This window comes from Alteromonas sp. CH_MED4-4, from assembly GCF_037029575.1.
GTDB lineage: Bacteria > Pseudomonadota > Gammaproteobacteria > Enterobacterales > Alteromonadaceae > Alteromonas > Alteromonas macleodii.
This window is the reverse complement of the sequence record NZ_JAYMEU010000017.1, coordinates 57,672-98,865: the sequence shown is the minus strand read 5'-3', so window position 1 is coordinate 98,865 and position 41,194 is coordinate 57,672. Positions and strand designations below refer to the sequence as shown.

33 protein-coding genes (1 of these 33 running past the window's edge) are annotated in these 41,194 nt (G+C 45.5%); 11 read left to right on the top strand and 22 right to left on the bottom strand.

The features are described 5' to 3' along the window. Positions 1–210: 210 nt before the first annotated feature. Together ggt and WA381_RS13150 are read left to right on the top strand one after the other, a co-directional pair. Positions 211–1,902, top strand: coding sequence for a gamma-glutamyltransferase (ggt, locus tag WA381_RS13155; protein WP_156085825.1), 1,692 nt, complete (start codon positions 211–213; stop codon positions 1,900–1,902). Positions 1,903–2,085: 183 nt separating this feature from the next. Continuing rightward, a complete protein-coding gene (locus WA381_RS13150) occupies positions 2,086–3,012 on the top strand; it encodes a Dyp-type peroxidase (RefSeq protein WP_014948006.1) in 927 nt (308 codons plus the stop codon). Between the two features lie 28 nt (positions 3,013–3,040). Here the strand turns inward: WA381_RS13150 and WA381_RS13145 are convergent, their stop codons facing one another. From WA381_RS13145 to WA381_RS13130, 4 genes are all read right to left on the bottom strand, one after another. Further along, complete coding sequence (locus WA381_RS13145) at positions 3,041–4,114, bottom strand: adenylate/guanylate cyclase domain-containing protein (protein WP_014948007.1); 1,074 nt, start codon at positions 4,112–4,114, stop codon at positions 3,041–3,043. Positions 4,115–4,268: 154 nt separating this feature from the next. After that, complete coding sequence (gene hemL, locus WA381_RS13140) at positions 4,269–5,549, bottom strand: glutamate-1-semialdehyde 2,1-aminomutase (protein WP_156085826.1); 1,281 nt, start codon at positions 5,547–5,549, stop codon at positions 4,269–4,271. A gap of 4 nt (positions 5,550–5,553) precedes the next feature. Further along, on the bottom strand, positions 5,554–6,567 hold the full coding sequence (locus WA381_RS13135; protein ID WP_014948009.1) for an aspartate carbamoyltransferase: 1,014 nt from the start codon (positions 6,565–6,567) through the stop codon (positions 5,554–5,556). Positions 6,568–6,730: 163 nt separating this feature from the next. Further along, on the bottom strand, positions 6,731–7,378 hold the full coding sequence (locus tag WA381_RS13130) for a TetR/AcrR family transcriptional regulator (RefSeq protein WP_014975467.1): 648 nt from the start codon (positions 7,376–7,378) through the stop codon (positions 6,731–6,733). A 129-nt stretch (positions 7,379–7,507) separates the two neighbouring features. Here WA381_RS13130 and WA381_RS13125 point away from each other — a divergent pair, with 129 nt between their 5' ends. From WA381_RS13125 to WA381_RS13115, 3 genes are all read left to right on the top strand, one after another. Then, the gene (locus WA381_RS13125) at positions 7,508–8,647 is read left to right on the top strand and encodes an efflux RND transporter periplasmic adaptor subunit (protein WP_156085827.1); all 1,140 of its coding nucleotides are present in this window, start codon (positions 7,508–7,510) and stop codon (positions 8,645–8,647) included. Further along, positions 8,647–11,793 (top strand): efflux RND transporter permease subunit, encoded by a 3,147-nt coding sequence (locus WA381_RS13120; protein WP_156085828.1) that lies wholly within the window; start codon positions 8,647–8,649, stop codon positions 11,791–11,793. Before WA381_RS13125 ends, WA381_RS13120 begins: the two co-directional genes overlap by 1 nt. 165 nt (positions 11,794–11,958) lie before the next feature. Continuing rightward, positions 11,959–12,654 (top strand): DUF2982 domain-containing protein, encoded by a 696-nt coding sequence (locus tag WA381_RS13115; RefSeq protein WP_014948013.1) that lies wholly within the window; start codon positions 11,959–11,961, stop codon positions 12,652–12,654. 29 nt (positions 12,655–12,683) lie between these two features. Here WA381_RS13115 and WA381_RS13110 read toward each other — a convergent pair whose 3' ends face one another. After that, on the bottom strand, positions 12,684–15,812 hold the full coding sequence (locus tag WA381_RS13110) for a hybrid sensor histidine kinase/response regulator (protein WP_075177773.1): 3,129 nt from the start codon (positions 15,810–15,812) through the stop codon (positions 12,684–12,686). Positions 15,813–16,138: 326 nt separating this feature from the next. On the opposite strand from WA381_RS13110, the gene parC reads away from it, so the two are divergent. The 3 genes from parC (at position 16,139) to WA381_RS13095 (ending at position 21,205) form a co-directional block, all read left to right on the top strand. Continuing rightward, complete coding sequence (gene parC, locus WA381_RS13105) at positions 16,139–18,424, top strand: DNA topoisomerase IV subunit A (RefSeq protein WP_156085829.1); 2,286 nt, start codon at positions 16,139–16,141, stop codon at positions 18,422–18,424. A gap of 63 nt (positions 18,425–18,487) precedes the next feature. After that, positions 18,488–19,024 (top strand): heme NO-binding domain-containing protein, encoded by a 537-nt coding sequence (locus WA381_RS13100; RefSeq protein WP_014948016.1) that lies wholly within the window; start codon positions 18,488–18,490, stop codon positions 19,022–19,024. Positions 19,025–19,036: 12 nt separating this feature from the next. Continuing rightward, positions 19,037–21,205 (top strand): putative bifunctional diguanylate cyclase/phosphodiesterase, encoded by a 2,169-nt coding sequence (locus WA381_RS13095; RefSeq protein WP_156085830.1) that lies wholly within the window; start codon positions 19,037–19,039, stop codon positions 21,203–21,205. A gap of 64 nt (positions 21,206–21,269) precedes the next feature. Here WA381_RS13095 and WA381_RS13090 read toward each other — a convergent pair whose 3' ends face one another. The 8 genes from WA381_RS13090 to rpe form a co-directional block, all read right to left on the bottom strand. Continuing rightward, positions 21,270–22,076: a DUF1338 domain-containing protein gene (locus WA381_RS13090; RefSeq protein WP_039217670.1), complete on the bottom strand. Its 807-nt coding sequence runs from the start codon at positions 22,074–22,076 to the stop codon at positions 21,270–21,272. A gap of 117 nt (positions 22,077–22,193) precedes the next feature. After that, positions 22,194–23,663 (bottom strand): succinylglutamate-semialdehyde dehydrogenase, encoded by a 1,470-nt coding sequence (gene astD, locus WA381_RS13085; protein ID WP_156085831.1) that lies wholly within the window; start codon positions 23,661–23,663, stop codon positions 22,194–22,196. 13 nt (positions 23,664–23,676) lie between these two features. Beyond that, positions 23,677–24,714: an arginine N-succinyltransferase gene (gene astA, locus WA381_RS13080; protein ID WP_014948020.1), complete on the bottom strand. Its 1,038-nt coding sequence runs from the start codon at positions 24,712–24,714 to the stop codon at positions 23,677–23,679. Positions 24,715–24,734: 20 nt separating this feature from the next. Continuing rightward, positions 24,735–25,943: an aspartate aminotransferase family protein gene (locus tag WA381_RS13075; protein WP_014978113.1), complete on the bottom strand. Its 1,209-nt coding sequence runs from the start codon at positions 25,941–25,943 to the stop codon at positions 24,735–24,737. A gap of 462 nt (positions 25,944–26,405) precedes the next feature. Then, entirely contained in the window at positions 26,406–27,572 is a 1,167-nt protein-coding gene (locus tag WA381_RS13070) for an HDOD domain-containing protein (protein WP_014975475.1), read from the bottom strand. A 297-nt stretch (positions 27,573–27,869) separates the two neighbouring features. Continuing rightward, positions 27,870–28,454, bottom strand: coding sequence for an anthranilate synthase component II (locus tag WA381_RS13065; protein ID WP_014948023.1), 585 nt, complete (start codon positions 28,452–28,454; stop codon positions 27,870–27,872). A 100-nt stretch (positions 28,455–28,554) separates the two neighbouring features. Then, complete coding sequence (trpS, locus tag WA381_RS13060) at positions 28,555–29,562, bottom strand: tryptophan--tRNA ligase (protein ID WP_039225099.1); 1,008 nt, start codon at positions 29,560–29,562, stop codon at positions 28,555–28,557. A gap of 65 nt (positions 29,563–29,627) precedes the next feature. Further along, complete coding sequence (gene rpe / locus WA381_RS13055; protein WP_014997106.1) at positions 29,628–30,305, bottom strand: ribulose-phosphate 3-epimerase; 678 nt, start codon at positions 30,303–30,305, stop codon at positions 29,628–29,630. A gap of 304 nt (positions 30,306–30,609) precedes the next feature. Between rpe and WA381_RS13050 the strand changes: the two genes are divergently transcribed. From WA381_RS13050 to WA381_RS13040, 3 genes are all read left to right on the top strand, one after another. Then, complete coding sequence (locus WA381_RS13050) at positions 30,610–31,431, top strand: TorF family putative porin (protein WP_156085832.1); 822 nt, start codon at positions 30,610–30,612, stop codon at positions 31,429–31,431. Positions 31,432–31,604: 173 nt separating this feature from the next. Then, positions 31,605–31,913, top strand: a complete 309-nt coding sequence (locus WA381_RS13045) for a hypothetical protein (protein WP_014997108.1) — start codon at positions 31,605–31,607, stop codon at positions 31,911–31,913. A 9-nt stretch (positions 31,914–31,922) separates the two neighbouring features. Further along, on the top strand, positions 31,923–32,123 hold the full coding sequence (locus tag WA381_RS13040) for a DUF2970 domain-containing protein (protein ID WP_156085833.1): 201 nt from the start codon (positions 31,923–31,925) through the stop codon (positions 32,121–32,123). A gap of 86 nt (positions 32,124–32,209) precedes the next feature. On the opposite strand, the gene WA381_RS13035 is transcribed toward WA381_RS13040, so the two are convergent. From WA381_RS13035 to pilM, 9 genes are all read right to left on the bottom strand, one after another. After that, on the bottom strand, positions 32,210–33,091 hold the full coding sequence (locus tag WA381_RS13035; RefSeq protein ID WP_156085834.1) for a Dam family site-specific DNA-(adenine-N6)-methyltransferase: 882 nt from the start codon (positions 33,089–33,091) through the stop codon (positions 32,210–32,212). A gap of 226 nt (positions 33,092–33,317) precedes the next feature. Continuing rightward, positions 33,318–34,796, bottom strand: coding sequence for an SPOR domain-containing protein (locus WA381_RS13030; protein ID WP_156085835.1), 1,479 nt, complete (start codon positions 34,794–34,796; stop codon positions 33,318–33,320). 121 nt (positions 34,797–34,917) lie between these two features. Continuing rightward, on the bottom strand, positions 34,918–35,985 hold the full coding sequence (gene aroB, locus WA381_RS13025) for a 3-dehydroquinate synthase (protein WP_156077807.1): 1,068 nt from the start codon (positions 35,983–35,985) through the stop codon (positions 34,918–34,920). A gap of 30 nt (positions 35,986–36,015) precedes the next feature. After that, positions 36,016–36,531, bottom strand: coding sequence for a shikimate kinase AroK (gene aroK, locus WA381_RS13020; protein WP_014948032.1), 516 nt, complete (start codon positions 36,529–36,531; stop codon positions 36,016–36,018). Positions 36,532–36,800: 269 nt separating this feature from the next. Further along, complete coding sequence (locus WA381_RS13015; RefSeq protein ID WP_156085836.1) at positions 36,801–38,573, bottom strand: type IV pilus secretin PilQ; 1,773 nt, start codon at positions 38,571–38,573, stop codon at positions 36,801–36,803. Positions 38,574–38,575: 2 nt separating this feature from the next. Continuing rightward, a complete protein-coding gene (locus WA381_RS13010) occupies positions 38,576–39,103 on the bottom strand; it encodes a pilus assembly protein PilP (protein ID WP_014948034.1) in 528 nt (175 codons plus the stop codon). After that, on the bottom strand, positions 39,100–39,711 hold the full coding sequence (locus WA381_RS13005; protein ID WP_014948035.1) for a type 4a pilus biogenesis protein PilO: 612 nt from the start codon (positions 39,709–39,711) through the stop codon (positions 39,100–39,102). The genes WA381_RS13010 and WA381_RS13005 overlap by 4 nt, the downstream gene beginning before the upstream one ends. Before the next feature lie 2 nt (positions 39,712–39,713). After that, positions 39,714–40,292 (bottom strand): PilN domain-containing protein, encoded by a 579-nt coding sequence (locus WA381_RS13000; protein WP_014948036.1) that lies wholly within the window; start codon positions 40,290–40,292, stop codon positions 39,714–39,716. Next, on the bottom strand, positions 40,280–41,194 hold the 3' portion of the coding sequence (gene pilM / locus WA381_RS12995) for a type IV pilus assembly protein PilM (RefSeq protein WP_039225089.1). The gene runs 153 nt beyond the window's last position; only the last 915 of its 1,068 coding nucleotides appear in the window; its start codon lies beyond the right edge, outside the window; its stop codon occupies positions 40,280–40,282. The genes WA381_RS13000 and pilM overlap by 13 nt, the downstream gene beginning before the upstream one ends.

Genomic DNA, 41,194 nt, shown 5'->3' with positions numbered 1-41,194 from the left:
ATGAACCGCCGTGGTACGGAACCGTATGCCCGGTGGTGTGAGAGGACGGGAGTTGTAAAACTCCCTCCTACTCGATTCATGCAATGTGTTTTAAGACCATTATTGAGCTTAGGAAAAGAGCCTAGGCGTAATGTGACAATAACGCTACACTATGAATCGATAAACTAACGCTAGATTTATTATCGGCAACGTTTTAGTAAAAGGACGGTTATGACTGCAAGTGTGCGACTTCTACCTTTGATACTGGCTTTCTTTAGTATCAGCTGTTTGGGCTATGACAGAATAACGGGGCAACCCTTTGCAAGTCGCTCAGAAGTTATTGCAAAGAACGGCATGGCAGCAACAAGCCAACCATTAGCTACGCAAGTGGCATTGGATATTTTAAAACAAGGCGGCAGTGCAGTTGATGCAGCTATTGCAGCCAATGCCATGTTAGGTTTAGTTGAGCCTACAGGCAGCGGTATTGGCGGCGACCTATTTGCCATTGTGTGGGATGCAAAAGAAGAAAAGCTAGTCGGCTTAAACGCTTCTGGCCGTTCACCCAGACAGTTAACCAAAGCGGTGTTTGCCGAGCGTGGCTTGCATCAAATTCCAAAATTTGGTCCGCTACCCGTTTCTGTCCCTGGCGCTGTAGATGGCTGGTTTGCACTACACGAAAAATTTGGCAAGCTGCCCATGTCTGCGCTGCTTACCCCATCTATCAAATATGCCCGTGAGGGGTTTCCTGTTTCAGAAGTCATTGCCTATTACTGGCAGATGAATCAAGAGCGAATAGGTCATTATGACGGCTTCGCAGAGACTTTTCTTATCGACGGGAAAGTACCGCAAAAAGGCGATGTTTTTAAAAACCCTGGCTTAGCCGTGACCTATGAAAAGATTGCAACAGGCGGGCGAGATGCTTTTTATAAGGGCGATATCGCACGCACTATCGATGCTTACATGAAGTCTCAAGGCGGCTTTTTGTCATACCAGGATTTGTCGTCACATACCTCGGAGTGGGTAGAGCCCGTTTCTGCTAACTATCGCGGGTATGATGTGTGGGAACTTCCGCCCAACGGACAAGGCATAGCGGCACTACAGATTCTTAATGTGCTTGAGCACTATGATATCGAAGGAATGGGGTTTAACTCAGCAGACTACATCCATACCTTTGTTGAAGCCAAGAAGCTCGCCTTCGAAGATCGCGCTAAGTTCTATGCAGATCCAGACTTCAATGATATTCCTGTCGACTGGTTAATTTCGAAAGAGTATGCCGCTAAGCGCCAGAAGCTCATAAATAATGAACGCGCAGCGAATCGCGTTGATGCGGGTATTTATGAAGGGGATACCATTTATCTGACCGTTGCTGATAAAGAGGGCAATATGGTGTCCTTAATTCAAAGTAACTACCGCGGAATGGGCTCAGGCATGACACCTCCAGGGCTAGGTTTTATTCTTCAAAATAGAGGTGAGATGTTTACCCTTGAAGAAGGGCACTTTAACGAATATCGCCCGGGAAAGCGTCCATTTCACACCATTATCCCGGCTTTTGTAACAAGAAACGGTAAGCCGGTGATGAGCTTTGGCGTGATGGGCGGTGGGACTCAGCCTCAAATGCATGCACAAATTATTGTAAACATTCTCGACTTTGGAATGAATCTGCAGGAAGCGGGGGATGCTCCACGCATACTGCACAGTGGGTCGAGTAGCCCAACGGGCGCGTTGATGACTGATGGTGGCTATGTGAGCTTAGAATCAGGGTTCAGTGAAACCGTTCAGCGAGAACTCATGGAGCGGGGGCATAAGCTTCAACGCGTGGTAGGCGCGTTCGGTGGCTATCAGGCCATCGCTTGGGACGAGCAGAAAGGTGTCTATTTTGGCGCTTCAGAAACGCGAAAAGATGGACAAGCCGCGGGCTATTAAGCACACTAGTGTAAATAATAGGCGGCGGAGTTAATTTGTTCCCCGTTTGCTGCTTCGCTTTAAAGGGTTTCAAAGTTTGAAGCAGCCGCTACACTTTACGATAAGGTTCGCACAACAAAGCGCGGCGAATGATCGCCAGCAGCGAAACGTCAGAACAAGGCGTTAATAACAACAAGAGCGGCAATGACACAACCACAAAAAGGCCTCTGCGCTGAGCCAAATTTACATGCACAGTATTTACTACTGAACGTCATTGATGACGATAGCCAAGCCGTACGCGCCAAACTATCTCGCGTGCTGGATATATTCGAGCATTTTGAGAATGAGCACTACGAAGCCATGGTAACCGGCGTTGTCGCTATTGGCACCGGTTACTGGGCTGAGGTATACCCCGGTTTGATACCTGTTGAGCTTGCCCCTTTTCCTGATATGCAGTGTGATGATAGAAGTGCCCCCACCATGCCTTGCGATCTCTTCATTCAAATTCGCGCTGATAGGCTGGATATTTGCCATGCGGTTGGCATTGAAGTGATGGATTTGTTGCGTATTCATGTAGAACTGGTAGAGCAAATAAGAGGGTTTAGGTACTTAGATGGCCGTGACCTCAATGGTTTTCTTTATGGCGCAGACAATCCACGTGGAATGAAGCGCAGACAAGTCGGGATTATTGGCGAAGATGATCCTGATTTTAGCGGTGGCAGCTATGTTCACATACAACGCTATCGCCATGATTTAAGGCGCTGGAATAGTCTTTCAAGCCGTCAGCAAGAACAAGTGATGGGCACCACGCAAGAGCACAATTTGGTAAGTAGCGAACAATCTGAATCTTCGCATTGTGTTAGGGCAAGCACTGTTGCGCCCGATGGCGACGAACCAAGGCTAATTAAGCAAGGCATGCCATACGGTGATATGGCCTCTCAAGGCTTATTCTTTGTAAGCTGTAGTGCCAGTGCGCGGCCATTTAAACAGATGCTCCACAGCCAAATATACGGCAACGGTGAAGGCGATTATGACAGATGGCTGGACTTTACCAGTGCTGAAACAGGTGCTGCGTTTTTCGCGCCATCCATTAATTTTATTCGCCAGCAGGCTAAGTTATCTGAGTCCTAAATTTAACCGTCGCTTATGGCCATTGGGATTAGTAGACTAGCGCACCATCCCAATCCTCCTTAAAATCGACGCTTCTGTAAATTCGACAAACATCTATGTGATGATGCGCTAGCGAATCGTTTGGGCTCATAGCGACAGCGGTCTCAAAAAAAGAAATGGCCTCGTCCCACTGCTGATTTATACGGCATGCGATACCTGCGGCAATCTTGGTCTGAACCGCCAACTTCTTTTCCTGCTCACTCTCTGAAAGGTGGCTTAACACCTCGTATATTTCAATTGGCGCTTTTCGTCCTTTCACTCTTACCCAGTCAAGCAAGCGGGTTTTAATTGGGAAGCCAGACCCTATGGTCTGAAGAACTTGGGCACTTACGATAATATCCGCCTCGTATTTGGGGGTTAAAGCTTCTAAGCGAGAAGCAATGTTTACGCTATCGCCAATGACGGTGGTATCCATCCTATCTTCTGAACCTACCGTACCCATAATAACAGGGCCAAAGTGGATACCTATTCCCATATTAATTGGTTCGTAGTTACTGTTCTTTCTATGGCCGTTATATATTGTCAGCGCTTTGCGTAAGTCGAGCGCAGCATTAACCGCATCCATAGCTTTTTGTTGTGAAGATCCTTCGCGATGATCGAACAGCGCCATAATGGCGTCGCCCATGAACTTATCAATAAAACCGTGGTTTTGATGAATAGGATCGTTCATTCTGGTGAAATAAGAATTAAGAAAGTTCATCAACTCTTGTGGCGTAATACGTTCAGAAAAACCGGTAAAGCCTCTGATATCGCAAAACATAATCGCAACGTCGTTTTCAGCCGCATAGCCAAGACCCAGCGCGTCTACGTCAGAATTCGACATGTGCTCCACAAACTGCTTTGGAATGAATTTTTGAAAGGTTTGTGTAAGCCTTTGGGCCTCATCGGCAGCTGTGTGAAAGTGCGTTTCATCGTCGTTTTTTGCGACAGTGGTGGAGACATGACGCCGACGTTTAAATTGGCTAGCTCTGTATGCAAACCGACGGCTGCGCCTTACGTGCAAAGTTGTGATAGCGACACTGTAGAGAAAAAGTGCGCAAATAGCGCCAAACTGCCAATCCATTGATAACACCACACCTATAAACTGCTTTTAAATGAAGGCTAATAATCTAGCCCGCGAGGAATTCAAGTGTTACGTATGAGAGAAGCAATGAAGAAGAGGCACTAACACGCCACGGTGGGCGTATTAGTGCAAAAACTACCAGAAAGGAATTAACTTAAAGCGTTGAGAACACTTTATCTGCTGCAGCAAGGGTTTGCTCAATGACTGCAGCGTCATGCGCTTTAGAAACAAAGCCCGCTTCATAAGATGCAGGTGCTAAGTAAACGCCTTGCTCTAGCATACCGTGATAGAATTTGTTGAATTGCTCGGTATTACAGTTAATTGCTTGCTTGTAGTTCGTAACTTTCTCTACGTCAGTAAAGAATATCCCAAACATACTGCCGGCAATATTAGTAGTTAGACTAATATTGTGTTTGTCAGCAAGGGTTTGGAAACCATCCACTAGCGTTTGCGTATTTTCGAAAATTGAATCGTAAAGTCCAGGCTGCTTTATTTGCGTTAAAGCAGCAAGACCTGCAGCCATTGCTACTGGGTTACCAGAAAGCGTACCCGCTTGGTAAATTGGCCCTGTCGGTGCTATGTGAGTAATAATGTCACGACGGCCACCAAAACAGCCCACTGGCATGCCGCCGCCAATGACTTTACCCAAGCAAGTCAGGTCTGGTTTGATGTTATAACGCTCTTGCGCCCCGCCGCGAGATACGCGGAAGCCTGTCATTACTTCATCAAAAATCAATACGCTGCCATATTGGTCACAAATAGCGCGAAGTCCTTCAAGGAAGCCTTCCACAGGAGGGATACAGTTCATGTTACCAGCGACAGGTTCAACGATAATGCACGCAATATCATCGCCATGGGCTTCGAAGATTTCTTTTACGCTGTCTAGGTTATTGTATTCAACGGTAAGCGTATGCTCAGCAACATTTGCTGGAACACCTGGTGAACTTGGTACACCAAGGGTTAGCGCCCCTGAGCCCGCTTTCACTAGCAGTGAGTCGGCGTGCCCGTGGTAGCAGCCTTCAAACTTAACAATTTTGTTTCTGCTCGTGTAGCCGCGAGCCAGGCGAATAGCTGACATGGTGGCCTCTGTACCAGAGTTCACCATGCGTACCATTTCCATAGATGGTACCAGTTCGCTAACCAACTCAGCCATGATCACTTCAGCTTCGGTAGGTGCACCGAAAGATAGGCCGTTATACGACGCTTCAATAACCGCTTCGCGAATTTGAGCGTTATTGTGACCTAGAACCATAGGGCCCCAAGACTGAATATAGTCAATATATTGTTTGCCATCCGCATCCCACATGTAAGCGCCATCAGCTTTCGTGATGAAGCGAGGTGTACCGCCTACCGCTTTAAAAGCGCGAACGGGTGAATTTACGCCACCAGGAATGGTTTTTTGGGCGCGGGTAAATAGGGCTTCAGATTTTTGCATGTAATTACTTACTCTTATTGCTGTACCAAACAACGTCACGCTCGTACTTAGTGAGAAGGTTTTCTACACCCAGAGTAAGCGCAAACAATGCCATTCTGACAAGTACACCATTGTCGGTTTGTCTAAAAATGGCGAGGTTTGGATTAAGGTTTAGATCGTTATCCAATTCGTTGGCTTCCATACGTGAATCTCGTGGAAGTGGATGCATGATAACGGTCTTCGACTGAAAGTGTTTCGTGTAAATCGACTGATTAAGGCGGAACTTACCTCGGTATTTGTTGGCTTCTTCTTGAGAAGGAAAGCGCTCTTCCTGAATGCGTGTTTGATAGCATATGTCCGCATCCATATTCCCTTCAAGGGTATCGGTAATCGTAAGCTGGTGCCCCGCATTTTCGATGGCGTCTATAATGGGCTGAGGCATGGCCAGCTCTTTTGGCGAAATGAGCGTAAAGCGAATGTTTTTAAACAAACATAACAAGCGAGATAAAGAGTGTACTGTTCGGCCGTAACGCAAATCACCAATCATGGCGATGTGTAAGCCGTCAATGCCGTGGCCATTGTATTCCAGTTCACGTTTAATCGTGAACAAGTCCAACAGTGCTTGGGTTGGGTGTTCGTTTGCACCATCACCACCGTTGATAACAGGTACACGACTACCTTCGGCAAATTCTGCCACTGAACCCGCCGCAGGATGTCGCATTGCAATAATGTCGGAATAGCCGCTCAGCACACGGGCTGTGTCGTACAATGACTCACCTTTAGCCAGCGCAGAGCTCGACATGCCGGTGGTTTCTCTAACTTCACCACCTAAAAGGTTGAATGCGGTACCAAAGCTAACTCGCGTACGGGTACTTGGCTCAAAGAAAAGGTTACCGAGAATGGCGCCATCTAGCACGGTTGTGCGCTTTTGTCGTTTGGCATAGGGTTGCATGGAATTGGCAACTGAGAACACTTTCTCAATGGCCTCGCGATCGAATTGATTAACCGAAAGAATGTGGTTACCGGTAAAGTCAGACATGCGCTTCTCAATCATCAACGAAAACGGCGCTAGTTTATAATACCGCTGGGGTTAAGTCATTAGCGCAACGTTAATCTTGCCTTAGGTTTTTCTCTGTTTGGCGTTTTATTGAAAAGGGCTTTCCACAAATCAAAATGCAAGTGTGCATGTGCGCAGATGTCGGCTAATTGTGTTGCTGAGTATAGTGGGTAAAGAGTAAAAGGATTTTTTCAGCCGCGCTATTTACGTGGGCTGTAATCGCTTCGTCTTGAAGCGGAGACTGTATGCCGCACAGCATCATGGTGTGATATTCCCCCTTAAGCAGGGCGCAATAATCTACTGCCAGCTGTTGGGCGATATCACGGCTTAAGCTACCTTCTCCGAACTTCTCTATGACATCACTCAATGTAGATAGGGAAGCTTCTGGGCCAGCCTGATAAAAAAGTGTTGCCACATGAGGGCTATTTACCGCTTCAGCTATAATTACTCGAAAGATAGCAATGGCTTCAGGATCTTGTAAAAGTCGCACAAACTGACAGCCAACTTTTCGTAAACATTCTAATAGTGAGAGTGAACCTGAAGTGGCGTCGATAAGTTGCTGGGTGTCGAGTTGGTATGATCTGCATTTCGATGAGATTGCCGCTTTAAAGAGAGCATCTTTTCCTTCGAAATGAGAATAGACCGTTTGTTTAGACACACCAGAGGCTTTAGCCACAGTGTCCATAGATGTGTTGGCAAAGCCCTCTTTTAAGAACAGGCAAGACGCTGCATGCAATATAAGATGGTATTTCTCTTCGCTTTTAGGTCGGCCTTGCTTTCGAGTGGTAGCCACGTTCGTTCTCACTTTATTGACGAATATTTAAATATCAAACTGGACGGTCTAGTATTTATATACTAGCATAGCACAATAAGTATGCAAATATAGCCCAGAGCAAACGCTAAACTGGTTAAAGGAAATGTTATGACTGCTGCAACGACGCCTTCTAAAAGTGGCAAACTCTCACTTATTATCGCTATTGCCGTTTTTACTGCAGCGTTGGTCATTCTTTTGATGACAGCAGGGCTTGGCAATGCGACACAAACGCCAGAGGCAAGAGTTCCCGTTGCAGTGTCCACTGGAACAGTCAAAATTCAATCGGGCTTTGAAACTCCAATCAATGTTTTTGGGCTTATCGAATCCCCACGGGCCACTTCGCTTTCATTCGATATGGCAGGGCAAGTCAATACATTACTTGTTGAAGAGGGCGATGTAGTAAGTAAAGGGGATGTTCTAGCCCGTCAAGATATTCAGCGTCTCAATGCCAGAAAACGTGAGCTTCAAGCCTCACTTGAGCGTGCAAACGCCGACCTTGAGCTTGCTAGAGTAAACAGCGAAAGAACCACGTCGTTGGTTGAGAAAAAGCTAGAATCAGCACAGCGACTAGACGAAGTAAAGGCAAGTTTAAATGTCGCTAAGGCCCAAGTTAATGAAATGCAGGCCGCCCTTGAATCACTGAATGTAGAAATAGAAAAAACGACCCTTATTTCTCCCTTCGATGGCGTAGTCAATAGACGCTTTTTTGATGAAGGCAGTGTAGTTAGCGCTGGAACCCCCGTGTTTGGAATTACGGGCATAGAGAATTATCAGGCTCGTTTCGCGGTACCTGCCGATGTTGTGGATCAGTTTGACCTTAATGAGCCGGTGCTGGTTAGCGTCGGGGATATTGATGTGGCGGGAACTGTTACGCAACGCTTACCTGTTCGCAACGTGCAAACGCGAACCATTGATATTTTAGTGACATTAAATAGTAATGAGCGGGTACGCCCCGGTGACATGGCCATTTTGTCTGGATTTCGTTCTCACTCTGAGACAGGAAGTTGGCTGCCGGTTAACGCGCTAAGCAACGGCTTGCGCGGTTTGTGGCGTGTATTTGTTTTATCAAACGAGCAAAACGCCACCCTTGAAGCCCGTGTAGTGGAAGTTGTATATACCGACGGAAACAACGCGTTTGTGCGCGGAGCGCTCAAAGATGGAGATGTTTACGTAAGCGAAGGTACACACAAACTCGCACCTGGCCAAATGGTATCAATCCCCAGCCAACATCAAGCTGGGGCACGCTAATGAAGTCATTTAACTTCGGCTCAGATAAATCTTATCCATGGTATACCTTATTTTACCGACGAGGGCATTTACTCATACTGAGTCTTCTGGTGCTAGTCACAGCAGGGTTGTCAGCATTAGGCTCTCTGCCGCGTATTGAAGACCCGCGAATAGATACGCGAAACGCATTAATCATCACTCAATACCCAGGCGCATCGGCGGAACGGGTAGAGGCTTTGGTTAGTGATGTGCTTGAAGACAGGCTTAGAGAAATATTTGAAATAAAGGAAGTGAAGTCCACGTCGCGTGCTGGTATCTCCATCATTCTCATAGAGACGCAAGACTGGATAAATAATTCAAGTAACGAACAATTATTCAGTGAAATTCGCGATGCCATTGGCGCTGCCGCTGAGTCATTCCCTGAAGGTGCCATGGCGCCAGTTTTCGATGAGAAGCGCGGTGCGACAGCGTTCACTTTATTGCTGTCTGTGCGAGCAGACCACTTTGAAAATACCCCTATTACACTCACCGCGCGTTTAGCCCAAGAACTTACAGACAGGCTGCGAAACGTTAATGGCACTGAGTTAGTACGTGTATACGGCGCACCGCAGGAAGAAATTAGCGTCAATATCGACCCTATTAAGCTTGCTGCAACGGGTCTTACCTTACAGCAAGTAAGTAACTTAATAAGCCGCGCCGACCCCAAATTGCCTGCGGGTATGCTTAACTCCCAGCAAAGCAATTTGCGCTTTACAGTGGGAGAGGGCTTAAATGGCGTGAACATGATTGCTTCAATTCCCTTAGTTAACGAGCAAGGCCGCTACTTACGGGTAGAAGACATCGCTACAGTGGAGCGCAGTTTTACTACCCCTCGCAACGAAGTGGCATTTCTAAATGGTGAAGAGTCTATCTTTGTGGCAGCGCGTATGCAGCCGTCACTGCGTTCTGATGTATGGACAGAAAATGCATTAGCAGTAGTGGAGCAGTTCAATAAAGACTTCAGCGGAACCTTAACCGCGACCGTCGCATTTGAGCAAAACGAATATACCGCTACTCGCCTTGCTGACTTATCGATGAACCTGCTTATGGGGTGCGCCGTGGTCATGATGGTTATTCTACTTTTCATGGGGTTTCGTGCTGCGTGGATTGTGGGCCTGGCACTTCCCTTATGCGCCGCTTTTGCCTTGTTCTCTTTAAGTTTTTACGACGAGCAAATTCACCAAATGTCTATCTTTGGCATGATCATCGCCATTGGTTTACTAATCGATAATGCCATTGTTATTACCGATGAAATTCGCATTAATTTACAAGATCCTAATTTAACGCGAGTAGGTGCTATGGCCAAAAGCGTTTCACATCTATTTGTACCGCTGCTGGCTTCAACGCTGACGACCATTTTAGGCTTTATGCCCATCTTTCTTTTAGATGGAAACATTGGTGACTTTGTTGGCCCGATTGCCATTAGCGTGGTGATGGCACTTATTGGCTCGCTGTTTATTTCTCTTACTATCATTGCAGCCCTCGCTGCCCGATTTTTGCCAAAGCACGACAATAGTTCGCAACATGAAACAGCATCGAAGGCGTGGTGGAAAGTGGGATTACAAGCGCCAGAGCTCAGTCTCGCTTTTAAAAAGCAATTGGGTAGATGGGTTAAACAGCCAATTTTGGTGTTACCGGTTATTGCTTTGCTTTGTTTATCTGGCTTTGTACTGTCTAAAAGCTTAGCCAATGTGTTTTTCCCAAGTGCAGATAGAGACCAGTTCGAAGTGTACCTGTGGACCAAAGAAGGGAGCAGTATCGACAACACAACGAGCTATGTTAAAAAAATAGATAGTGCTATTCGCAGTGAGCAAGGCGTGAAACAAGTTAGTTGGTTAGTCGGGGGCTCTGCGCCGTCGGTGTACTACAACCAGATGATGACGCGTGACAACATGCCTTATTTCGCAAATGCTGTGGTGTCGACAGATACAGTGGATGACGCTGTTGCGCTAGTGGGCAAACTACAACAAGAGCTTGATAGCGCGTATCCAGAGGTACAAATTGTAGTGCGAGCCTTTGGGCAGGGTCCGCCTATTGCGGCGCCTGTTGAGGTAGAGATTTTCGGCCCTGATCTGAATGTGTTGAACGACCTAGGCGACAAAGTACGCATGTTAATGTCTGAAGTCGACGGCATTTCTCAGTCTATAACCAGCGTTTCAATGGGAGAACCCGAGCTTAAAATAAACGCGGACAGCGATAACCTGTCTTACTTGGGGCTTACGCTTTCCGAGCTTGCCAATCAAATGCAGATAAACTTTTCAGGTATTACCGGTGGTTCTGTTTTGGAAAGCACAGAAGAAATTCCTGTACGCGTAAGGCTAGACGAGGCGTATAGACAAAATGTAACGGGCGTAGACGCCATGCCAATTCCGGTTGCAGGAGACAATGCTATTTCTTGGTCTCCACTTGCTGCTGTAACAAACTTAACGCTTCAGCCTGCAACCAGCAGTATCACGCGCCTTGATGGCGAAAGGTTAAATCGTATTCAGGCGTTTTTGCTTCCTGGTGTCCCGGCCATTGATGCAAGTAACCATTTGCGAGATCTGCTCGAAAGTCGATTAATTCTTCCCGAAGGATATCGTATTCATTTAGCGGGAGACGCTGATGAACAGCAGCAAGCATTAGGTAAATTAGCGACCTATGCGCCGGTGCTGTTGGTTCTTATGGTAACAACGCTCATTCTGACTTTTACCAGCTTGCGCATGGCGGGTGTAATCGGATTAGTGGCAATACTTTCTGTAGGGCTGGGTATGTTCAGTCTTTGGATATCTGGATTGCCGGTTGGGTTTAATCCGCTGCTAGGTTGTGCAGGCCTTATTGGCGTAGCAATCAACGGATCGATAGTGGTCATTGCCGCTATCAACGCGAACCCCAAAGCAAAGCAGGGAGACACGAAAGCCATTGTTGAAGAAACCATGAGCTGCAGCCGCCATATTTTATCGACTACTTTCACAACGGTAGGTGGATTGATTCCTTTGCTATTGTTCAGTGAAGGTAGCTTTTGGCCGCCGTTGGCCGTGGTGCTGGCTGGTGGAGTAGGATTCTCGGTAATCTTGTCGTTAGTCTTTACGCCAACTATAGTGGCTGCTTTTCAACGATACCGTTATAGAAATCACACATTGGCATAATTTTACGGTTAAACTATCCCTTTTTAACCCACGTATAAATTTGGCTTACTTAGCGTATGCGAAAATCAAATTCTCTTTTGCGTTGGTGGCAAACCGACTGCGTTAAGTGTAAACGCATGAGACTTTATATCGTTTGGGCCGTAATCATGTTGGTGGTGTATTTTTATGTCTGGTACTAGTGTCGAACCAATCTATATCCGAGCTGCCTCGAAAAGTAACGGTATTACTAGCCTGGTGCTGGGCTGTATCGGTTTGTGTGTTGCGGCACTGTGGTTAGCCTTTCTTCCCGATTGGCTGTTCTTAGCGGGGATTTTCATCACCAGTGCCGCGTTAGTGTGCTTGCTCGTAGGGTACTTCAAAATTCGTGAGCCCGACTATAGTTTGGAAATAGCCAAAGACTATATTACTTATCGCCACCGTCTGGGCAGTTGGCGTATTCACTGGGACAACCTGCTGCGCGCAGATTGCCCCCGTGTTCGCCATGGGCTGGAGCATATTCCCCTTGAAACCATCGGTTTCAAAATCAAAAGTTACACGGATTTCCTCAATACGATTTCACCACGGCTTGCAACGCACTTGTTAATGGAGCAGCGGCCATTGCTAATGCAGAACACAGATGAGAATTGCGCCTCTGGAAGCTGTTATGAGCAATCTATGTTTGACGATAAGCAGTACGTTATGGAAGACGGGACCATCATTAAAGGCATTAAAGCTATGCTGGCACATCGTATGGTAGAGCTAAGAAAGCGCCTTGGGTATGATATTTTTATCGCGAGTTCAGAGCTAGATAGGGATGCCAGCGAGTTTGCAGGACTTATTGCTCAGTGCCAGAAAGCTAGGCAGTCTTCTGAAGCCAGCTAAGCTCATCGTAGCAATTAGACTTTATTCGCCTAGCTGCGGCTGTCCTTCAATTTACTCTCGTTAAGCACTTTCTTGGCTTCGGCAATAAGGGCTGGTAAGTTTTCCTCGACTAGCTTGTGCTGACCAAGTTTAAGTGAGCTCTCTGTTTCGTTGGCTAAATGCTGCATGCGCGGCAGACCTGTATAGCAACACGCACCGTGTAGTTTGTGAACTTCGGTCTTAAGCCCGTTGTAATCTTGATCGTCCCAAAGCGCCGAAAGTGTCTCGATAGTTTCGGGCAGTAACGCAATAAAACTGTCTAACATTTCTTTTGCTGTATCTTGATTTTGATTCGCTCGTTTAAGTGCTAGCTGCCAGTCGATAGAGGGAAAGACGATTTCACCGGGCTCAACATTGTGGCACCACGAATTGATAAGCGTAATAAGTAGCTCAACCTCAATAGGCTTAGGTAAGTAATCGTCCATGCCAGAGGCAAGCAGTCTTTCTTGCTCTTCTTTAAACGCGTGGGCTGTCACTGCCACTATTGGGGTACCCATATTCAGCGGTGATTTACGAATTTCTCGGGTGGCCTGCAGTCCGTCCATGCCTGGCATCTGCACGTCCATGAGAATTAAGTCAAACTCTTGAGTCTGGCATTGATTGACGGCGTCTTGTCCACTGATCGTTGTGGTTAGCTCGACAGGAGAATGATCGAGCCACGTATGCAGCAGTTTAAGATTCATTTCCATGTCATCAACGGCAAGAATTTTAGCTTTTGGTAGCGTGCCTATTTTCTCTTGCATCGCATTTTTAGCTGGCGTTGTATGGTGGTGCACCAGGCTATCTAACTTGGTAAGCGTCATCGGCATACGCGCTTGTGAATGGAAATGTTGCGACAGGCTTGGGTATTGCGCAAAAGGTTCAGGGCCGGAATACCAAAGTATGCGCTTTTGCGCAGGGAATTGTACAAAACGACTTAAATAGGTATCCCGCAATCCCATCTTACTTACCGGCACAGTTGCCATGAAAAAGTCGTACTGGCCTTTAAGTGACATCAAATAATCTAGTGATTCAACAGAGGTAACCTGCGCACCCAAAATCGATAACATGCTTGCACTTGAGCGACGTGTTGCAGGTACCGGGTCGAAAATAACCACGTTCTTACCTTTCCAGTCTTCACTACTAGTTAACGCATATTTCTGGCTTAACTGGTTCATACGTAGTGATACGTTAAACGTAGAGCCTTGGCCTAATACACTTTTTAGCGTTAGATCACCGTTCATTAAGCGAACCAGCTCTCGACTGATCACGAGACCTAATCCAGTGCCTTGGTAATTACGGTTAAGGGCGTCGTCTACTTGCGAGAAGGCGTTAAATAGCTTTTTTCTGTCCTGTCGGCTTATTCCGATACCTGTGTCTTCAACGGTAATATTTACTTCGTGAATACCATGAGGAAGCGAGCGTCCGCCCACCGAAAACGTAATGGTACCGCTGGACGTGAATTTGAGTGCATTACTTAACAAGTTATTGAGCACTTGCTTAATACGAAACACATCGCCAATGAGTTTTTCAGGGAGCGGGTGCAAATCAAATACAAATTCGATGCGCTTGCTGTGGGAAGATTTAGCCATGATAGTGACCATTTCTTCGAGCAGCTTATTAGGCGAGAAAGGCTGATTATTAATTTGCAGTTTACCGGCCTCAATCTTAGAAAAATCGAGGATATCGTTAACGATTGTTAGCAGGTTATCCGCGGCCGTATTTACAATTCTGACTTGCTCTTGCTGGTCAGTGGGCAGCGACGCATTGTTCAACTCTTTGCTGAACCCCAAGATGGCATTAAGAGGTGTGCGAATTTCATGGCTCATGTTGGCCAGAAATTGAGATTTAACGTTACTGGCTTTTATCGCATCTTTGCGCGCGATATCTAAACGGGCATTCTGCTCTTCAATGAGCTCCATATTGTTGCGCAAATCATTTGTTGCTTGCTCAACTTCGCTTTCCAGCTGGCCTCTGCTTTTCTCCATTAATGCAAAGGAAAAGAGCCCTGCTTCTAAGAAAACACCCACCTGAAAACAATAGGTGGTGAAGTCGTTGGAAGGTAAAATTCCGATAAGGCTTAACATACCTATAATTGCGCCGGTGGCGAGCATACTCCATGCAAATATGAAGTAACGCGCGGGCTTAAACTTATTGAAAAATGCTTCGAACCCGGCGTAGATATAACTCAATATCGCCACAAGACCCACGCCGTATACTAGGTTGTTCTTCCAAATAGAAGGAAGCAGATCGACGAAGCACACCAGCCCTGTTAACGCTTGGCAAACCAACAATAAGTTAATGACAGGATGTGCCGTGGGAGAGTGCTTTTCCGTTTCCAAAAACGTCTTGGTAAAAAAGCCTGAGCTTATACCAATAATTACGAATATCAGCTCGGAATGCCCAACCAGCCAAGAGGGGATCCCCTGACTAAACAGCAAGTGCGTATGGCCGCCCCACACAAACTGCCACAAAATAACCGCAGCGATATAGCCAACATAGGCAATCAGACTTTTTTCCCGCACGCCAAAAAATAGAGCAAGGTTATAAATAGCGAGAATAAGCAATCCGCCGTAGAAAAAGCCCCAGAGCAAGCTGTCCATTTGGAAGTAGCTGCTATGTAGCGGTTCGGCTTGAATTCGAAGTGGTGCAATTAGGCTAGATGAGCGACTTTCAATGCGTATGTAAAGGTCGACAGGATCGCTATCAGGCAGCTCAACACGAAAGGTTGGAACACGAAAACGCTGTTCTTTTTGAGCTTTCCCCTGATGGCTTTGCTTTATTACCTTGCCGTTTTGCACCAAATAAAAATCAACACTGTCGAGTTGGCTGAAATTTATTGAGAACACCCAGTGTTTATCGTTTGAAACATTGGCAACAGAAGTGAGTAGCCACATGCCATTATTACGAAACCCAAAGTTAGGGTTGTCATGGGGATGCATAAGGAAGTCATTGCGCCTTCGTGATACATCGCTGATAGTAAGCTGATAATCGGTTTCAAATAAAAAATACAGAGAGTCTGATAAATCTAGCGTACTTTCTTCATCGAAGAGCTGCTCGATATGCTGCGCGCTGGCATTCGAAGGCAGGTAACTGCCTACAACAAGAAATAAAAAAAAGAATACGCGAAAGATAGCCATGATTATCTGTACTTACGTTACCGTTTGATTAGGGGCTTTATTATTTTTTAGTTTTACTCGTAAGAGTGAAAATTGAACGGCAAATTTCACCCAATGCTATTTAACCACTCTCTTTGAAGAATAACAAAACAAACCCTCACCCCATACAATGAGTAAGACCCAAAAGTCGCGACAATTGGTTTCAAGGATTGCACACAAATGCGGTTTACCCCACAATAGCCTTTAACGCTCGCGAGCTTTCACTAAGTGGTGCGCTAAATTGACCACAATAGACAGCCTAACTAGCACGAGCGCATTGGTATTAATAACAAAACGAAAAAACTATCATGAGTGACGAGATCATCATTAATCGCGATGGGGTAGAGCAACTTCCTCTTCGACGTTTCACCGAAGACGCTTATCTAAACTATTCCATGTACGTCATCATGGACCGTGCACTTCCACATATTTCGGATGGCTTAAAGCCTGTTCAGCGACGCATCATTTATGCGATGTCAGACCTAGGGTTAAATGCAAACGCCAAATATAAAAAATCGGCGAGAACCGTAGGTGATGTGCTGGGTAAGTTTCACCCTCACGGCGATTCTGCCTGTTATGAGGCGATGGTGCTCATGGCTCAGCCTTTCTCTTATCGCTACCCTTTAGTAGATGGTCAAGGTAACTGGGGTGCGCCGGATGATCCGAAATCGTTTGCTGCCATGCGTTATACGGAAGCTAAGCTCTCGCGCTTCTCTGAGGTGCTGCTGAATGAACTTGGACAAGGTACGGTAGATTGGGTACCTAATTTTGACGGTACGCTAAACGAGCCTAGCGTGCTTCCAGCTCGCTTGCCACATATCCTATTAAATGGCGTGACAGGGATTGCCGTTGGCATGGCGACGGATATTCCTCCTCACAACGTGAGAGAGTTGGCCAACGCGTGTGCCATGTTGTTAGACAACAGCAAAGCCGAGCTTAGCGATGTGCTAGAACACGTTAATGGACCTGACTATCCTACCGAAGCTGAAATTATTACGCCAAAGTCTGATATTCAAAAACTGTACGAGACTGGGCGTGGTTCTATAAAAATGCGCGCGGTGTATATGGAAGAAAACGGTGATGTTGTCATTACCGCTCTACCTCACCAAGCGTCTGGTGCCAAGATACTAGAGCAAATTGCCGCGCAAATGCAGGCGAAAAAGTTACCGATGGTAAGCGATATGCGAGACGAATCGGATCATGAAAATCCAACTCGTTTGGTGATTACGCCTCGCTCAAATCGCATTGATGTAACTCAGCTGATGCAGCATTTATTTGCAACTACCGACCTAGAGAAAAACTACCGGGTCAACTTGAACATGATTGGCCTAGACGGTCGCCCTCAGGTGAAAGATTTACGTACGATTTTGTCTGAATGGTTGCAGTACCGAAAAGATACCGTGACGCGCCGCTTGCAATACCGTTTAGATAAAGTGTTAGCGCGTTTGCATATTTTAGAAGGTTTATTAATTGCGTTTTTGAATATCGATGAAGTTATCGAAATTATTCGCACGTACGACAAACCAAAACCAGAATTAATGGCGCGATTCGGTTTAAGTGACACACAAGCGGAAGCTATTCTGGAATTGAAGCTTCGTCACTTAGCCAAGTTAGAAGAAATGAAGATTAAAGGCGAGCAAGATGAACTTGCAGAAGAGCGCGACAAGCTTCAGCAGCTTCTAGGCTCAGATCGCCGCCTTAAAACCCTCATTAAGAAAGAAATCCTTGCAGACGCTGAAAAGTACGGTGACGACAGACGCTCACCTATTGTTGAGCGTGGTGAAGCTAAAGCGCTGTCTGAAAAAGAGCTGGTACCTGCTGAGTCTGTAACTGTTGTGCTGTCAGAAAAAGGCTGGGCACGCTGTGCAAAAGGTCATGATATCGATGCGGAAGGTTTAAGCTACAAAGCTGGTGATGCCTATTTATCCAGCGCCGAAGGCAAGAGTAATCAGCCTGCCGTGTTTATGGACAGTTCAGGTCGTACTTTCTCTTGTGACGCTCACGGGTTGCCGTCTGCACGAAGTCAAGGGGAGCCGCTAACCGGGCGCTTCAGCATAGTGGGTGGCGAGTCATTCCAACACGTCATTATGGCGCAAGACGAAAGCAAATTCTTAGTAGGTTCTGATGCAGGTTACGGCTTCGTCGGCACATTTAAAGATATGGTGAGTAAGAACAAGGCGGGTAAAGCCTACTTATCATTGCCTACTGCGGCGAAAGTCATGAAACCAACACCGGTTACAAATCCAGACTCCGACTGGTGCCTAAGTATTTCTAATGAAGGTCGCATGCTCATGTTCCCACTACGCGACTTACCAAGTTTAGGTAAAGGGAAGGGGAACAAGCTTATCAATATTCCTTCTGCAAAATCGCAATCTCGAGAAGAGTACGTGAAGGTGCTTGCTGTTGTACCTGATGGTGCCGCAATTAAAGTGGGAGCCGGTAAGCGCAACATGACACTGACGGCTGACGACCTTACCCACTATCAGGGAGAAAGAGGTCGAAGAGGGAATAAATTACCGCGAGGACTACAGCGGGTTGATACGGTTGAAGTTGTCTTACCCAGCAAGGACGAAACATCTGAAGACTTGTCATAAAGTTTAAGTTGTTCTTATGCTTAGGTGAACTACACTCAAAAAGGGATTAGATGAGGAATTTACATGCTAGGCATAGTTTTTACATCGTTAATCGATATGCTCGAGGAGAAAGTTTCTCCTGAGTTTGCTGACGATGTCATCATGGAAGCTGGGTTAGAAAACGACGGCGCTTATACCGCAGTGGGCTATTACCCGTTTGAACAAATGCAACGCCTGTTAGGTGTGCTGGTGGAAAAAACGGGTAAGTCAGCTAACGAGCTACTCTACGATTTTGGCTATTACTTATTTGGTAAGTTAGGTGCAGTACATGGCGACGTGCTAGCCAATACAGAAGGCATGTTGGATATGCTGGAGCACTTGGACGGCGACATTCATGTTCAGGTTAAGAAGCTCTACCCAGACGCCGACCTACCCCGATTTACGGTGATATCCAGAACCGATAACACCATGCGCTTACAGTATTATTCTGAAAGAGAATTATATCCTTTAGCAGAAGGCTTGATGGACGCAGCCGCAGCTCATTACAACTGCACCCTGGAAAGGGAAACCCATCAACTAGATACGCCTCATACCTACGAATTTAGTATATCTCTCGTTTAACGGAGGCATGTTATGTCAGATGGAACAACGCATAGCACGCCTTCTGGTAGCGACCGTGCTACGTTACTTGAAAGGCGTTTAAAGCGAGAGCGAAATGCGAGAGAGCAAGCCGAAGCTTTGCTGAGAGAAAAGACGCAAAGTTTGTATGCTACGCTTCAAAAAAGCCAAAGTGCACAGAAAGATTTGGAACTTGCACTATGGGCGTCGCAGGAGTCTTTTTGGAATTGGGAGGCAGAGAATGACATTATGGAATTTCGCTCATTCTCACTACATTCTGAAAGTGTATCTACCTGGTCAGGCACCTTAATTGAGCTTCTAGAGCGGGTACATGAGGACGATTTAGACGGCCTGCAGTTTCACTGGAGCATGGCGCTACACGGCAATCGTGACCGTATAGAGTTTTCCTTTCGCTTAAAGCTCGACAGCGATTTTCAGTGGGTAAGGCTGCGCGGGCGCGTGCTAAAGCGTGGAAAAGCGGGTGAAGCGCTTCAAATTGTTGGTACCACAAAAGACATTACTCAACAGCGAAAAGCTGAACAATCGTTTCACTTAATGGCCTCTGCTTTTGCGAGCTCACGTGAGCCCATGTTAGTACTCTCACCTGATCTTGTTATCACAGAATGTAACGATGCATATATTCAGCTGATTGCTGCGCCTTTCAAAGAGCAATGCATTGGTTTGGATTTCAACCAAATATTCATTGCTGAGAAAGTCGATAAAGTGCAGTTGGCGCTTGATAAACAAATTCGCTTCGAGTCGAAAGTGAAGACGCAAAACGGTGAAATTAAGGTTGTCGATATCTCGGTGGCTTTGTTTGAGACCTACCAGCAAACGTCATCTTATTTGATTGCCACAATGCGCGACATCAGCGATAGAAAACGCAACGAAGCCAAACTACGTCAACTGGCATTGCACGATGAGTTAACCGGCCTTTCCAATCGCAATTCGCTGCGTGAGTCCATCTCCGGGTTAGTACAAAAAGAACAGCACTTTATTTTGGTCTTTATTGATCTGGACGGGTTCAAAGCAATTAACGATAACGCAGGGCATGAAAGAGGGGATATTGAGCTTCAGCGCGTAGGAGCGCTCCTTACTGCCATATTCGGCCCGATAGGGGAAGTCGGCAGGTGGGGTGGTGATGAGTTTATTGCCGTATTGCCTAATCAGAATGTTGAGGAAATTGCTGAACGCTCTGAGCGGCTTATCAGCCAGATAGAAGAAGACGCCATAACCGTAAAAACGTCGGAGCTTAGGCTGTCTGCCAGTATTGGCATTGCTGAATTTCCAGAACATAGTGATAACCTAGAAAGCTTGGTGCAGTGTGCCGACGCCGCAATGTACCGTGCGAAAGAGCTGGGTAAAGGGCAGGCGTTTATTTACGAGTCAGGTCTCTATGAGAGCATGACCCAGCAGGTCAGTATGGTGAATGACTTGCGCAGAACAGTAGAGAACCACCTTCTCGATTTCTATATTCAGGGTAAATATGATCTAAACGGCGAGTTAAAGGGCGGTGAAGTACTGTGTCGCTGGATTTCAGGCTTGCACGGTGTTGTATCGCCAGCAGTGTTTATTCCCATAGCAGAAGAGCACAAGCTGGACAGCGCCATTGGTCTTCAAGCGCTGGAAGCGGCATGTGATTACATTTCAATAATGGAATCGCAGCAGGGTGACGCCATTCCTTTGTCTGTGAATATCAGCGCTAATCAGATGCTTGACCCAGAATTTCCAAATCAGGCAATGTCTATCTGTATGGATAATGATGTGTCTCCCGAATTTATTGAGCTAGAGCTCACTGAGTCGGTCTTTATTCGCGATGAAAAATCAGCACTTAGAGCATTAAACACGTTGAGAGATCATGGGTTTAGACTGTCTCTGGATGATTTTGGCAGTGGTTTTTCATCTCTTAGCTACTTGCGAAGTTTCCAGTTTGAAGTGGTTAAGGTGGATAAAAGCTTAATTCAGGGTATTCACCAAGATAGCAAAGCCAATGCGCTATTTAATGGTCTGATAGCCATGTTAAAGAGTTTGCAGATAGATGTGGTGGCTGAAGGCGTAGAGTTGGAGTCTTATTTGCCTTTCATGGAGCAGGCCGACATTCAGCTAATGCAGGGGTTTTACTTTGATAAACCAATGCCTTACGATCAGTTCTTGGCAAGGCATACTACTGAGCCTAATCGGTAATGTCTTCAGCTAAGCATAAACAAAAAAAGCCCTATCGGGCTTTTTTAATGACTAAGCAAGCTCGTTACTTAGCATTGGTGCTTTCAAAGATTTTATCTGCCGATGCGGCAACAAAGCCTTTGTAAAGCTTACCATCAGGCATTTCATAGCGTTGTGCAAACTCGTAGAAGCAGCTTGGAATTGCCACAGTTTCGTCGCTAAACGCTACGTCAGCACGGTCAGCCATCGTTGAAGATTGCGCTAAAAATACGTCTGGACCACCTTTAATTTCGCCGCCAGAGGTGTTTAGCACAAAGCCTGCTTCTTTAAGCAATGTGTTTACGTCGGTAAGCTCGTCAGTACGGGTTAAGTGATTAACACTTACTGTAAAGTGGTTAGCACGGAAGCCCCATGCCGCCATCCACGCCGCGTATTCTGATTCGTTAAGCAGAGTGTCGTATTCTGCTTTAGTAACGTCCCAATGCTTACCCGAGTACAAGAAGTTATCTGCATCCACTACAGACTCAGGCATTTGATCAACCATCTTCTTGATAATTGCTTGAGCAGTTTCAGAAAGCTCATTTACACGAAGCTCACTAATAAATACTTTTGGTTTAGTATCGTCAGGGTGCTCGAAATGCTTTGCAGTAAGCTTTTTCGCTTCAAAGTCATAGTCGCCTTTAGCTTCATAACCCAATGCTAAGAAGTGCGCAGCAAGCTTGTCTAAGCGGGTTTTATCAAGAGCAAAAGTTCGAAAAGCTACATGGTCGTTAACGATGTCGTTCGTGTTTTCTTCACCCGCCAAAAGTGCATGAATTTTATGCGCTGAGGGAGTGATGGTAACGTAATCGTCCCACATGTTGCTAAACAACGTATCGATGTTGCTATGCATGGTGGTAGGGTCCTTTCTGTCGTTGACTATTTTTAAACGAATAGTTCGTATAGGGTTGGTACTAAACTGGCCGACACAAAAATCGTGTCGGCCTTTTTGTAACGTGAAAAGCTTGGGTTACATCGACAAGCCTGGGCTTAATTTGCCCGGCATAGTAACTTTATCAAGCTCAACTGAAGCAACTGGGTACGCACAGTAGTCGGCTGCATAAAACGCACTTGCTCTGTGGTTACCGCTGTCGCCCACGCCACCAAATGGCGCTGCGCTGCTTGCACCTGTAATAGGTCTATTCCAGTTTACGATGCCCGCGCGAATGCGTGCGAAGAAGTAGCGATAATCTTCTTCGTTGTCGCCTAGAAGACCTGCTGATAAGCCAAAGCTGGTGTTATTCGCTTCTGCGATAGCTGCGTCAAAATCGCTGTAACGAATCACTTTAAGTAGTGGACCAAAGTGTTCTTCGTCAGGCAGTGAAGCAAGCATGTCAGTCACATCAATGATGCCAGGAGTAGCAAAACCTTTGTTCTCGTCTTTTTGTTCAAGGCGAACCAGTACTTTACCACCAAGGTTTTCAAGCTCTTGCTGTGCTTTTACCATCAGTGCAGCGGCATTACTTGAGATCATTGCGCCCATAAATGGTTGATCTTCAGCGTCATAATCACCCACCTTAATATTCTTGGTCACTTCGATTAAGCGAGCAAGGATTGCATCACCCTGTGCATCGGCTGGTAAGAATAGGCGACGTGCACACGTACAGCGCTGACCGGACGTAATGAAAGCAGATTGAACGATGTCATGTACGGCAGCATCAACATCAGCCACATCTTTGACAATGAGTGGGTTGTTACCACCCATTTCAAGAGCCAAAATTTTACCTGGGTGACCTGCGAACTGCTCGTGCAAGATTTTTCCTGTGCGTGAGCTACCCGTAAAGAAAAGACCATCGATATCGTTATGCGACGCCAAAGCCTTACCTGTTTCAACTTCACCTTGTACTAGGTTGAGTACACCCGCTGGCAGGCCAGCAGCATCCCATAGTTTCACCATTTCTTGTGCAACCATAGGCGTCAAATCGCTTGGTTTAAACACAACTGTGTTACCTGCAATAAGGGCTGGAACAATGTGTCCGTTTGGCAGGTGGCCAGGGAAGTTGTATGGGCCAAATACAGCAACAACGCCGTGAGGCTTGTGTCGAATGAAGGCTTTACCTACAGGCATTGGGTTTTCAACGTTACCCGTGCGTTCAAAATAGGCTTTTTCAGAAATACCAATTTTGCCCATCATGGCGCCAACTTCAGTGGCAGTTTCCCATTCTGGCTTACCCGTTTCTTTAGCCATAACTTTGGCAAGGTGCGCTTTAGCTTCTTCTAGTTTAGTGCCATAAACCTTAATAATCTCAAGACGCTCTTCAACGGTTTTCATGCTCCATGCTGGAAGTGCAGCACGAGCAGCGTTAATTGCGTCATCAATTTGAGAGGCTGTCGCAGACTTACCTTCCCAAATCACTTCGTTTTTTGCAGGGTCAATTGACACTAAGTCATGACCTTGTCCGGCAACCCATTCACCGTTGATAAAATGTGTATGTAGCATAGTGGGTGTCCTTTTAATCTCTGAATGTAACGGGGGCGAAGCGTACGTGCTCTCCCTCTTTGACATTCAATGCAGCAGCGGCTTGGCGAGATAGCACGGCAACTTGCTTTTCTTCGCTTACCGTCATCTCGGTGGCAACTGCACGAAAATCAGATACTGATGTATTAATGATGTAGTGCGTTTGCCCTTGGGCAGCAGCGCTATCGTCAATCACTACAGGCAGTTTTAAACTCGACTGAGCCGTGCGGATGTGGCTTAAGTTTGCTTCTACCGTCGGGCCTGCGTCGAAAATGTCTACGTAGCCGCGGCAAGAAAAGCCTTCTTCTTCAAGAAGCTGAAGAGCAGGGCGTGTTTTGTCATGGACTTCGCCAATGACTTCTTGCGCTTCTTTGCTAAGCAGATTTACGTATATCGGGTACTTCGGCATAAGTTCAGCAATAAACACTTTATTACCAATGCCTGTTAAGTAGTCGGCAGTAGGAAAATCCATAGAGAAGAAATGGGTTTCCAACCACTCCCAAAACGGTGAGCGTCCTTCTTCGTCACTCACACCGCGCATTTCAGCAATAACTGTCTCTGAGAAGCGTTCACGGTGCTCCATCATGAACAAGAATCGAACCTTTGAAAGGAAGCGGCCGTTTATGCCGCCGCGGGCTTGTTCGCGAAGAAACAGCGTACATATTTCAGTAACACCGGTGTAGTCATTACAAAACGTTAGAATGTCTACCGTGTTGTGAATGTTAAGCTCGCGCGAGGCGTGCACTACTTTGCTTAGGTGGTAATGATAGAACGCATCGTCTATACCAACAGCCGCTTCAATACCTGTTGTTCCCACTACCTGTCCGGTAGTGGTATCTTCCATTACAAACAAGTATGACTCATCGCCAGGTTCGGTTACGTTTGGTTTGTTAAACGCAGTTTCTGCACGATCAATTTTACGCTGCAGCAACTCGTCGTTGACAGGTAAAGACGTAAAGCCAATACCTGATTCAACGGCGATTTCTTTAAGCGCGTTATAGTCGGCCTTCGTGATAGGGCGAATGATATTCATGTTCGCTACTCGTGTTGTAATTATTCGGCGTTTACAACGGCAGCAACGGCGCGTTCAAAACGTGCAAGACCTTCTTTGATGTCTTCATCAGGAATAACCAGTGAAGGTGCAAAACGAATAACGTTCATGCCAGCAACAAGACACATAAGGTTCTCTTTCGTTGCAGCCATCATGAAGTCACGTGCACGGCCTTGGTATTTCTCATTTAACGCACAACCTAACAGCATGCCTTGACCACGTACTTCTTCAAATACGTTGTACTTTTCATTGATAGCACCTAGTAGTTCACGGAATAGGGCTTCTTTCTTAAGTACACCTTCAAGCACTTCTGGCTGGTTCACGATATCTAACGCTTTTTCCGCAACAGCACAGGCTAGTGGGTTACCACCGTAAGTACTACCGTGGGTACCTGGCTTAAGGTGTGCAGCGATGTCTGCTGTGGTAAGCATGGCACCAATTGGAAAGCCGCCACCAAGAGATTTTGCGGTTGTTAGGATATCAGGTGTTACGCCAAGACCCATATAGGCATAAAGGTGACCAGTACGACCAACACCCGACTGAACTTCGTCAAAAATAAGTAATGCGTTGTGCTTGTCACAAAGCTCGCGAACACCTTTTACGAAATCTACATCAGGTGGAATAATACCGCCTTCACCCTGAAGCGGTTCCATCATTACCGCGCAGGTTTTGTCAGAAATTAGCGCTTCAAAGGCAGCTAAATCGTTGTAGTCACAGTGGTCAACAGCGCCTGGCTTAGGACCAAAACCGTCAGAGTAAGCAGCTTGACCACCTACTGTTACGGTAAAGAAGGTACGGCCGTGGAAACCTTTGTTGAAAGCGATGATTTGGTTTTTGTCTTCACCGTGCTTGTCCAGCGCCCAGCGACGAGCTAGCTTCAATGCTGCTTCGTTCGCTTCTGCGCCTGAGTTTGCGAAGTAAACTCTATCTGAAAACGTTGCGTCATTTAGCTTTTTAGCTAAACGAAGGGCTGGCTCGTTAGTGAAAACGTTGCTTAAGTGCCAAAGCTTGCTGCCTTGTTCATTAAGAGCTTTCACAAGCTCTGGGTGACAGTGACCTAAAACGTTAACTGCAATACCGCCTGCAAAGTCGATGTACTCAGCTCCATCTTGATCCCATACGCGTGAACCTTCACCTCGAACAGGTACCATACCTGCTGGGTTATAGTTAGGAACCATTACATCATCAAATGTAGCGCGAGTTACGTTCATCTTTGTTACCTCTGCGTTGGGCGCCAATCACACTGTGTGATTTGGCCTATCGAATCTATGAGCACATTTTAGTACTACTTTGGTCGATAAGCGTTAATTGGGCGCGTAAAAACTAATCGGATTTGTTCAACAGTATGCCATTTTTTTTAACATTTGTCTTCTATGCAAAAGGCTGCAGCCCTTTATTTATAAGGACTGTGGCTTAATTTGCAGGAAAAGTGAATAACTATTAACTACTGGGCTATATCAATAAGTAATAATCAATTTTTGCGCTGAGAAAAGGGCTACATACGGGTTTTAATGCACTGTGAGGCAATAAGAAAGGGGGGATAGGGCTGGAAGCCTTACCTGTTTAATGTAGCTAAAAACGGGCAAGGCATTGAGCAATCGTCAATAATTTGGGGCATCATGCACATTAAATGAAAAATGTGCATAACGAGTGCATGAATATCCACTAAAAAATTAATGATTTTCTTCGTTTTTCACCAAAGGAAGGGTGAAAATATCAATGGTTTTGAGTTTTTCGAGTGCACCTGCAGGGTAGCGTTGCTCCATGAAAAGCGGCTTTACTTCTTTCATTTCAACAAGCTTTAACTGATGTAACATCCGAATTTGTGTGTAGGTTCGGGCTTGATGAAGTACCTTACTGAGTGTTTTAGGCTGTGCGGGTACTTTATCGGCACACGCTCGCATAGGTTCTGCAATAGGCAAGCGCATTAAATGCATCCACTCCAGAATATCCGCGCTGATTGCATCTGCGAATTCTTGCTGTAGTGCAATAAGGTGGTTGGCTGAAGGAGCCACTTTGAGTAGCGCTTCATGTCGCTTTTGCTCTTTGTCTTTCTGGCATTCTTGCAACAGATGTAGCTGAATTTTATCGAACAGTTTGAAGTAAAGTCTTGTTACGACACAACGCCCCAAATTACTAAGCATCGCAAGGGTATAAGCCTGGTTTTTGTTTAGATCCGTAAGCGCTGCAAGGCGTTTCGCCGTTATGGCAACGCCAGTCGTATAAGGCGTAAGCTTTTGTTTAATTAGCGGGTAAGGGTCGGTAATCTGAGGCATAGCACGCTTTAAGATGAGCGACGGTATCAATGTGCGTAGGTTTTCAATACCCAAAAAGCTCAATGCTGTGCGCAGTGTCTCTACAACAATGATACGCCCACGGGAGTCTTTGCGTCTAAATTGTGGAGTATTCACCACAACGATCAGTTCATCATAAAGCCATGGCATGGTTGCGGCAATTGGCTCTAGTTTCGAAACCGAGCATGCTTTCACGGAAAGTGCATCAAGAAGCTCGCCGATATTTTCGGGCAAGTTAAGTACGTTTTGAACGAGCTCGTCGGTATAGCTTAGCTGCTCTGTTAATTCACCTAGAAGGATCTCGTGAAGATGGTGACTCACTGATTCAAGGTATGACGCTTCGGTTTTCTCTTGAAGGCGCTTGTTTTCAATCGCCACTTTTTCTACGTGCAATAGCAGCCTGCGCGCATCACCTTGCTCCGATTGCTCGAAGCTTACTTCTCCCACCTTGCGCCTTCCTAGCATTTCCAGCACTCGCTCTGGCGATATGATCATATTTTCAAAACGATCGTCTATCGTGGGCGGTGTGGTTGCCCCCATTGTCATATTAAAAGCACTCCTGCTCATAACTTTTTGGTGAACGGCAATATTATCGTACATCAGGGGCCTTTATTACTTTCGCTACGGTAATGATGAAAATGGTAGCTACTGCTTGAAAGCAAGCCTTATTTACCCTGCAACTGTTGATATTGCGTGTGCGATGCTTCGTATAATCTTTATTCAGCGCATTGGCTAAAACGAATTATGAAAAGTTAAACGAAAAATCAGTGAATTGCGAGTAATTCTGGCCTTCAAGCGTAACCTTTTACGCTATAAAAGCGTATCGGCATCAAACTCGTATACTTAAATTGATTTAAACTGAAGAAATGCATCCAGTACGCTATGACCGTGTTCGGTAAGCAGTGACTCGGGGTGGTACTGCACGCCCCAAATAGGATGATGGTTATGGGAAATTGCCATGATTTCCTTTGTGCCCTTTGCGGTTTCACACCATGCATCAACACTCAGTGAGGCAGGTAGCGATGCGGGATCTAAAACCAATGAGTGGTAGCGCGTCACGTTAAACGGGTTAGGTAAGCCTTTGAACAGGCCACTGTTGCGGTGTGTTAGGGGGGAAACTTTTCCATGCTTAATCTCTTGTGCACCTACTACCTTGGCACCAAACACTTGACCTATAGCTTGATGACCCAGGCATACACCTAAAATAGGAATCTTGCCTGCAAAATGTTCAATCGCAGATAAGCTGATGCCTGCTTCGTTTGGCGTGCATGGTCCCGGTGAAATAACTAACTGTGAAGGCGCTAAGCGAGATATGTCGTCTAAGGTCAGTGCGTTATTTCGCACCACTTCAACGTCGACGCTGAGCTCAGTGAAATACCGAGCGAGGTTATGAGTGAACGAATCGAAGTTATCAATTAACAGCAACACAGCAGTGCTAATCCTTGGAATTTCTAGGGTGCGAAGGTTTTAGCCATGAAGGATAAAATGAACCCTTCATGGCTTGTAGCAAGATGTTGGAATCCGGCTGTTATGGCTTTGGAATAAAGCCGACTGCTTTGTATACTTTAGCCAAAGTTTCAGCCGCTCGCGCTGACGCTTTCTCAGCACCCTGACGCATTACGTCGTCAAGATATGCTCTGTCTGCGCGAATTTCAGCATAGCGGGCCTGAATTGGTTCAAGTAGAGCAACCACAGCGTCTGCAACATCACCTTTAAGGTGGCCATACATTTTGTCAGTATATTCAGGCTCAAGCTCTTTAATTGATTTACCCGTCGCAAGTGAAAGTAGGGTCAGTAAGTTAGACACGCCTGGTTTTTCAGTTGGGTTAAAGTAGATATTAGCTTGCTCGTCAGAGTCGGTCACGGCACGTTTGATTTTCTTGGCTAACTTCTTAGGATCTTCTAATAAGCCGATGAAGTTATTCGGGTTGTTGTCAGACTTAGACATCTTCTTTTCAGGCTCTTGAAGGCTCATGATGCGCGCGCCAAAGTCTGGGATATACGGGTCAGGTAGACGAAATACATCGCCGTATAGATTGTTAACACGTGTAGCAATGTCACGAGTCAATTCAAGGTGCTGCTTCTGATCTTCACCTACCGGTACTTTATCTGCTTGGTATAGCAAAATATCTGCTGCTTGGAGTACAGGGTAGCTGTATAAGCCCACATTAATGTTATTTTCGTTCTTCGCAGACTTATCTTTGAATTGAGTCATGCGATTAAGCTCACCCATTTGGGCGTAACAATTTAGTACCCAAGATAACTGCGCATGTTCTGGTACGTGGGATTGCAAAAACAGGGTGCTCTTCTGCGGATCAATACCACAAGCAAGGTATAGAGAAAGGCCGTCTAGACACGCTTCAGCAAGCTGCTTAGGGTCTTGTCTAACAGTAATAGCGTGCAAATCGACTATCATATATAGGCAGTCGTGATCATCTTGCATGGAAACCCACTGCTTAAGTGCACCCATATAATTGCCAAGGGTAAGTTGTCCTGAAGGCTGACAGCCACTTAATACAACGGGTTTGTTACTCATTTCTTTTTACCTGTAATACGTTAAATACTGTGAAATTAAAGCTTGTGAAAGTTAAGCTTCAAAAATTATGCTTTAGACAGTGACGCTAGTTCATTGCGCATTTGCTTAATGACATCGCTGTAATCGGGTTGAGAAAAAATAGCCGAACCGGCTACAAACATATCCGCGCCAGCTTCCGCTATTTCGCGAATGTTATCGACTTTTACGCCACCGTCAATTTCAATTCGAATATCATAGCCGCTTTCTACTACACGCTGCTTCACTGCACGCACTTTGTCTAAGGTGCTAGGAATAAACTTTTGGCCACCAAAACCAGGGTTTACCGACATAATAAGAATGTGGTGCAGCTTGTCCAAAACATGATCAAGGTAATGCAGCGGTGTTGCCGGATTAAATACCAGCCCAGGCTTGCAACCTGCATCGATGATAAGCTGTAGAGACCGGTCTATGTGTTCAGACGCTTCTGGGTGAAAGCTAATATAGCTGGCTCCTGCATTCGCGAATTTTTCAATTAAGTCATCAACAGGCTTAACCATGAGGTGCACATCGATAGGTGCGGTAATTCCGTAGTTTCTCAATGCTTCGCAAATCATAGGTCCAAACGTAAGGTTCGGAACATAATGGTTATCCATTACATCAAAATGCACCACATCGGCGCCTGCCTTTAGTACTTTCTCAACGTCTTCCCCTAATCGAGCGAAGTCTGCAGAAAGTATAGATGGGGCAATTAGGAATGGTTTCATTGCATGTCCTTTTTCTAAAAACAACAGGGTGCGTTGCCACTTACGTTTCACTGGTTGCGAAAGTTTACCCAAAACCGCGCTTGTTTACTATGCAAAGGGCTACTCAGCGTTAATTTCACGGATATTTACGATAAATAGACTTCTTTCATATGTTGCCCAATTTTGGTGAGCGCGCGTTATGTTGGTGCATTTTTATGCAGGTGTTTTTTCATCTCATGGGTATGGTGTAATTTTTTAAACTTAAAAAGTCATTAAAATTCATTAGTTTAATTAAACTTGCCTGAAGTTTTTTGATGAACCATAAATGGGCATCAACTTTGCGTTATCCAGTCCAAAAAAGAAAACACAGACAGAAAAAACGAATTACAACAAGTTTGAATTTGACTGGAGAACACACATGAAAACATCTACAAAAAGAACAATACTTGCCGCTGCTATTTCTTCAGCATGTCTGTTAACAGCCATGCCTAGCTATGCAGAAGGCTCATTTACGGCTAATGCGAGTGCAACAAGCAACTACATTTGGCGTGGTTTAACACAAACGACCAACGAAGCTGCTGTTCAGGGCGGTATCGACTACGCGCATGAAAGTGGTTTTTATGCGGGTACGTGGGCGTCTAACGTGAACTACGGTGCAGGCGACGTGTATTCATACGAGCACGACATGTACTTCGGTTTTTCAGGTGAAGCTGAAGGCATTGCGTACGACTTCGGTTATCTTTACTACAACTACGATGACGAAGCGAACTTTGACTTTGCAGAAGTTTATGGCTCTGTCGGTATGGGTGGGTTAAGCCTTACTGTATACCTTTTAGCGCATACTGAAGCTGACGAAGGCGAAGGGCAGGACTTTGGTTTTGCTCAAGCGTCTTATACGTCTCTTGGTTATACCACAGAAATCTTAAATGGCACTGAGCTTGGTTTCCATGTTGGTTATTACGAAGGTGACTTCGCTGAAGCGTTCAACGGCGTTGAAGGCTACATGGACTATGGTATTTCAATCGCAAAAGACGGCTTTAGCTTCGCAATCACGGGTACTGACCTTGATGACATGGGCGGTGACGACGAGTTTGATAACGATGCAGTTAAATTTACTGTAGCCTACTCAGTAGATTTCGAACTATAACGACCTTGTTGACGAGGCCATTGGATGGCCTTAAAAAAACGTTGAGTAGTAAAAGCCTAATGTGTTTTCGTTAGGCTTTTCATTTTTCAATAACAACGCATTTTTAACTTGTTCACAACGTGCTTTTGATTATAATGAGATTAATTTTTAAACGAGTGTAAGGAGTATTCAGGATGAAGGTTCTTCCATTTTTTGCGATCTGCGGAGCGGTAGCGCTAATTAGCGTTGCGGTTACAAGTACGCCAAATTCTCACTCGTCGGTATGTGAATTCCAACCTGTTACGGAATTCAACCCAAAACTCCCTGCAAGCCACATCCAAAACCAATGCGCCCGTCATCAAGAGGGGGTGGAAGAAGTTAGCTGGTTATCTTGGATTGCAGGAAAATCCCCATCTTTCCAATTTCACTTTTTAGATCTACTTGAGTTGCTACACAGCGACGAAGGTAATCGAGATTTCACATCACCTTCTAACGACGCCTAAGGAAAAGTTATGCAATCTGGCACTGGTTTTTGGTCAGTTCTAGGTAGTGTAATCGCAAGTCTGTTTGGTGTTCAAAGCCAAAAGAATTATCAACGAGACTTCACCAGAGGCAGCTTTATTAGCTTCGCACTTATTGGCATAGTTCTAGTGGTACTGTTTGTCGTTTCACTTTTTCTGTTCGTGAAGTGGTATACGGGCTACAACTTGTAGCGCTGCGCAAATACGCTTCAACGGCAATTAGTTCTCTCTAACGAACAGAGCGACGATTAACTAAACTTTTTACGTGATAGAAAAGGTTAAAGTGAAGGGCGTTGAAATGTTTTCTTTTTACGCGCTTTACGTTTTGGTGCCACTTTGGCGGGAGGAAAGTAGGCCAATATTTCATCCACGGGCTGTCGCTTCGCGCCATTCTGACTAATAGAGCGCTTCACCGAGAGCATGCTAAAATCGGCGCCCTGATAAAGCGAACGGGTTAACGGCAAATCGTGGTTAGAGATGAGCACTGGTATACCGCGTTTCTTAGATGCACGGGTAGCGAGCTCGGCCAGCTTTTCTTGTGACTCTTGACCGAAGCTTCGCGCGGCATAGCTGGTGAACGCTGCAGTTTTGCTGATAGGAGCATACGGTGGATCGCAGTAGATAACATTCCCACGCCGTGCCCGAGAGAATACTTTCTCAAAGGGAAGACAAGTAAACGTGGCTTTTTGCGACTTCTCAGAAAATACGAACATTTCGTCTTCGGGAAAGTAGGGCTTTTTATAGCGACCAAAAGGCACATTAAAACGGCCTTGAAGGCTGTAACGACATAACCCGTTGTAACCGTGACGATTCAAATACAGAAAGAGAATGGCGCGATAATACTCGTCCTGCGTAGCATTAAACTCTTCGCGTAACGCGTAATACATTTTTTCATCGTTGCGTTTTCCATCAAAGAATGAACGAGCATCGTTGATCAGTGCATCGGGCTGCGCTTTTAAGAAATTGTATAAGTTAATGAGGTCAGGATTGATGTCATTAAGCAGGTAGCGTTTGTATTGCGTATTCAGAAATACAGATCCGGCACCAACAAACGGTTCTATTAGTTTATTGGCTTGCGGTAATCTGGCCTGAATATGCTCAACCAAGCTGTATTTGCCACCGGCCCATTTTAAAAAAGCCCGGTTTTTTTTCTGCATCATGCTTAAACGTTACTACCTAGACGGAATGAAGACGGTGGTTTTTCCGTGCGCCGCCGTTCCAAGGGAAAGGGTCGTCTTTATACTTTTATGCTGATCAGTATCAGATATCACCACACTAAAGGTAGATTGTAACTTTCATCAGTAAAACGGACAACCAACAAGTTACGCAAGAATGGAATTTTGCTGATTAACTGAAAAGATTATGGTCTATCGGGGGGGAAACGGCTTAATTTTGCACTTTACTTATTTCCGAGAGAATTTGGTCTCCCCGTTTTATAAAAGCATTTTGTTTACCTGGATAATCAGGCAAATTGGTACGTGCTTGTTGCGCTTGCGACAGCGAAGTATAGGTTTGTTTACTCAATACCACGAACCACTCACCGCCATAACGCATAGTTTTATAAATCCGCGTTTGCTCGGTTAAATTGTTTTCTCGCAGAAACTCGCTAAGAACGCGTTCGTTCTTCATTGCTAGCATTTGTATGGCATAGTTATTTTCACCAATCCAGCTATCCTGACTCGGTAGAGTCGCTTCGTCGCTTTGAACTAGATTGTCATCACCATTTGTCGGATTTGCTTGTGTTTCCTGAGTTGTTTCTTTGCCTGCTGAAACAGCATTCTCGCCAATAGCCGTTTTGTTATCATCCTCGCCAGTGGCAAGTGCGGGCTCACTATCGCCTTTATTTTCCATAGACGAATTCACCTCAGGTAGTGATGAAACGGCATTTTCCCAGTTGGTTATTAGTGGGTCGCCATCTGACGCATCGCTCACTAACGTTTCACCTGCCGTTGTTTGACCAGCGTTACTGCGCATTTCACTGAGGTCAGCAACAAGTTCTACGTTACCTGTTTCGGCGTATTGTTGGCTTGGTGAGTCTTGCTCAGCAGTGGCATCGCTCTCTTCTGGTTCGCCATCGCCAATAAGTTTGTTATAAGCAGAGCCTGGTTCAACTTGCGTTTTCCCAGCTTCGGATGAAGATGGGTTTATAGGCGCAAAAATCGATGCTAATTTGTCGCCGTACTGCCAGTAAATAAGGCCAGAAAAGGTGATAAGGAATACGCAAATAACAGCAATATAAAACCACTTTGACTTTAAAGGATTAGTAAAAGTTTGAGTGTTTTCACGTTGCCTATTTTCTAGATGAGCCTGAAATGCTTCTCGACGTGACGCAATCATTTTGTCGAGTTCTGACTCAAAGCTCTGTTGTTCACTCATCACAGATTGGCTGCAAATAATGAGCGGAGTTTCTGTATTTTTCGCAGGAAGCCACTGTTTGGCGCGCTCAGCCCAATCATTGTTTGCAAACAAAAGAACATTTAAATGCTGTTTGTTGCCGGCGAATCGGCTTTGCAAAACTAAATCCCAAAGCTCTTGAAGCAATACATCGGGGAGATTATGTGCCTGAGTAATAGCAATAAGGATAGGACCTTCGTGGCTATTTAAGTCAGAGAGTAACTCGTTAAGAGGTCTAACAAAGCTGCCAACTACCTGACCAAGTAGCTGTCGACAAAGCTGACGACGATAGTCTGACGGCTCCATATTCTCTTGCGCGGTTAAATACGCAATTTCGGTGTCGTCGTGCTGCTGAAAGACGAAGGCTTCAAGGGTCTTTTGTTGTTGAGCAATAGACTCACCACTGACAAAAATCAGCTGAGAAGAGTAATTGACCAAATATTCCAAACGTTCATGCAGTTCACTTTGCATGGGAGTTTGCCCTTATTCACCGTTGCTTTAAAAACTGTCCTGCAACGCATTTCTTCATGATTCCAACTAACGTAGGGAAGTCAAGATAGACGCGTTGCCAGGTTGTCGCGAGGGCTAATGACTAAGAAAGGATGTCAGTAAGAATGGCGTCCGTGACGTCCTTGGTAACAACCGCTTTGCCTATGCCTTGAGGAAGTACAAATCGAATACTGCCAGCTTCCACTTTTTTATCGCGTTTCATATGCTTAACGTAGTCATCCTTTGTCATACTATTTGGGCCTGCAACCGGTAAAGCAAATGCTTCAAATAGCGACGATACGCGTCGTGTTTCTGACGCTTCAAACCACGTTAATGCTTCAGCAGCTTTACAAGCAATTATAGTACCAGCGGCTACCGCTTCGCCATGCAGCCAGTTACCGTAGCCTTGCTCGGCTTCAATAGCGTGACCGAACGTGTGGCCTAAGTTAAGAATGGCGCGTAAACCACCTTCACGTTCATCTTTTGCTACCACGTCTGCTTTGATTTCGCAGCAGCGAGAAATAGCTTGAGTAAGAATTTCAGTATCAAGCGACGTAAGCGCATCTACATTACTTTCAAGCCACTCAAAAAACGGTGCGTCGTAAATGATACCGTATTTGATGACCTCTGCCATGCCAGCAGCAAACTCTCTCGCGGGTAATGTAGCGAGGGTATCAGTATCAATGGCTACATAAACCGGTTGGTAAAAAGCGCCAATCATGTTTTTGCCGAGAGGATGATTTACCGCGGTTTTTCCACCTACTGATGAGTCGACTTGAGAAAGCAAAGTCGTAGGAACTTGAATGAAGGGCACACCGCGTTGGTAAGTTGCCGCAACAAAGCCAGTAAGATCACCAATTACACCACCGCCAAGTGCGATAAGTGTCGTATCTCTTGCAGCGTTTAGCTCAAGAAGGCGTGTCATAACCACTTCGAATTGGGCAAGATTTTTGTGTTGCTCGCCGTCCGGCAAAATAATGGTTTCAACCTGAACATTACCACACGCCGCTTTAGCGGTTTCTAAATACAGTGGGGCAACAGTTTCGTTGGTAACAATGACGGCAAGTGGGCCTTTTATATAGGCACTAAAAAGGCCAGGTTGCGAAAGCAGCCCGGCCTCTATCTGTATAGGATAGCTACGTTCTCCAAGTTCCACAGTTAAGGTTGACATTGGCGTAGCACCTCCTATTACATATTTAATTTATAAACCAATTTTACTGATAATCTGATTCGCTACAGCACGCGCACTTTGGTCGTCTGTATCAACAATGTAATCAGCAACTTCTTCGTAAAGCGGGTTGCGCATTTCTGCAAGATCGCGAAGTACTTGTTCTGGATCTTCGTTTTGTAGCAAAGGACGACGTTTGTCACGTTGTGTACGGGCAACTTGCTTATCGATTGTCGTTTGTAGGTAAACAACGATGCCGCGGGCAGATAAACGATTACGCACAGCTTTAGTTACAATAGAACCGCCGCCAGTAGCAAGTACAATACCTTGCTTATCTGTCAAATCGTTAATGACGTTTTCTTCGCGTTTACGGAAACCATCTTCGCCTTCAAGGTCGAAGATCCAGGCAATGTCTGCACCCGTGCGGCGCTCAATTTCCTGATCCGAATCAAAAAAGTCTAGGTGAAGTTCGTCTGCCAGATGTCTACCGATGGTACTTTTGCCAGCACCCATTGGGCCAACTAAAAAGATATTACGTTTTTCAGCCATATTTGCTTATATCACAACTTAATCATGTTAGGGGCAGTGCACTGTTGCCTTACCAGCCTACCCATTGACTCGTGCCTATTTAGTGTCCAATAAGCACCACTCCTTAAACCTCGCTTAAATTTCGAGGCGGGGATTATCTCAGTTTCATGCAAGGCGTTGCAAGTTTTGTTACTAACAAATAGCGTATACCTGTAAATTTAGTTACAAAAAAAGGCTGAAAACCAAAAAAGCGCACAAAAATGCGCTTTTTTGAAGGCTAAAAATGAGGATTATGGTCTTTCAGTGACTATCTTGGGTGTCACAAAGATAAGTAGTTCTCGTTTTTGCTGAAGTTGTGACGAGTTTCTGAAAAGGGCACCAACGACAGGCAAATCACCAAACAAAGGCACTTTCGACACGCCATCAGAACTGGTTTGTTGGAATATGCCACCTAATACGATGGTTTCGCCGTTTTCTACCAATACCTGCGTTTTAATTTCTTGGGTATCGATGGCTACGGCCTCACCAGTAGACGTAGAAACGGTTTCGCCACGGGTATCTTGCGTAACAACTAAGTCTAAAATAATGCGATTATCAGGCGTAATATGTGGCGTAACTTTCAGTGACAAAACGGCTTTTTTGAACTCTACTGAAGTCGCACCGCTAGACGTTGCTTGTACGTAAGGTATTTCCGTACCTTGTTCAATGTAAGCTTCATGCTGGTTAGCAACCGTAATACGAGGACTCGCAATAATTTCGCCTTTGTTTTCAGATTCTAGTGCGGAAAGCTCAAGGTCTAATATGGTGCCATCAACCAAGCTCGCAATCTGAAAGCCAATGCTACCTGCTGCGCTGGTGACAGGTAAATTTACGTTTAGGCGATTGTCAATGCTTGGCACTACGCCGCCGGCAATGGTGTCTGCGCCTTCAAGGCTGCCTGAGACACCGTTGTCGTCTTGTCGATCACTGAAACCCCAGCGCACACCTAACTGTTCATCCACATCGTCAAGTACAGTTACCATACGGCTTTCAATCAGCACTTGCTTCACCGGAACGTCTAATGCGTTGATAGTTTTTCTTGCTTCATCAATCGACGCTAACGTGTCGCGAATAAGCAAGGTGTTGGTGCGCTCGTCTACGGTGACACCGCCTCGTTCTGATAGAATTCCGCCTTCTGTCGACTTCAAAATTGTGGCCAACGCGGCAGCTTTTGCATAGTTAACAGGAATGTTAACCGTATGAAGCGGTGCTAAATCTGATACTTGTTTTTTAGATTGAAGCGCTTGAGTTTCACGAGCAGACAATTCTTCAGCAGGCGCAATTAATAAAATATTACCCTCTAAACGTTTGTCCAAACCCTTAACGCGCAAAATCATGTCGAGTGCCTGGTCCCACGGAACGCCCGACAAGCTAATCGTAACATTGCCTGTCACGGTATCAGTGGTTACCAAATTAAAACCATTCACTTGGGCGATGATTTGTAAAACCTGTCTCACAGGTACATCTTGAAAATCAAGTGAAATAGGGTCGCCAGTGTATTTCTTTTCCGCTTCCAAGGCGTCTTGCTGCGCGCTGTCCATTGGCGTTATCGCCATACGAATTACGCCGTCTTTTACCGTATTTTTAACCGTAACTGGGCCCGAATAATTAACTTCAATTCGCGCGCCATCTTTATCTTCGAATGTCTCGATGGTAGAAACCAAGGTACCGAAATCAGTCACATTAAGTTCTACTAATTGGTCTTCGCCTAACTTGGTGTTTGGTAATGTAAGGGATACCTTTCCTTGTGACTCAATAAGCTGAAGTTTTGGCGCTTGGCCCTCAAAACTCACCAGTGTTACAGCGGTATTGTTAGCTGCTTGAGTAAAGTCGATGTTTGTGACCGTGGTGGTAACGGTTGATGCATTTCGTTTAGTATCAGGGTCGACTAACAAAGGCTCTTGGGCTTTTACTGGCGAAACAAATACGGTTAATGAAAATATTGCAGCCACAGCGAAAGCCAGCCAATACCATCTAGGCACTCTACGATTCAGAGATTTGTTAAATATGTATCGTTCGGCCATGCTTACTCTCCCGCCTTCGATGCTGTAGTCATTGTTGTTGTTTTCCTTTGCCAGCAGCCCGCACCATCAGGTAATAACTGTTCAATAGTAATTGAGTCGGTGCTAATTTGCGTAATTTTGCCATAAAACAAGCCGATACGACTCCCTACTTTAGCTTTATGTAATACGCCATCGTTACTTTTCAATAATGCCCACTGCACTCCTTTAACGGCAAAGTTGCCAGTCAGTGCGAGGGCGTCCACGCCATAGGCTTCCAATGCTTCTTTAGGGCGCTGGAAGTTTGGCTGTAAACAGTTTTCTACCCGCGCTTTTGCTACTGGAGCGGCGTTGTTCTTAGGGCGATCGAACGGGCTTCTTAAAGCGCTTGCCGAATAGCTAAAAGGTGGGTGAGTCTTAAATTCTGGATACGGTTCAATTTGTGGCTGAGCACGCTCTTTAACACTCTGTGTATAGGCATGCAGATCGTCGAGTTTAGGTGAACAGCCTGTTACTAACAATATGATTAAAAGAGATAAAAACGAACGAATCATTGTTCATCTCCTTCAATGTCTGTCGAGTTTTCCGAACGATAAGTTTTCGCCTGCAGCTTCAGCGACAGACCATTTGCTTCACGCTTTATGTCAAAATCGTGAAGCGTAACGATACGAGGTAAATCCGCAACTTTGGAAACGAATTCGCCAAAGTTGTGATAGCCACCGCTTACTTCCATTTCGATAGGTAGTTCGGTGTAAAACTCTTTTGGTACTTCTTGTTGCCAGTTAAGCAACTCAAACGTGAGGCCCGATGCGGTACCAACGTAAGTGATATCGTCAAGCAAACCCGGTGTTTCGTTGCTGGTTGGAAGACTTTTCAGCATAGACGAGAAGTCTTCTTTAATTTGCGCGAGTTGGGCTTGGTAAGCTTCTAAATTAGCCGCAATGCGGTACTTTGCTTCGAACTGTAACTTTAGTTCTTGTTCTTTTAATTCAGCCGCATCTTTAATCGGTAATTTGGGGCTTATTAGCATGTAGTAGCTCAACGCACCTACCAATATTGCGACAAACGCCGCCACAACAATGCGAACTTCGTTTGGCCAAATAGCGATTTGTTCAAAGTCGAGTTCGTTGAGTTCTTTTAGTTTTGAAACATCAAACTTCATGGTTATTGCGCCTCACTACTTTCTATTTCTAGCGGAGCAACATTGGGGTTTATCGAAAACGTAAGCGTAAAGTTGCTAATCGCTCTCGCTGCACTGCTGTCAGATTTAATGGTAGAAAGCTCTGCGGCAACGAACACTTTCGAGTTGTCCAGCGCGCGCATAAAGTCGGAAAGACGATTGTTCGAATCACTAGTCCCTTCAATCTCAATACGGTTATTGCTTCTGGTCATAGACTCAAAGGCCACACCGGGAGGAACGAGTTTAGCAAGTTCATCAAATACTATAGGAGCCACATTGCGACTTGCTTGCAGTTGCTCAATTAATGCCATGCGCTGCTCAATGGCATTTTTACTATCTTTAACCTTTTTTATCTCTGCAATTTGCGCATCTAAAACCGCGATTTCCCGTTCAAGGTATTGATTACGCGAGTTTTGATTACTGATTTGCTGGTCGATAGCTTGACCAATGAACCAAAAAATCAATCCTACAATGGCGGCAACGGCAAGTAGCCCTGCCAAGTATTGTTGTTTTTGATGTTGGCGCTGCTTCTCTCGCCAGGGTAGTAAATTTACATGTGCCATGGCGTAAAGCTCCGGCTCGCTAGACCTGCTGCAATCGCAAGCTGTGGTGCAATTTTGCTAAGTCTCGTGGCATCAAGTTTAGGGTTTATCGACATGTTGCTAAACGGATTGAAGCAATCAACCTCTAGGCCTAAGTCTTGTTTTAAAATGTCGACTAACGGTTCAATAGTAGCGGCACCGCCGCTAAACAGTATTTTGGTGGGGCGCTCTGCATGTAGCGTGCTCATATACATTTGTAATGCACGGTTGATATTTTGCTGTAGGTTAGCGGCAAATATAGGAAGCGTATCTTCCACCCAATTTCCAGACAGCGTGCCATCAAGTAGCTGACGCTCTGCGGTTTCACGCTCAACCATATGAATGGCGCTAATATCGTTAATTAGCTGATTTAAGCCAAAGGCGTGCTCTTTGGTGTAGATGACGTCGCCGTTTTTTATTACGCATATTTGAAGTAGCGAGGCGCCCACATTAATACAGCAAAGTGGCATGTCTTCGGTATGAGGCGTATGGAAAAAGTCCATGGCATTGCCGATGGCATAATTTTCCATATCAACAATTTTGGGCTCAAAGTTAGCTTCTCTTGCAAGCAGCAAGCGACTGTCTACCAAATCTTTATGCGCAGCGGTAAGTAATACATTTACTTTTCCAGTGTGCGTTGTGCTTGGCCCCATTTCTTCAAAATCTAAATATACTTCTTCAAGCGGATAGGGAATGAGACTGTCGGCTTCGATCTCAATTTGATTTTCTAAATCGTAATCGCTTTGCTCTGGGTCCATATAGACGATTTTACTGATCACTGACGTGCCAGCCACAGCAACATTTGCCAGCTTTAATTTTGTTTTTAGCGACTTTCGAATTTTCTTGAGAGCAATGCTTACTGACTCATAATCTTTAATATCACG

Bases quoted from the DNA above. Each gene is read 5' to 3' on its own strand.
- WA381_RS13045 (WP_014997108.1), top strand. From the start codon at position 31,605: ATGAAGGTTCTTCCATTTTTTGCGATCTGCGGAGCGGTAGCGCTAATT.
- WA381_RS13030 (WP_156085835.1), bottom strand. From the start codon at position 34,796: ATGCAAAGTGAACTGCATGAACGTTTGGAATATTTGGTCAATTACTCT.
- aroK (WP_014948032.1), bottom strand. From the start codon at position 36,531: ATGGCTGAAAAACGTAATATCTTTTTAGTTGGCCCAATGGGTGCTGGC.
- parC (WP_156085829.1), top strand. From the start codon at position 16,139: ATGAGTGACGAGATCATCATTAATCGCGATGGGGTAGAGCAACTTCCT.
- WA381_RS13095 (WP_156085830.1), top strand. From the start codon at position 19,037: ATGTCAGATGGAACAACGCATAGCACGCCTTCTGGTAGCGACCGTGCT.
- WA381_RS13000 (WP_014948036.1), bottom strand. From the start codon at position 40,292: ATGGCACATGTAAATTTACTACCCTGGCGAGAGAAGCAGCGCCAACAT.
- WA381_RS13070 (WP_014975475.1), bottom strand. From the start codon at position 27,572: ATGACAATGGGGGCAACCACACCGCCCACGATAGACGATCGTTTTGAA.
- WA381_RS13005 (WP_014948035.1), bottom strand. From the start codon at position 39,711: ATGAAGTTTGATGTTTCAAAACTAAAAGAACTCAACGAACTCGACTTT.
- WA381_RS13035 (WP_156085834.1), bottom strand. From the start codon at position 33,091: ATGATGCAGAAAAAAAACCGGGCTTTTTTAAAATGGGCCGGTGGCAAA.
- WA381_RS13050 (WP_156085832.1), top strand. From the start codon at position 30,610: ATGGGCATCAACTTTGCGTTATCCAGTCCAAAAAAGAAAACACAGACA.
- WA381_RS13100 (WP_014948016.1), top strand. From the start codon at position 18,488: ATGCTAGGCATAGTTTTTACATCGTTAATCGATATGCTCGAGGAGAAA.
- WA381_RS13115 (WP_014948013.1), top strand. From the start codon at position 11,959: ATGTCTGGTACTAGTGTCGAACCAATCTATATCCGAGCTGCCTCGAAA.
- WA381_RS13090 (WP_039217670.1), bottom strand. From the start codon at position 22,076: ATGCATAGCAACATCGATACGTTGTTTAGCAACATGTGGGACGATTAC.
- WA381_RS13040 (WP_156085833.1), top strand. From the start codon at position 31,923: ATGCAATCTGGCACTGGTTTTTGGTCAGTTCTAGGTAGTGTAATCGCA.
- aroB (WP_156077807.1), bottom strand. From the start codon at position 35,985: ATGTCAACCTTAACTGTGGAACTTGGAGAACGTAGCTATCCTATACAG.
- WA381_RS13015 (WP_156085836.1), bottom strand. From the start codon at position 38,573: ATGGCCGAACGATACATATTTAACAAATCTCTGAATCGTAGAGTGCCT.
- WA381_RS13150 (WP_014948006.1), top strand. From the start codon at position 2,086: ATGACACAACCACAAAAAGGCCTCTGCGCTGAGCCAAATTTACATGCA.
- astD (WP_156085831.1), bottom strand. From the start codon at position 23,663: ATGCTACATACACATTTTATCAACGGTGAATGGGTTGCCGGACAAGGT.
- hemL (WP_156085826.1), bottom strand. From the start codon at position 5,549: ATGCAAAAATCTGAAGCCCTATTTACCCGCGCCCAAAAAACCATTCCT.
- WA381_RS13010 (WP_014948034.1), bottom strand. From the start codon at position 39,103: ATGATTCGTTCGTTTTTATCTCTTTTAATCATATTGTTAGTAACAGGC.
- WA381_RS13110 (WP_075177773.1), bottom strand. From the start codon at position 15,812: ATGGCTATCTTTCGCGTATTCTTTTTTTTATTTCTTGTTGTAGGCAGT.
- ggt (WP_156085825.1), top strand. From the start codon at position 211: ATGACTGCAAGTGTGCGACTTCTACCTTTGATACTGGCTTTCTTTAGT.
- astA (WP_014948020.1), bottom strand. From the start codon at position 24,714: ATGAATATCATTCGCCCTATCACGAAGGCCGACTATAACGCGCTTAAA.
- WA381_RS13075 (WP_014978113.1), bottom strand. From the start codon at position 25,943: ATGAACGTAACTCGCGCTACATTTGATGATGTAATGGTTCCTAACTAT.
- rpe (WP_014997106.1), bottom strand. From the start codon at position 30,305: ATGAAACCATTCCTAATTGCCCCATCTATACTTTCTGCAGACTTCGCT.
- WA381_RS13120 (WP_156085828.1), top strand. From the start codon at position 8,647: ATGAAGTCATTTAACTTCGGCTCAGATAAATCTTATCCATGGTATACC.
- trpS (WP_039225099.1), bottom strand. From the start codon at position 29,562: ATGAGTAACAAACCCGTTGTATTAAGTGGCTGTCAGCCTTCAGGACAA.
- WA381_RS13135 (WP_014948009.1), bottom strand. From the start codon at position 6,567: ATGTCTGACTTTACCGGTAACCACATTCTTTCGGTTAATCAATTCGAT.
- WA381_RS13125 (WP_156085827.1), top strand. From the start codon at position 7,508: ATGACTGCTGCAACGACGCCTTCTAAAAGTGGCAAACTCTCACTTATT.
- WA381_RS13145 (WP_014948007.1), bottom strand. From the start codon at position 4,114: ATGGATTGGCAGTTTGGCGCTATTTGCGCACTTTTTCTCTACAGTGTC.